General features: G+C 67.1%; 48 protein-coding genes and 6 pseudogenes (2 of these 54 only partly in view). 41 read left to right on the forward strand and 13 right to left on the reverse strand.

Annotated features, from left to right (window positions below; translation table 11 throughout):
• Both PL79_RS13675 and PL79_RS13680 read left to right on the forward strand, forming a co-directional pair.
• Positions 1 to 494, forward strand: the 3' portion of a protein-coding gene (locus PL79_RS13675) for a D-amino acid aminotransferase (RefSeq protein ID WP_044846756.1). The gene continues 433 nt to the left of window position 1, outside the view; 494 of the gene's 927 nt are visible here — the last part of the coding sequence; the start codon falls outside the window, past its left edge; the stop codon is at positions 492 to 494.
• Positions 494 to 802 carry an HP0495 family protein gene (locus tag PL79_RS13680; RefSeq protein WP_044846755.1) on the forward strand — a complete coding sequence of 103 codons (309 nt, stop codon included), beginning with the start codon at positions 494 to 496 and terminating at the stop codon, positions 800 to 802. The genes PL79_RS13675 and PL79_RS13680 overlap by 1 nt, the downstream gene beginning before the upstream one ends.
• On the opposite strand, the gene PL79_RS13685 is transcribed toward PL79_RS13680, so the two are convergent.
• A complete protein-coding gene (locus PL79_RS13685; protein ID WP_044846754.1) occupies positions 786 to 1,775 on the reverse strand; it encodes a transcriptional regulator GcvA in 990 nt (329 codons plus the stop codon). The genes PL79_RS13680 and PL79_RS13685 overlap by 17 nt on opposite strands.
• 102 nt (positions 1,776 to 1,877) lie before the next feature.
• Between PL79_RS13685 and PL79_RS13690 the strand changes: the two genes are divergently transcribed.
• From PL79_RS13690 to PL79_RS13715, 6 genes are all read left to right on the forward strand, one after another.
• Entirely contained in the window at positions 1,878 to 2,204 is a 327-nt protein-coding gene (locus PL79_RS13690; RefSeq protein WP_044846777.1) for a DUF2917 domain-containing protein, read from the forward strand.
• An 83-nt stretch (positions 2,205 to 2,287) separates the two neighbouring features.
• The gene (gene lipB / locus PL79_RS13695) at positions 2,288 to 3,043 is read left to right on the forward strand and encodes a lipoyl(octanoyl) transferase LipB (protein ID WP_044846753.1); all 756 of its coding nucleotides are present in this window, start codon (positions 2,288 to 2,290) and stop codon (positions 3,041 to 3,043) included.
• The gene (gene lipA / locus PL79_RS13700; RefSeq protein ID WP_044846752.1) at positions 3,036 to 4,028 is read left to right on the forward strand and encodes a lipoyl synthase; all 993 of its coding nucleotides are present in this window, start codon (positions 3,036 to 3,038) and stop codon (positions 4,026 to 4,028) included. The genes lipB and lipA overlap by 8 nt, the downstream gene beginning before the upstream one ends.
• A 252-nt stretch (positions 4,029 to 4,280) precedes the next feature.
• On the forward strand, positions 4,281 to 5,297 hold the full coding sequence (tauA, locus tag PL79_RS13705) for a taurine ABC transporter substrate-binding protein (protein ID WP_044846751.1): 1,017 nt from the start codon (positions 4,281 to 4,283) through the stop codon (positions 5,295 to 5,297).
• Positions 5,298 to 5,325: 28 nt separating this feature from the next.
• Positions 5,326 to 6,123, forward strand: coding sequence for a taurine ABC transporter ATP-binding protein (locus PL79_RS13710; RefSeq protein WP_044846750.1), 798 nt, complete (start codon positions 5,326 to 5,328; stop codon positions 6,121 to 6,123).
• Entirely contained in the window at positions 6,123 to 7,088 is a 966-nt protein-coding gene (locus PL79_RS13715) for an ABC transporter permease subunit (RefSeq protein WP_044846749.1), read from the forward strand. Before PL79_RS13710 ends, PL79_RS13715 begins: the two co-directional genes overlap by 1 nt.
• A gap of 61 nt (positions 7,089 to 7,149) precedes the next feature.
• Here the strand turns inward: PL79_RS13715 and ggt are convergent, their stop codons facing one another.
• Positions 7,150 to 9,033, reverse strand: a complete 1,884-nt coding sequence (ggt, locus tag PL79_RS13720; protein WP_044846748.1) for a gamma-glutamyltransferase — start codon at positions 9,031 to 9,033, stop codon at positions 7,150 to 7,152.
• A 71-nt stretch (positions 9,034 to 9,104) separates the two neighbouring features.
• Entirely contained in the window at positions 9,105 to 10,067 is a 963-nt protein-coding gene (locus PL79_RS13725; RefSeq protein ID WP_044846747.1) for a LysR family transcriptional regulator, read from the reverse strand.
• 250 nt (positions 10,068 to 10,317) lie between these two features.
• On the opposite strand from PL79_RS13725, the gene PL79_RS13730 reads away from it, so the two are divergent.
• The 9 genes and pseudogenes from PL79_RS13730 (at position 10,318) to PL79_RS13770 (ending at position 23,282) form a co-directional block, all read left to right on the forward strand.
• Positions 10,318 to 12,453 (forward strand): 3-hydroxyacyl-CoA dehydrogenase NAD-binding domain-containing protein, encoded by a 2,136-nt coding sequence (locus tag PL79_RS13730; RefSeq protein WP_044846746.1) that lies wholly within the window; start codon positions 10,318 to 10,320, stop codon positions 12,451 to 12,453.
• Positions 12,454 to 12,482: 29 nt separating this feature from the next.
• Positions 12,483 to 13,679: an acyl-CoA dehydrogenase family protein gene (locus PL79_RS13735; protein WP_044846745.1), complete on the forward strand. Its 1,197-nt coding sequence runs from the start codon at positions 12,483 to 12,485 to the stop codon at positions 13,677 to 13,679.
• A gap of 14 nt (positions 13,680 to 13,693) precedes the next feature.
• Complete coding sequence (locus tag PL79_RS13740; RefSeq protein WP_044846744.1) at positions 13,694 to 14,839, forward strand: acyl-CoA dehydrogenase family protein; 1,146 nt, start codon at positions 13,694 to 13,696, stop codon at positions 14,837 to 14,839.
• A 30-nt stretch (positions 14,840 to 14,869) separates the two neighbouring features.
• Positions 14,870 to 16,077 (forward strand): annotated as a pseudogene (locus tag PL79_RS13745) (CaiB/BaiF CoA transferase family protein).
• 97 nt (positions 16,078 to 16,174) lie between these two features.
• On the forward strand, positions 16,175 to 16,480 hold the full coding sequence (locus PL79_RS13750) for a DUF485 domain-containing protein (protein WP_014895931.1): 306 nt from the start codon (positions 16,175 to 16,177) through the stop codon (positions 16,478 to 16,480).
• 11 nt (positions 16,481 to 16,491) lie between these two features.
• On the forward strand, positions 16,492 to 18,177 hold the full coding sequence (locus PL79_RS13755; RefSeq protein WP_044846776.1) for a cation acetate symporter: 1,686 nt from the start codon (positions 16,492 to 16,494) through the stop codon (positions 18,175 to 18,177).
• Between the two features lie 358 nt (positions 18,178 to 18,535).
• Positions 18,536 to 19,825 carry a dicarboxylate/amino acid:cation symporter gene (locus PL79_RS13760; RefSeq protein WP_044846742.1) on the forward strand — a complete coding sequence of 430 codons (1,290 nt, stop codon included), beginning with the start codon at positions 18,536 to 18,538 and terminating at the stop codon, positions 19,823 to 19,825.
• Between the two features lie 4 nt (positions 19,826 to 19,829).
• Complete coding sequence (locus PL79_RS13765; protein ID WP_044846741.1) at positions 19,830 to 21,854, forward strand: sensor histidine kinase; 2,025 nt, start codon at positions 19,830 to 19,832, stop codon at positions 21,852 to 21,854.
• Positions 21,855 to 21,926: 72 nt separating this feature from the next.
• Positions 21,927 to 23,282 carry a sigma-54-dependent transcriptional regulator gene (locus PL79_RS13770; protein ID WP_044846740.1) on the forward strand — a complete coding sequence of 452 codons (1,356 nt, stop codon included), beginning with the start codon at positions 21,927 to 21,929 and terminating at the stop codon, positions 23,280 to 23,282.
• A gap of 103 nt (positions 23,283 to 23,385) precedes the next feature.
• Here the strand turns inward: PL79_RS13770 and PL79_RS13775 are convergent, their stop codons facing one another.
• The gene (locus tag PL79_RS13775; protein ID WP_044846739.1) at positions 23,386 to 23,922 is read right to left on the reverse strand and encodes a peroxiredoxin family protein; all 537 of its coding nucleotides are present in this window, start codon (positions 23,920 to 23,922) and stop codon (positions 23,386 to 23,388) included.
• 163 nt (positions 23,923 to 24,085) lie between these two features.
• Here PL79_RS13775 and PL79_RS13780 point away from each other — a divergent pair, with 163 nt between their 5' ends.
• Positions 24,086 to 24,658 carry a hypothetical protein gene (locus PL79_RS13780; RefSeq protein WP_044846738.1) on the forward strand — a complete coding sequence of 191 codons (573 nt, stop codon included), beginning with the start codon at positions 24,086 to 24,088 and terminating at the stop codon, positions 24,656 to 24,658.
• A 334-nt stretch (positions 24,659 to 24,992) separates the two neighbouring features.
• On the opposite strand, the pseudogene PL79_RS13790 reads toward PL79_RS13780, so the two are convergent.
• A pseudogene (locus PL79_RS13790) lies at positions 24,993 to 25,868 on the reverse strand (YifB family Mg chelatase-like AAA ATPase); the annotation flags it as partial.
• A 325-nt stretch (positions 25,869 to 26,193) separates the two neighbouring features.
• Between PL79_RS13790 and PL79_RS13795 the strand changes: the two are divergent.
• The 8 genes from PL79_RS13795 (at position 26,194) to PL79_RS13825 (ending at position 34,831) form a co-directional block, all read left to right on the forward strand.
• On the forward strand, positions 26,194 to 26,463 hold the full coding sequence (locus PL79_RS13795; RefSeq protein ID WP_044846737.1) for a hypothetical protein: 270 nt from the start codon (positions 26,194 to 26,196) through the stop codon (positions 26,461 to 26,463).
• 156 nt (positions 26,464 to 26,619) lie between these two features.
• Complete coding sequence (locus PL79_RS13800) at positions 26,620 to 27,180, forward strand: recombinase family protein (RefSeq protein WP_044846736.1); 561 nt, start codon at positions 26,620 to 26,622, stop codon at positions 27,178 to 27,180.
• Positions 27,181 to 27,242: 62 nt separating this feature from the next.
• Positions 27,243 to 27,374: a hypothetical protein gene (locus PL79_RS36890; RefSeq protein ID WP_268906929.1), complete on the forward strand. Its 132-nt coding sequence runs from the start codon at positions 27,243 to 27,245 to the stop codon at positions 27,372 to 27,374.
• A 1,036-nt stretch (positions 27,375 to 28,410) separates the two neighbouring features.
• Entirely contained in the window at positions 28,411 to 29,115 is a 705-nt protein-coding gene (locus PL79_RS13805) for a hypothetical protein (RefSeq protein ID WP_044846735.1), read from the forward strand.
• Between the two features lie 363 nt (positions 29,116 to 29,478).
• Entirely contained in the window at positions 29,479 to 31,728 is a 2,250-nt protein-coding gene (locus PL79_RS13810) for a hypothetical protein (RefSeq protein ID WP_135801057.1), read from the forward strand.
• 131 nt (positions 31,729 to 31,859) lie between these two features.
• Entirely contained in the window at positions 31,860 to 32,807 is a 948-nt protein-coding gene (locus PL79_RS13815; RefSeq protein WP_044846733.1) for a ParB/RepB/Spo0J family partition protein, read from the forward strand.
• Between the two features lie 285 nt (positions 32,808 to 33,092).
• Positions 33,093 to 34,172, forward strand: coding sequence for an AAA family ATPase (locus PL79_RS13820; RefSeq protein WP_082088628.1), 1,080 nt, complete (start codon positions 33,093 to 33,095; stop codon positions 34,170 to 34,172).
• Positions 34,172 to 34,831 (forward strand): DUF3226 domain-containing protein, encoded by a 660-nt coding sequence (locus tag PL79_RS13825; protein WP_135801058.1) that lies wholly within the window; start codon positions 34,172 to 34,174, stop codon positions 34,829 to 34,831. The genes PL79_RS13820 and PL79_RS13825 overlap by 1 nt, the downstream gene beginning before the upstream one ends.
• Before the next feature lie 3 nt (positions 34,832 to 34,834).
• Here the strand turns inward: PL79_RS13825 and PL79_RS13830 are convergent, their stop codons facing one another.
• From PL79_RS13830 to PL79_RS13840, 3 genes and pseudogenes are all read right to left on the reverse strand, one after another.
• Positions 34,835 to 36,394: a recombinase family protein gene (locus PL79_RS13830; protein WP_082088627.1), complete on the reverse strand. Its 1,560-nt coding sequence runs from the start codon at positions 36,392 to 36,394 to the stop codon at positions 34,835 to 34,837.
• 30 nt (positions 36,395 to 36,424) lie between these two features.
• Positions 36,425 to 37,223 (reverse strand): annotated as a pseudogene (locus PL79_RS13835) (magnesium chelatase domain-containing protein); the annotation flags it as partial.
• A 322-nt stretch (positions 37,224 to 37,545) separates the two neighbouring features.
• Entirely contained in the window at positions 37,546 to 37,797 is a 252-nt protein-coding gene (locus tag PL79_RS13840; RefSeq protein ID WP_006398174.1) for an accessory factor UbiK family protein, read from the reverse strand.
• Between the two features lie 365 nt (positions 37,798 to 38,162).
• Here PL79_RS13840 and PL79_RS13845 point away from each other — a divergent pair, with 365 nt between their 5' ends.
• From PL79_RS13845 to ptsP, 7 genes and pseudogenes are all read left to right on the forward strand, one after another.
• Positions 38,163 to 38,501: a P-II family nitrogen regulator gene (locus PL79_RS13845; protein ID WP_006398175.1), complete on the forward strand. Its 339-nt coding sequence runs from the start codon at positions 38,163 to 38,165 to the stop codon at positions 38,499 to 38,501.
• A gap of 33 nt (positions 38,502 to 38,534) precedes the next feature.
• A pseudogene (locus PL79_RS13850) lies at positions 38,535 to 40,092 on the forward strand (ammonium transporter).
• 241 nt (positions 40,093 to 40,333) lie between these two features.
• The gene (gshA, locus tag PL79_RS13855) at positions 40,334 to 41,623 is read left to right on the forward strand and encodes a glutamate--cysteine ligase (protein ID WP_044848231.1); all 1,290 of its coding nucleotides are present in this window, start codon (positions 40,334 to 40,336) and stop codon (positions 41,621 to 41,623) included.
• Positions 41,624 to 41,648: 25 nt separating this feature from the next.
• On the forward strand, positions 41,649 to 42,605 hold the full coding sequence (gene gshB, locus PL79_RS13860) for a glutathione synthase (RefSeq protein WP_044848230.1): 957 nt from the start codon (positions 41,649 to 41,651) through the stop codon (positions 42,603 to 42,605).
• A gap of 231 nt (positions 42,606 to 42,836) precedes the next feature.
• Positions 42,837 to 43,307 carry a PTS sugar transporter subunit IIA gene (locus PL79_RS13865; protein ID WP_044848229.1) on the forward strand — a complete coding sequence of 157 codons (471 nt, stop codon included), beginning with the start codon at positions 42,837 to 42,839 and terminating at the stop codon, positions 43,305 to 43,307.
• A gap of 74 nt (positions 43,308 to 43,381) precedes the next feature.
• The gene (locus tag PL79_RS13870) at positions 43,382 to 43,651 is read left to right on the forward strand and encodes an HPr family phosphocarrier protein (RefSeq protein WP_006752075.1); all 270 of its coding nucleotides are present in this window, start codon (positions 43,382 to 43,384) and stop codon (positions 43,649 to 43,651) included.
• 207 nt (positions 43,652 to 43,858) lie between these two features.
• A complete protein-coding gene (gene ptsP / locus PL79_RS13875; RefSeq protein WP_044848237.1) occupies positions 43,859 to 45,631 on the forward strand; it encodes a phosphoenolpyruvate--protein phosphotransferase in 1,773 nt (590 codons plus the stop codon).
• Positions 45,632 to 45,731: 100 nt separating this feature from the next.
• On the opposite strand, the gene PL79_RS13880 is transcribed toward ptsP, so the two are convergent.
• The 3 genes from PL79_RS13880 to gpmA all read right to left on the reverse strand — a co-directional run bounded on the left by PL79_RS13880 (position 45,732) and on the right by gpmA (position 49,151).
• The gene (locus PL79_RS13880) at positions 45,732 to 46,484 is read right to left on the reverse strand and encodes a HesA/MoeB/ThiF family protein (RefSeq protein WP_044848228.1); all 753 of its coding nucleotides are present in this window, start codon (positions 46,482 to 46,484) and stop codon (positions 45,732 to 45,734) included.
• 132 nt (positions 46,485 to 46,616) lie between these two features.
• Positions 46,617 to 48,158: a S41 family peptidase gene (locus tag PL79_RS13885; protein ID WP_044848227.1), complete on the reverse strand. Its 1,542-nt coding sequence runs from the start codon at positions 48,156 to 48,158 to the stop codon at positions 46,617 to 46,619.
• 246 nt (positions 48,159 to 48,404) lie between these two features.
• The gene (gene gpmA, locus PL79_RS13890) at positions 48,405 to 49,151 is read right to left on the reverse strand and encodes a 2,3-diphosphoglycerate-dependent phosphoglycerate mutase (RefSeq protein WP_044848226.1); all 747 of its coding nucleotides are present in this window, start codon (positions 49,149 to 49,151) and stop codon (positions 48,405 to 48,407) included.
• A 136-nt stretch (positions 49,152 to 49,287) separates the two neighbouring features.
• Here gpmA and PL79_RS13895 point away from each other — a divergent pair, with 136 nt between their 5' ends.
• The 5 genes from PL79_RS13895 to PL79_RS13915 all read left to right on the forward strand — a co-directional run bounded on the left by PL79_RS13895 (position 49,288) and on the right by PL79_RS13915 (position 52,213).
• On the forward strand, positions 49,288 to 49,710 hold the full coding sequence (locus PL79_RS13895) for a rhodanese-like domain-containing protein (RefSeq protein ID WP_044848225.1): 423 nt from the start codon (positions 49,288 to 49,290) through the stop codon (positions 49,708 to 49,710).
• Positions 49,707 to 49,967 carry a glutaredoxin 3 gene (gene grxC, locus PL79_RS13900; RefSeq protein ID WP_044848224.1) on the forward strand — a complete coding sequence of 87 codons (261 nt, stop codon included), beginning with the start codon at positions 49,707 to 49,709 and terminating at the stop codon, positions 49,965 to 49,967. Before PL79_RS13895 ends, grxC begins: the two co-directional genes overlap by 4 nt.
• 107 nt (positions 49,968 to 50,074) lie before the next feature.
• The gene (secB, locus tag PL79_RS13905) at positions 50,075 to 50,557 is read left to right on the forward strand and encodes a protein-export chaperone SecB (RefSeq protein WP_014895954.1); all 483 of its coding nucleotides are present in this window, start codon (positions 50,075 to 50,077) and stop codon (positions 50,555 to 50,557) included.
• Positions 50,558 to 50,583: 26 nt separating this feature from the next.
• On the forward strand, positions 50,584 to 51,582 hold the full coding sequence (locus PL79_RS13910; RefSeq protein WP_044848223.1) for an NAD(P)H-dependent glycerol-3-phosphate dehydrogenase: 999 nt from the start codon (positions 50,584 to 50,586) through the stop codon (positions 51,580 to 51,582).
• A 106-nt stretch (positions 51,583 to 51,688) separates the two neighbouring features.
• Positions 51,689 to 52,213, forward strand: a complete 525-nt coding sequence (locus PL79_RS13915; protein ID WP_044848222.1) for an O-acetyl-ADP-ribose deacetylase — start codon at positions 51,689 to 51,691, stop codon at positions 52,211 to 52,213.
• Between the two features lie 44 nt (positions 52,214 to 52,257).
• Here the strand turns inward: PL79_RS13915 and trmL are convergent.
• Together trmL and PL79_RS13925 are read right to left on the reverse strand one after the other, a co-directional pair.
• A pseudogene (gene trmL, locus PL79_RS13920) lies at positions 52,258 to 52,726 on the reverse strand (tRNA (uridine(34)/cytosine(34)/5-carboxymethylaminomethyluridine(34)-2'-O)-methyltransferase TrmL).
• Positions 52,727 to 52,830: 104 nt separating this feature from the next.
• Positions 52,831 to 53,639, reverse strand: a pseudogene (locus tag PL79_RS13925) (ComF family protein).
• An 83-nt stretch (positions 53,640 to 53,722) separates the two neighbouring features.
• On the opposite strand from PL79_RS13925, the gene PL79_RS13930 reads away from it, so the two are divergent.
• From PL79_RS13930 to coxB, 3 genes are all read left to right on the forward strand, one after another.
• Entirely contained in the window at positions 53,723 to 54,688 is a 966-nt protein-coding gene (locus PL79_RS13930) for a methyltransferase domain-containing protein (protein WP_044848220.1), read from the forward strand.
• Positions 54,689 to 54,883: 195 nt separating this feature from the next.
• Entirely contained in the window at positions 54,884 to 55,405 is a 522-nt protein-coding gene (locus tag PL79_RS13935; RefSeq protein WP_044848219.1) for a DUF2244 domain-containing protein, read from the forward strand.
• Between the two features lie 56 nt (positions 55,406 to 55,461).
• Positions 55,462 to 56,685: the 5' portion of a cytochrome c oxidase subunit II gene (coxB, locus tag PL79_RS13940; RefSeq protein WP_044848218.1), read on the forward strand. 372 nt of this gene lie beyond the right edge of the window; the window shows 1,224 of its 1,596 coding nt (coding positions 1–1,224); its start codon is at positions 55,462 to 55,464; the stop codon falls past the right edge of the window.

Below are 56,685 nucleotides of genomic sequence, written 5' to 3' on the forward strand. Positions count from 1 at the left end.
CGCAGGGCGTGCGCTGCGTGACGGCCGAGGATCGCCGCTGGCTGCATTGCGACATCAAGTCGATTTCGCTGCTCGGCAACGTGCTGATGGCGCAGCATGCGGCCGAACGCGACGCGTTCGAGACGATCCAGCTGCGCGACGACAACGTGACCGAAGGTTCGTCGTCGAACGTGTGGATCGTGAAGAACGGCGAGCTGTACGCGCCGCCGCGCAGCAACAGGATCCTCGAAGGGATCCGCTACGCGCTGGTCGAGCAGCTGGCCGACGAATGCGGCATTCCGTTCGTCGCGCGCGAGATCAGCGAAGCCGAGCTGCGCTCGGCGGACGAGATCATGATCACGTCGGCCACGAAGGAGATTTTGCCCGTCACGTCGCTCGACGACCTGCCTGTGCAGGGCGGCAAGCCGGGCCCCGTGTTCGCGGCGTTGTACGACGCGTACCAGCGTGCGAAGGCACGCGAGTTTGAACAGTTTGACCTAACCCGGAGAAAGTGATGAGCGAACCGACCAAAACCATCGAGGTCACCGGCGCGATCGATGCCCGGAAGGAGTCGCTGCTGGAGTTTCCGTGCGACTTCCCGATCAAGATCATGGGCAAGGCGCACCCGGAGTTCAAGGATACGATCTTCAAGGTCGTGGCCGTCCACGACAACGAGATCGACGTCGAGAAGATCGAGGAGCGTGCCTCGAGCGGCGGCAACTACACCGGCCTCACGATCACCGTGCGCGCCACGAGCCAGCAACAGCTCGACGACATCTACCGCGCACTGACCGGCCATCCGATGGTCAAGGTCGTGCTCTGAGCGCCGCTTTCCATCCTCCTTCCTGCGCGCACTCGGCGGGGGTTTTCCCCGCCGCGCGCCGCGCGTCCAGCTCGTCGCACAGCTGCTGGTACTCCGCGACTTCCTGAAGCAGCCAGGTCCTGAACGCCTGCACGCGCGGCGTGTTCACGAGCGGCGGCGGACACACGAAAAAATAGTGCCACGGGCTCTGCCCGTCGATGTCGAACAGGCGCACGAGGCGCCCGTCCAGCAGATCGTGCACCGCGAGCGAGCGGCGTACCAGCGCGATGCCCTGGCCGTCGATCGCGGCCAGCAGCAGGTTCGACGAATCCTGGTACAGAATCCCCCGTTTCGGCTCGGTCAATGTATCGAGCCCCGCCGCGTCGAACCACGGCCGCCACAGCTCGTCGTCCGAGCGCAGCAGGTTGTAGTGCACGAGATCGGCGGGCGTCTGCGGCAGCTTGCCGCCGTTCAGCGTCGGCGAGCACGCCGGAAAGAACACTTCCTCGAACAGCGGCTCGACGTGCAGCCCCGGATAGCTGCCGGAGCCGAAGCGGATCGCGAGATCGACGTCGTCGCGCGCGAAGTCGGTGAGCGAGTTGGTCGACTGCAGCTCGACGTCGATTTCCGGATGCCGCTCGATGAACGTGCCGATGCGCGGCGTGATGAAGCGCGCGGCGAACGACGACAGCATCGACACCACCAGCCGCCGTCCGCGGTCGCTCGCGCGCACCTCGCGCGTCGCATCGGCGATCTGCATCAGCGCGGTGCGCACCTGCTGCGCGTAGCGCATGCCGGCGTCGGTCAGGCACAGCCGCTTGCCGTTGCGCGTGAACAGCTGCACGCCGAGCTCCTCCTCGAGCGCGCGAACCTGGTGGCTGACCGCGCCGTGGGTGACGTACAGCTCGTCGGCGGCGCGGGAGAAATTCTCGTGACGGGCGGCGGCTTCGAACGCGCGAATCGCGTTCAGCGCAGGCAGCTGGCGGAGGTCCATTTGCTAATTTTCCTCACATCGACGTGAAAATTGGTCGTTTGGTCGGGTGCCTTGAAGTGACTACGATTGTAGCCATCGAAGCATTTATTGGCGGAGTCGATCATGCAAGAAATTTCTTCAAGCATCACGTTCGAAATCCCCGCGGGCGAGACCGTGCCGATGAAGGTGCAGCGCAGCACGCGTCTGACGGTGCAATGCGGGCCGGTGTGGGCGACGCGCAGCAACGACGTCGAAGACTACTTCCTGGTCGACGGCGAGACGCTCCGGCTGCGTCGCGGCGAGCGGCTGTGGCTCAGCGCGGAAGGCCGGCAGGGCGCGCAGGTCGCGTTCTCGGTGTCGCGGCCGGCCGGGGAAGTCGCGCGCGGCGCGCTGGCGCGGCTGCGCAACCGCGTGAACGCGCTGTTCCACGACGGCTGGCGCACCGTCTGACCGACCTTTCCTCCGACGGATGCTCGCGATCCGTCCCCTTCCCGGGCCGGCGAGACGCATGGGTTTTCGGTAAACTAGCGCCCATGTCCGTCTCGCCGGTTGCCATCGTGTCCACGCCTGTCGCTGTTTCCGAATCGCCCGCCGGGTCTCCGGTCCGGCCCGTCGTGCCGGTCACCGTGCGTTGGCGGGGCAGCGAGGCCTACGAGACGAGCTTCGACGCGATGCGCGCGTTCACCGACACGCGCACGGCCGACACCGGCGACGAAATCTGGGTCGTCGAGCATCCGCCCGTCTACACGCTCGGCCAGGCCGGCGACCCGGCCCACCTGCTGGTGGCCGACAGCGGCGTGCCGCTCGTGAAGGTCGACCGCGGCGGGCAAATCACCTACCACGGCCCCGGCCAGATCGTCGCCTACCTGCTGCTGGACCTGCGCCGGCGCAAGCTGATGGTGCGCACGCTCGTGACGAAGATCGAGGAGGCCGTGATCGAAACCCTCGCGGCGTATAATCTCGCTTCGGTCCGCAAGGCGGGCGCGCCGGGCATCTACGTGGCATCCGGCGTGCACGAAGGCGCGAAGATCGCGGCCCTCGGCCTGAAGATCCGCAACGGCTGCAGCTATCACGGGCTGAGCCTGAACGTGAAGATGGATCTGCGCCCGTTTCTCGCGATCAACCCGTGCGGCTATGCCGGACTGGAAACCGTCGACATGGCGAGCCTCGAGGTTGCCGCCGACTGGAACGACGTCGCCCACACGCTGGTGGGTCGTCTGATTGCCAACCTCGATGGCGCATCCGCGGCCGCCGACAAGCCGCAGGCACTGGAACATTCGAATGACTGACGTTACCGCTTCCCCCGCACCGGCCGACTCGGCCGCGACCGCTGCCTACGATCCCACCGCCAAGCAGAAGGCGCAGGCGAAGACGGCGCGCATCCCGATCAAGGTCGTTCCGATCGAGAAGCTGAAGAAGCCGGAGTGGATCCGCGTGAAGGCGGCCACCGGCAGCTCGCGCTTCAACGAGATCAAGACGATCCTGCGCGAGCACAACCTGCATACCGTGTGCGAGGAAGCGAGCTGCCCGAACATCGGCGAGTGCTTCGGCAAGGGCACCGCGACGTTCATGATCATGGGCGACAAGTGCACGCGCCGCTGCCCGTTCTGCGACGTCGGCCACGGCCGTCCCGATCCGCTCGACGCGGACGAACCGAAGAACCTCGCGCGCACGATCGCGGCGCTCAAGCTCAAGTACGTGGTGATTACGAGCGTCGACCGTGACGACCTGCGCGACGGTGGCGCCGCCCACTTCGTCGAGTGCATCCGTGAAGTGCGCGAGCAGTCGCCGGAGACGCGCATCGAGATCCTGACGCCGGACTTCCGCGGCCGTCTCGACCGCGCGATCTCGATCCTGAACGCCGCGCCGCCCGACGTGATGAACCACAACCTCGAAACGGTGCCGCGCCTGTACAAGGAAGCGCGCCCGGGTTCGGACTACGCGCACTCGCTGAAGCTGCTGAAGGACTTCAAGGCGCTGCATCCGGACGTCGCGACGAAGTCGGGCCTGATGGTCGGCCTCGGCGAGACCGAAGAGGAAATCCTTCAGGTGATGCGCGACCTGCGCGCGCACGACGTCGACATGCTGACGATCGGCCAGTACCTGCAACCGTCCGAGCACCACCTGCCGGTGCGTGCGTACGTGCATCCGGATACGTTCAAGATGTACGAGGAAGAGGCGTACAAGATGGGCTTCACGCACGCGGCCGTCGGCGCGATGGTGCGTTCGAGCTATCACGCCGATCTGCAGGCGCATGGGGCCGGGGTGGTCTGAGCGTCGCGATGCCGCGATTGTCTCGCGCAGTCGAAAAAAGCCCGCAGCGATGCGGGCTTTTTCGTTGGCGCGGCGGCCATCCGCGCACGCGCACGGCAATCGTCACCCGACCGGACACGCAATCCGGTCGAGCATGGAAAGCAAAGCTGAAACGGCATCGATAGCTTCGCAGGATAAGTTCGCTCCCGCCGCGCGCAAAGCTCGTAAAGTCGGCTCTCCCGCAGCAATGCCCGCATTCCGAAGGAGAGCCGCATGTCCCGTTTCAGCTTCGTCCGCCGCGCCGTCGTCGCGCTGACCGCCTTTGCCGCGCTGGGCGCGGCGCACGCCGAATCGCGCGAGGTCGTGATCGCGTACCAGGACATGGTCGTGCCGTGGCGCTATGCGCAGGCGAGCGGTGAAGTCGAAAAGGCGACCGGCTACAAGGTCACGTTCCGCAAGCTCGACAGCGGTGCCGACGTGATCCGCGCGCTCGCGTCGGGCTCCGTGCAGCTCGGCGAGGCCGGTTCCAGCCCGATCGCGGCCGGCCTGTCGCAGGGGCTCGACATCTCGCTGTTCTGGGTGCTCGACAACATCAACGACGCCGAGGCGCTCGTCGCGCGCAACGGTTCGGGCGTGACCAGCGTCGCCGCGCTGAAGGGCAGGAAGATCGGCGTGCCGTTCGTGTCGACGTCGCATTTCCATACGCTCGTCGCGCTGCAGGCCGCCGGCGTGAACCCGAACGACGTGAAGATCGTCAACTTGCGTCCGCCCGAGGTCGCGGCCGCGTGGACGCGCGGCGACATCGACGCGACCTACATCTGGGATCCGGTGCTCGCGAAGGTCAAGCAGTCGGGCACCGTGCTGACGACGTCCGGCAAGGTTGCGAAAGAAAGTGGCAAGGCGACCTTCGACGGCTTCGTCGTGAGCCGCAAGTTCGCGCGCGAAAACCCCGAGTTCGTCGCGCGCTTCGTGAAGGTGCTCGCGGCCGCCGACGCCGACTACCGCGCGCATGCGGCGGCGTGGAAGGTCGGCTCGCCGCAGGTCGCGGCGGTCGCGAAGGTATCGGGCGCGGACGCGCAGGACGTGCCCGCGAGCCTCGCGCTCTACGCGTTCCCGACGCCGGCCGAGCAGGCGTCGCCGACGTGGCTCGGCGGCGGTGCGCAGTCGGGCGCCGCGAAGTCGCTCGCGGCCACCGCCGCGTTCCTGAAATCGCAGGGCACGATCCAGACGGTGCTCGCCGACTATTCGGTCGGCGTCGATCCGCAGTTCGTGCAGAAGGCCGGGCGCTGAACGCGGCGATCATCGCGGAGTCCCGAGCATGAGCACGCTGGAAGTCCGTCAGGTATCGGTCGACTATCCCGGCGAACGCGGCCGGCCGACGACGCAGGCGCTCGCGCGCGTCGACCTGCGCATCGAAGCCGGTGAATTCGTCGTCGCGCTCGGCGCGTCCGGGTGCGGAAAGACGACGCTGCTGAACTGCATGGCCGGCTTCGTCGCGCCGACGACCGGCGACGTGCGCGTCGACGGCGTGCCGGTCACGGGCCCCGGCGCCGATCGCGGCGTCGTGTTCCAGAAATACGCGTTGTTGCCGTGGCTCGACGTGCTCGAGAACGTCGCGCTCGGGCTGCGCTTCGCACGCGTGTCGAAGGCCGAACGCGAAGCGCGGGCGCGGGAGATGCTCGCGCTGGTCGGGCTCGACAAGCATGCGCACGCGCGCGTGTACGAGCTGTCGGGCGGGATGCAGCAGCGCGTCGGCATCGCGCGTGCGCTCGCGAGCGATCCGCGCGTGCTGCTGATGGACGAGCCGATGGGCGCGCTCGACGCGATGACGCGCGGCACGATGCAGGCGCTCGTGCTCGACGTGTGGGCACGCACCGGCAAGACGGTGTTCTTCATCACGCATGACGTCGAGGAAGCGCTGTTCCTCGCGACGCGTCTCGTCGTGATGACGCCGGGCCCCGGCCGGATCGCGGAAACGTTCGAGCTGCCGTTCGCGCGGCGCTACGTCGAATCGCGCGATGCGCGCGCGGTGAAGTCGTCACCGGAATTCATCGCGTGGCGCGAGCGGCTGATCGCGTATCTGCATCGCGACGAGGCGGTGGCGGAGCGCGCGTGATGCATGAGTTCGCGCGACAGGGCGCGTCCGTCGGGCGCGGCCGGATCAGTACTTTGCACAGGCAGGACGACATGAGCACGCAGGATTCGTTGGCAGCCGATCGAGCGGCCGCGGAGGTCGGGCAGGATCAACGCGCGACGCAACGGCGTCACGCGGTGCGTCCGGCTCGCGCATCGCATCGTTACCGGTTGCCGGGGCAGGGCAGGACGGCCGCGCTCAGCGCGGCGACGGTCGCGGCGCTGGCCGTGCTGTGGTGGGTCGCGACGCACCGGCAGTGGCTGCCGCCGCTGTTCCTGCCGGCGCCGGAAGCGGTATGGGCCGCGTTCGTCGACGCGTGGCATGGCCGCATCCAGGGCGGCCTGCCGTTGTCGGAGCATTTGTTGTGGAGCGCCGCGCGCGTGTTCGGCGCCTTCGTGTTCGCCACTGCGATCGGCGTGCCGGCCGGCATCCTGATGGGCGTGAGCCGCATCGCGCGCGGCGTGCTCGATCCGCTGCTGGAGTTCTACCGGCCGCTGCCGCCGCTCGCGTATCTGCCGCTCGTCGTGATCTGGTTCGGCATCGACGAGACGGCGAAGCTCGTCGTGATCTTCCTCGCATGCTTCGCGCCGATCGCGATGGCCGCCCGTGCCGGCGTGCGCGCGGCAACCGTCGAGCAGATCAACGCCGCGTATTCGCTCGGAGGCAGCTTCGCGCAGATCGTGCGCCATGTCGTGCTGCCGGCCGCGCTGCCGGAAATCCTCACCGGCTTGCGGATCGCGATCGGGTTCGGCTGGACGACGCTGGTCGCGGCCGAAATGGTCGCCGCGACGGCCGGGCTCGGGCAGATGGTGCTCAACGCGTCGAGCTTCCTGCGTACCGATCTCGTCGTGATGGGGATCCTGATCATCGGCGCGATCGCATGGCTGTTCGATCTCGCGATGCGGTGGGTCGAGCGGCGGGTAGTGCCGTGGAAGGGCCGCGGGTGATGCCCGGATGAGACCCGCGGGCGGCGCATGCGCACCGCCCGTGCCGGTCGTGCCAGTCGCGTCACTCGCCCATCGCGACGCCTTCCCGCCGCGGGTCGGCCCCGCCGAACCACACCGTCTGCCCCTGCACGTTCAGCCGCTGGATCCCCTGCAGTCCCGAATTCATCTCGACGACCCGCACGTCGTGCCCGCGCCCTTTCAACCCGTCGACGAGCGCGTCCGACACGCGGCCGCGTTCGAGCTGGGTCGGCCCGTTCATCGACCCGACGTTCGGCAGCGCGATCGCCTGCTGCATCGTCATCCCCCAGTCGAGCACGCCGATCATCGTCTTCGCGACGTGATTGATGATCGCGGGGCCGCCGGCCGAGCCGACGATCATCGTCACCTGCTTCGTCTTCTGGTCGAACACGAGCTCGGGCGACATCGCCGAGCGCGGCCGCTTGCCCGGCTGCACGCGGTTCGCGACCGGCCGCCCGTTCTCGTTCGACACGAACGAGAAATCGGTCAACTGGTTGTTCAACATGAACCCGCGCACCATCAGCCGCGAACCGAACGCGTCCTCGACGCTGGTCGTCATCGACAGCGCCTGGCCGTAGCGGTCGACGATCGCGATGTCGGACGTCGACGGCAATTCGGGGCTGCGGTCGTCGGCCAGCGCGAGCGTCGCGCCCTGCGGCGTGCCGGCCTGCGCGACGCCCATGCTGGTGTCGCCGATCAGGCGCGCGCGCTGCGCGAGATAGGCCCGGTCGACGAGGCTCGCCCAGCTGCCGCCCGGCAGCGGCGCGAAATCCGGATCGGCGACGTAGCGCGCACGGTCCGCATACGCGAGGCGTCCCGCTTCGCTGAACAGGTGCGCGGCGAACGGCGTCGGCTCGTAGCCGACGTCGTTGCGCACCGGCTTCTGCGCGCCGATCTGCTGCCAGTCGGGCATCGCCTCGAGGATGCCGAGCATCTGCGCGATCGCGAGGCCGCCCGATGACGGCGGCGGCATCCCGCACACCACCGAGCGCCGGTAGTCGGTGCACAGCGGCGCGCGCACCTTCGCCTTGTAGCGCGCGAGATCCTGCAGCGACAGCAGGCCCGGATTGGTCGGGTGCTTGCGCACCTTCGTGACGATGTCGCGCGCGATCGCGCCGGTGTAGAACGCATTCGCGCCGCGATCGGCGACCTGGCGCAGCACGGCCGCGAGCGCGGGGTTCTTCAGCACCGTGCCGGCCGCCTTCGGCGTGCCGTCCTTGTTGTAGAAGTACGCACGCGCGGCCGGGTCGTTCATCAGGTACTTGTCGTTCGCGATCAGCATCGCGAGGCGCGGGCTGATCGTGAAGCCGTGCTCGGCGAGCCGGATCGCGGGCTGGAACAGCCGGCGCCACGGCAGCTTGCCGTGCGCGCGGTGCACGGCGTCGAGCATCCGCAGCACGCCCGGCGTGCCGACCGAACGGCCGCCCACGACACCTTCGTAGAAGCCCATCGGCTGGCCGGTCGGGCCGTAGAACAGCCGGTCGGTCGCGGCGGCCGGTGCGGTCTCGCGGCCGTCGTACGCCTGCGTCGCACGGCCGTCGAAGTACAGCATGAACGCGCCGCCACCGAGCCCCGACGATTGCGGCTCGACGAGCGCGAGCACCATCTGCGTGGCGATCGCCGCGTCGATTGCGGTGCCGCCGGCCTTCAGCATCTCGTAGCCGGCCTGCGTGGCGAGCGGGTTCGCGGCCGCAATCATGAAGCGCTGCGAGGTCCAGCCCGGCTTGTCGGTCCAGCCGGACGACAGTTCGGGTGCGTGAACGCCGGGCAGCGGCACCGCGGCGCCCGATGCGGCAGCGACCGGGACGACGGCGCCCGACGGCGCGGACGGCGATGTGCAGCCGGCGCCGAACGTGACGAGCGCGGCGAGCGCGAGCGTGGCGACGAGCGTCCGGGGACGCGAATGCGGACGGATCCGGTCGAACATTGAAACCCTCGGCAACAGTGAATTCGAAGGAGGCGGCGTGTGCGCGGCACGCGCTCCGCACGGACGGCGCGCTATTGTCGCCGTGCGGCCGGCGGATTGTCATCCGACAGGAAACCCTGACGCATCCCGCCGGGCCCGCCCCGGCCGGCCTTTCCGGCCTGTTCGAGGATGAACTCTATGAACGTCGCGGTCGCGCGCGTGTGGTGCCGGTTCGGCATGTAGAGCATGTACATGTGCGTGCCGAAGATGCTGAGACGATACGCGTCGAGCGACGTGACGACCGTGCCGCGCCGCATGTCGTCCTGCATCACGTAGTCGGGCACGATGCCGACGCCGATCCCGGCGAGGATCGCCTGGCGCAGGAACAGGAAGTTCTCCGAAATCAGCGTCGGTTCGAGCAGCACCTCGTGGCGTTCGTCGCCGAGGTACGCGGCGATCCGCAGCTGCCGGCCCAGCACCGTCGCGGTGACGACCGGCGCGGCGGCCAGCGCGCCGAGGCTCGCGGGCATCCCGTGCACGGCCGCGAACGCGGGCGACGCGCACGCGACGTAGCGCACCGCGCCCATGTCGCGCGCGACGAGGTTCTGCGGCGGCTCGGACATCACGCGGATCGCGATGTCGACTTCGTCGCGCATCAGGTCCTCCACGCGATTCTCGAACACCACGTCGAGCACGATGCCCGGATGCAGCCGCTTGAACGCGAGCAGCCAGTCGGACATCACCATCTGCCCGTAGCCGCTCGGCACCGACAGCCGCACGCGGCCCTGCAGGTCCTGGCCGAGCGTCGTCACCGATTCCTGCGCGGCGAGCAGCTCGTTGCGGATGCGCCGGCCGTGCTCGTACAGCTTCAGCCCGATTTCGGTCGGCTCGATGCGGCGCGTCGTGCGGCGCACGAGCTGCTGGCCGATCGAGCGCTCGAGCTGGTTCAGCCGGTAGCTGACGTTCGCGCGGCTCATCTTGAGCCGCTGCGCGGCCTTGCTCAGGTTGCCCGCGTCGAGGATCTCGACGAGCAGCGTCAGCGCGTTCAGGTCCATGCCCGGTGTCTCCTGATCCGTCCCGCTTAAGGACCCGAAGCGGTCCGAAAGCATTCAATGTCAAGTCGGACTTGACAGCTTGTAAAGTCGAGCGGGAATTGTCAATGAATCTCGATCAATCGAGAATCGAGTCATGCCCGGCACATGCGCCGGATCGTTTCCCGCCGCGCGGGATCGGGCTCGGGACGCGGCGCCGCTCGCCGGCCCGGCGACCGGTCCCGCCCGCATGGCGCACCGCAATGGAGACACGATGAATTCAACCGCTTCCCCCGAACCCGCCCACACCGGCACCGTCACGCGCGAACGGCGCGACAAGGTGCTCGTCGTCACGATCGACCATCCGCCCGTCAACGCGCTGTCCGCCGATGTGCGGCGCGGCCTCGCCGACGCGCTCGACGCTGCGCAGGCCGACGCCGCGATCCGCGCGGTGCTGATCGTCGGCGCCGGCCGCAACTTCATCGCGGGCGCCGACATCCGCGAATTCGGCAAGCCGCCCGTGCCGCCGTCGCTGCCCGAGGTCTGCGAGCGGATCGAGTCGAGCGCGAAGCCGGTCGTGGTGGCGCTGCACGGCGCGACGCTCGGCGGCGGCCTCGAAGTCGCGCTCGCCGCGCATTACCGGCTCGCGGTGCCCGGCGCGAAGCTCGGGTTGCCCGAAGCCACGCTCGGCCTGCTGCCCGGCGCGGGCGGCACGCAGCGCGCGCCGCGCCTGATCGGCGCGCAGGCCGCGCTCGACCTGATGCTGACGGGGCGTCACGCGAGCGCCGACGAAGCGCTCGCGCTCGGCCTCGTCGATCGCGTCGCGCACAGCGACGACACGCTCGCCGAAGGTCTCGCCTATGCGCAGGAACTCGTGTCGCTCGGCGCGCCGGCTCGGCGCACCCGCGATGCGCAGGGCCTCGCCGACCGCGCGGCCGCGCAGGCCGCGATCGACGCGGCGCGCGCCGAGTTGCCGAAGAAGTCGCGCGGCCTGTTCTCGCCGGCGAAGATCGTCGACGCGGTCGAGGCCGCGCTCACGCTGTCGTTCGACGCGGGGATGAAGCTCGAACGCAGCCTGTTCCTGCAATGCGTCGACAGCCCGCAGCGCGCGGGCCTCGTGCACGCGTTCTTCGCGGAACGCGAGGCCGCGAAGGCGCCCGAGGCGCGCCGCGCGAGCGCGCGCCCGGTCGAGCGGATCGGCGTGGTCGGCGGCGGCACGATGGGCGCGGGCATCGCGGTCGCGGCACTCGACGCCGGGCTGCCAGTGACGATGATCGAGCGCGACGAAGCGTCGCTCGCGCGCGGCCGCGCGCATGTCGAGAAGGTGTACGACGGGCTCGTCGCGAAGGGGCGGATGACGCCGGCCGCGCACGCGGCGCGCCTCGCGCGCTTCAAGGGCAGCACGTCGTACGACGCGCTCGCGCAGGCCGACGTCGTGATCGAGGCAGTGTTCGAGGACATGGCCGTGAAAAAGGCGGTGTTCGCCGAGCTCGCGCGCGCGTGCAAGCCGGGCGCGGTGCTCGCGACCAACACGTCGTATCTCGACATCGACGAGCTGGCCGCCAGCATCGATCGGCCGGCCGACGTGATCGGCCTGCATTTCTTCTCGCCGGCGAACGTGATGAAGCTGCTCGAGATCGTCGTGCCGGCGCGCGTCGCCGATGACGTCGTCGCGACCGCATTCGCGCTGGCCAAACAGCTGAAAAAGACACCGGTGCGCGCCGGCGTGTGCGACGGCTTCATCGGCAACCGGATCCTCGCCGTCTATCGCACCGCGGCCGACTACCTGATGGAAGACGGCGCGTCGCCGTACCAGATCGATCGCGCGGTGCGCGAATTCGGCTTCCCGATGGGGCCGTTCCAGGTCGTCGACCTCGCGGGCGGCGACATCGGCTGGGCGACCCGCAAGCGCCGCGCGGCGACGCGCGACCCGCGCGCGCGCTACGTCGAGATTTCCGACCGGCTGTGCGAGCGCGGCTGGTTCGGCCAGAAGACGGGGCGCGGCTACTACCTGTATCCGGAAGGCGCGCGCATCGGCACGCCGGATCCGGAAGTCGAGGCGATCGTCGCGGAAGAACGCGCGAAGAAGGGCGTCACGCCGCGCACGTTCACCGACGACGAGATCCTGCGCCGCTACCTTGCCGCGATGATCAACGAAGGCGCGAACGTCGTGCACGAGAAGGTCGCGCTGCGCCCGCTCGATGTCGACGCGGTGTTCCTGTACGGCTACGGCTTCCCGCGCCATCGCGGCGGCCCGATGCACTACGCGGACACGGTCGGCCTCGCGAACGTGCTCGCCGACATCCGCGCGTTCGCGCAGGAGGATCCGCTGTTCTGGAAACCGTCGCCGCTGCTCGTCGAGCTGGTCGGGCGCGGCGCGGATTTCGCGAGCCTGAACCGTATCGACTGAACGCCCACCGCATTCGCAACGGACCCACGATGGACCTCAATTTCACTCCCGAAGAGGAAGCGTTCCGCACCGAAGTGCAGCGCTTCCTCGCCGCCGAACTGCCCGCGCGCACCGCGCGCAAGGTGAAGGGCGGCCTGCACCTGACACGCGACGACATGCGCGAATGGCACGCAATCCTGAACGCCCGCGGCTGGCTCGCGAGCCACTGGCCGCGCGAATACGGCGGCCCCGGCTGGAGCGTCGCGCAGAAGTTCCTGTTCGACAACGAATGCGCGCTCGCCGGCGCGCCGCGCATCGTGCCGTTCGGCGTCAACATGCTCGGGCCCGTGCTGATCAAGTACGGCAGCGAAGCGCAGCAGCGCCACTGGCTGCCGCGCATTCTCGACGGCACCGACTGGTGGTGCCAGGGCTATTCGGAGCCGGGCGCCGGTTCCGACCTCGCATCGGTGAAGACGAGCGCGGTGCGCGATGGCGATCACTACGTCGTCAACGGCCAGAAGACGTGGACCACGCTCGGCCACTACGCGAACATGATCTTCTGCCTCGTGCGCACCGCAACCGACGTGCGCAAGCAGGAGGGCATCAGCTTCCTGCTGATCGACATGAACACGCCGGGCGTCGAGGTGCGCCCGATCATCACGCTCGACGGCGAGCACGAAGTGAACGAAGTGTTCTTCACCGACGTGCGCGTGCCCGTGGCGAACCTCGTCGGCGAAGAAAACCGCGGCTGGACCTGCGCGAAATACCTGCTCACGTACGAGCGCACCAACATCGCCGGGATCGGCTTCTCGACGGCCGCGCTCGAGCGGCTGCGCGCGGTCGCCGCGAAGGTCACGAAGAACGGCCGGCCGCTCGCCGACGATCCGTTCTTCGCGGCGCGCATCGCGCGCGTCGAGATCGAACTCGAGAACATGCGCACGACCAACCTGCGCGTGCTGGCGGCGGTCGCGGGCGGCGGCGTGCCGGGCGCGGAAAGCTCGATGCTGAAGATCCGCGGCACGCAGATCCGCCAGGAGATCACCGCGCTGATGCGCCGCGCGATGGGGCCGTACGCGCAGCCGTTCGTCGACGCAGCGCTCGATGCCGATTACGACGGCGAGCCGGTCGGCCCGGACGAGGCCGCGAGCGCCGCGCAGCAGTACTTCAACAACCGCAAGCTGTCGATCTTCGGCGGCTCGAACGAGATCCAGAAGAACATCATCGCGAAGATGATGCTCGGGCTGTAACGAGGGACGCGACGATGGATTTCCAGCACACAGAAGACCGCCGGATGCTGGCGGACACGTTGAACCGCTTCATCGCCGAACGGTACGCGTTCCCGGTGCGCGACCGCATCGCGCAGTCGACCGAAGGCTTCGATCGCGCGATGTGGCGGCGCTTCGCCGAGCTCGGCGCGGTCGGCGCGCTGTTTGCCGAAGCCGATGGCGGCTTCGGCGGCGCGGGTTTCGACATCGCCGTGGTGTTCGAATGCCTCGGACGCGGGCTCGTGGTCGAGCCGTTCCTCGGCACGCTGCTTGCGGGCCGCGCGCTGGCGCTGGCCGGCGGCGACGCGCATCGCGCGCGGCTGGCCGCGCTGATCGACGGCAGCGCGAGCGCCGCGTTCGCGCACGACGAGCCGGGCTCGCACTACGAACTGACGACCGTGCGCACGCGCGCCGAGCGTGCCGGCGACGGCTGGGTGCTGACGGGCGCGAAGGGCGTCGTCGACCAGGCCGCGCAGGCGGCGTTCTTCGTCGTCAGCGCGCGCGTGTCCGGTCAGGACGACGACGCGGCCGGCATCGGCCTGTTCGTCGTGCCGGCCGACGCGCCGGGCGTGTCGCTGCGGGACTACAAGAAGATCGACGGCGGCCGCGCGGCCGAGGTGCGCTTCGAGCGCGTCGTGCTGTCGGGCGATGCGGCGCTCGGCGTGCCGGAAACGCAAGACGACGAAGCAGGCGCCGCATTGCTCGAACGCGTGCTCGGCTACGGGCTGCTCGCGCTGTCGGCGGAGGCGCTCGGCGCGATGGACGTCGCGAAGGAAGCGACGCTCGACTACCTGCGCACGCGCAAGCAGTTCGGCATGCCGATCGGCAGCTTCCAGGCGCTGCAGCACCGGATGGCCGACCTGCTGCTCGAAGTCGAGCAGGCGCGCTCGGCGGTGATCAACGCGGCCGCGCAGCTCGATGCGCCGCGCGCGGTGCGCGAACGCGCGCTCGCGGCGGCCAAGTACACCATCGGCCGGATCGGCACGCTGGTCGCCGAGGAGAGCATCCAGCTGCACGGCGGGATCGGGATGACGTGGGAGCTGCCGCTGTCGCATTACGCGAAGCGGCTCGTGATGATCGATCACCAGCTCGGCGACGAGGATCACCATCTCGCGCGCTACATCGCGCTGTCGAAACAATAAAGACGAACGACGCGAATGGAGGAGACAAGGATGACGAACGAATCGCGCGCGTTGCCGCTGGCCGGCGTGAAGGTGCTCGATTTCTCGCGTGTGCTGGCAGGCCCGTGGTGCGCGATGGTGCTTGCCGATTTCGGCGCGGAAGTGATCAAGGTCGAGCATCCGGCGCGCGGCGACGACACGCGCGACTGGGGCTTGCGGATCGGCGACACCGAAACGACCTACTTCAACAGCGTGAACCGAAGCAAGCGCTCGATCTGTCTCGACCTGCAGACCGACGAAGGGCGGCGGCTCGCGCGCGAGCTGGCCGCGCAGGCCGACGTGGTGCTGCACAACTTCAAGTTCGGCGGCGCGGAAAAACTCGGGCTCGGCTACGACGCGCTGGCCGTGCTCAATCCGCGGCTCGTGCATTGCGCGATTTCCGGCTACGACCGGTCGGGCCGGAAGCCCGCGCCCGGCCCGGCTACGACCTCGTCGTGCAGGGCGAGGCCGGGCTGATGGCGCTGAACGGCGAGGCCGGCCAGCCGCCGCTGAAATTCGGTGTCGCGGCGGTCGACCTGTTCACCGGCATGTATTCGGCGCAGGCGGTCCTCGCCGCGCTGTACGAGCGTCATGCGACGGGGCGCGGGCGGCGCATCGAGATGGCGCTGTTCGACTGCGGGCTGATGATCACCGCGTACTACGGGCTCGATGCGCTGCTGATGGGCGAGGATCCGCCGCGCTACGGCAATGCGCATCCGTCGATCGTGCCGTACGGCGTGTTCGATGCGGCCGACGGCCCGCTCGTGATCACGGTCGGCAACAACCCGCAGTTCGCGCGTTTCTGCGATGCGATCGAGCGGCCCGACCTCGCCGCGGACGAACGCTACAAGACCAATCTCGGCCGCTCGGAGAACCGCGCCGCGCTGCTTCCGGAGATTCGCGGCGAACTTGCGCGGCGGCCGCGCGCGACGCTGCTCGCGGCGCTCGCCGCCGGCGGCATTCCGTGCGGCGAAGTGCTCGGGCTGCACGAGGCGCTGACCTCCGAGCGCGCGACCCGGGCGGGGCTCGTCACGCGGCAGCCGCATCCGGTCGCGGGCGGCGTCGACGTGCTCGCGCCGCCGTATCGCTTCGACGGTGCGCGACTGCCGGTGCGCGGCGCGCCGCCGGTGCTCGGCGCGGATACGGACGCGGTGCTTGGCGGCTGGCTCGGGATGTCGGCGGACGAGGTCGCGCGACTGCGCGCGGATCGCGTCGTGTAACGCATTGACGTGCCGCCACGGCGCGGGCGGATCGATTGGCGCGCCGGCCATCCACAAGACACTTCTCGCGAAACGACGAGGAGACATTGGAGACACCATGGAGCTTTCCGTCATCGAATCGGTCACGGCGCGCCGTGACTACCAGCAGCTCGTGCGCGCACGGCGCCGCTTCAGCTTCACGCTCACGGCACTGATGATCGCCACGTACTACGGCTTCATCCTGCTCGTCGCGCTCGCGCCGCACGTGCTTGCGGCGCCGCTGTACCGTGGCGCGACGACCACGGTCGGGATCGCCGCGGGCGTCGCGATCATCCTGGTCGCGATCGGCCTGACCGCGTGCTACGTGCTGCGCGCGAACCGTGCGTTCGACCGCCGCGTCGACGCGATCCTGCAGCGTTCGTGACGGAGGCCGACATGCGACGCACTTCGAGCGCGCTCGGCGCGCTGGCCGTTCTCGTTTCCTCCGCCGCGCACGCGACCGGCGTCGCGGGCCCGATGCCCGACAAGGTCGAGCTGAACCCGGTGGCGATCGCGATGTTCTTCGCGTTCGTGTTCGCGACGCTCGCGCTCACGCGCTGGGCCGCGCGCCGCACGCGTTCGACGCGCGACTTCTACACTGCCGGCGGCGGCATCACCGGGCTGCAGAACGGGCTCGCGATCGCGGGCGACTACATGTCGGCCGCGTCGTTCCTCGGGCTCTCCGGGATGGTGTTCATGTTCGGCTTCGACGGGCTGATCTACTCGATCGGCTTCCTGGTCGGCTGGCCGTTCGTGATGTTCCTGATCGCCGAGCCGCTGCGCAACCTCGGCAAGTTCACGTTCGTCGACGTGGTCGCGTACCGCTTCGCGCAGCGGCCGATCCGGCTCCTGACGTCCGCGAACGCGCTGACGATCGTCGTGCTGTACCTGGTCGTGCAGATGGTCGGCGCGGGCAAGCTGATCCAGCTGCTGTTCGGGCTGTCGTACGGCACGGCCGAGCTGATCGTCGGCGTGCTGATGGTCGTCTACGTGTTCTTCGGCGGAATGACCGCGACCACCTGGGTGCAGGTGATCAAGGCCGTGCTGCTGCTGTGCGGCGCGACGCTGCTCGTCCTGCTCGCGCTCGCCGAATTCGGCTTCAGCGTCGATGAGATGTTCCGTCGCGCGGTGGCCGTGCATCCGGGCGCGCTGTCGATCATGGGCCCCGGCAAGCTGATCCGCGATCCGGCCAACGCGCTGTCGCTCGGCATCGCGCTGATGTTCGGCACGGCCGGCTTCCCGCATATCCTGATGCGCTTCTTCACGGTGCCGAACGCGAAGGAGGCGCGCAAGTCGGTGCTCTACGCGACCGGCTTCATCGGCTATTTCTATCTGCTGACGTTCGTGATCGGTTTCTCGGCGATCGTGCTGCTCGCGCAGCATCCGGAATTCTTCCGGCTCGGCGCGAACGGCACCTTCAACCTGACGCACGACCTGCTCGGCGGCTCGAACATGGTCGCGGTGAAGCTCGCGCAGGCGGTCGGCGGCAACTGGTTCTACGGCTTCATCGCGGCCGTCACGTTCGCGACGATCCTCGCGGTGGTTGCCGGGCTGACGCTCGCCGGCGCGACCACGATCTCGCACGACCTGTATGCGCAGATGTGGGCGCGCGGCAAGCCCGACGAGCGGCTGGAAATGCGCATCTCGCGCGCGGCGACGATCGGCTTGTCCGCGGTCGCGATCGCGCTGTCGATCCTGTTCGAGCACGTCAACGTCGCGTTCATGGTCGGCCTCGTCGCGGCGGTGGCCGCCAGCGCCAATTTCCCGGTGCTCGCGATGTCGATCTTCTGGCGCGGGATGACGACGCGCGGCGCGGTGCTCGGCGGCGGCCTCGGCCTCGCGTCGGCGGTGGCGCTGACGGTGCTGTCGAAGTCGGTGTGGGTCGACGTGCTGCACCAGGCGCACGCGCCGGTGTTTCTCGACAACCCGGCGCTCGTGTCGGTGCCGCTCGCGTTCGTCGGGATCGTCGTCGGTTCGCTCGCGGACCGCGGCGAGCGCGCGCGGCGCGAGCGCGACGCGTTCGCGCAGCAGGAGTTCTATGCGCAGACGGGCGTGCTGGCCGGTGAAGCCGTGCAGCATTGATTCGTCTGATGAAACGATCGCTCCGTCCGGATCGCCGGACGGATATTTTCCGGAAATCCGGAATCCCGGATTTCCTTGCCTGCCGCATTATGAGAAATACAATGAAAACAACGGCTTGAGGGGCTCCGGAAACCTGGCATCGACCTTGCGATATAAAGCGCACGGCCATCCCCCGGCCGAACTACTACAGCAAGCAAGGAGACAACCGATGACCAATGCCTTCCTCCCCCTCCGGATGTCCTGAGGCATCGCTTGTTGCGGCACGGCAGCCGCGCGGGCGAATGCCTTCTCCCCTGAGACATTCGCCTGCGCGCGTGACGCCGTTTCCACCGGCTCATCTACTTCAGCAGGAACCATCGTGAAGAAGAAACCCTTCTACAAAGTGCTCTATGTGCAGGTGATCTTCGCCATCATCGTCGGCGTGATCCTCGGCCACTTCTATCCGTCGCTCGCCACCGAGATGAAACCGCTCGGCGACGGCTTCATCAAGCTGATCAAGATGGTGATCGGACCGATCATCTTCTGTACGGTCGTCACCGGCATCGCCGGCATGGAGGACATGAAGAAGGTCGGCCGCGTCGGCGGCAAGGCGCTGCTGTACTTCGAGATCGTGTCGACCTTCGCGCTGCTGCTCGGCCTCGCGGCCACGCACATCCTGCGTCCGGGCGTCGGCTTCAACATCGATCCGGCGACGCTGAACGGCAAGGAAGTCGCGTCGTACGCGGCGAAGGCGCACGGGCAGTCGACGGTCGACTTCCTGATGCACATCATCCCGAACACGATGGTCGATGCGTTCGCGCAGGGTGAAATCCTGCAGATCCTGCTGATCGCGCTGCTGTTCGGCAGCGTGCTCGCGCACCTCGGCGAGCGCGGCAAGGTCGTGACCGACTTCATCGACGGCCTCACGCGCGTGCTGTTCGGCATCGTGCACATCGTCACGAAGCTGGCGCCGATCGGCGCGTTCGGCGCGATGGCGTTCACGATCGGCAAGTACGGCGTCGGCTCGCTGGTGCCGCTGCTCAAGCTGATCGGCACGTTCTACCTGACGTCGGTCGTGTTCGTGCTGGTCGTGCTCGGCGCGATCGCGCGCTTCACGGGCTTCTCGATCATCCGCTTCGTGTCGTACATCAAGGAAGAGCTGCTGATCGTGCTCGGCACGAGCTCGTCGGAAGCCGCGCTGCCGCAACTGATGGAAAAGCTCGAGAAGGCCGGCTGCTCGCGTTCGGTCGTCGGCCTCGTCGTGCCGACCGGCTATTCGTTCAACCTCGACGGCACCAACATCTACATGACGATGGCCGTGCTGTTCATCGCGCAGGCGACCAACATCGAACTGACGTGGATGCAGCAGCTCACGCTGCTCGCGGTCGCGATGCTGACGTCGAAGGGCGCGAGCGGCGTCACGGGCGCGGGCTTCATCACGCTCGCCGCGACGCTCGCCGTCGTGCCGACGATCCCGCTGTCGGGCATGGTGCTGATCCTCGGCATCGACCGCTTCATGAGCGAATGCCGCGCGCTGACCAACATCGTCGGCAACGGCGTCGCGACGGTCGTCGTGTCGGCCTGGGAGAAGGAACTCGACCGCAACAAGCTGCGCCAGGCGCTGAAGGGCGGCGGCGAGGTCACGCCGACCGAGACGGCCGGCGTCTGACGTCATGAAGGAGCAGGCGGCGGCACCGCCCGCGGGCGGTGCGCCGCGCGGCGGCCGGGGCAGCGACGAGGCGCCCTATGACACAATAGGCGATCCGCATCGCCAGGAAGTCACGTCCGTGAAGCGCCGCCTGCTCATCCTCGTCGTGCTTGCCGCCGCGCTCGCGGCGGCGTGCGCGCTGACTTGGACCATCACGTGGCAGCGCGGCGTCGCCGAGCTGCAGCGCAACGCCGCGGTGCGGGTCGACCGCACCACCAACGCGCTCAAGAGCACGCTCGACCGCTACGAATCGCTGCCTTATCTGCTCGGCAGCCATCCGTACGTGCTGGACCTGCTCGCCGAGCCGAAGCGCGCCGATTTCACCGCACGCGCGAACCGCTATCTCGAAGACCTCAACGAACACGCGCACGCGACCGTCACCTACGTGATCGGCGCGGACGGTCTGTGCGTCGCCGCCAGCAACTGGCGCGCGCCGGACAGCTTCGTCGGGAACGGCTACCAGTTTCGTCCGTATTTCATCGACGCGATGAACGGCCGGGTCGGCCGCTTCTTCGCGATCGGCACGATCTCGCGCGATCCCGGCTACTACATCTCGCAGCCGGTGTGGCGCGACGGCAGGATCGCGGGCGTCGTCGTCGTGAAGCTCAATCTCGAATGGTTCCAGGGCGCCGATGCGTCCGAGCCGCTCGTCGTCGCGGACGATCACGGCGTCGTGTTCCTGTCGTCCGTGCCCGCCTGGAAGTACCACACGCTGCATCCGCTGACGGGGCCCGTCGCCGCGTCGATCTACGAGACGCGCCAGTACGCGCAGCAGCCCGTCACGCCGCTGCCGCTGCGCGTCGAGCAGGTGCTCGGCGCCGATGCGGAGATCGTGCGCCTCGGTGCGGCCGGCGTAGGCCCTGGCCTGCGCGCGCCGCGTTTCCTCGCCAGCAAGCGGCGGATCGGCGAGCCCGACTGGCTGCTCGTCACGCTCGCGCCGATCGCGCCCATCGACGCCGACGCGCGCAACGCGACGATCGTCACGGGCTTCGGCTTCGTGTCGGTCGCGTTGCTCGCGTTCTACTGGCGCATGCGCCGCGCGCGCGTGCGCGAGATGATCCGCGGCCGCGCGCTGCTGCAGCAGGCGTATGCGGAGCTGAACCGGCGCGTCGAGGAACGCACGGCCGACCTGTCGGAAGCGAACGAGCAATTGCAGAAGGAAGTCGGCGACCGGATCCGCGCGGAGCAGGAATTGCGCGCCGCGCACGACGAACTGATCCAGGCCAGCAAGCTCGCCGCGCTCGGCCAGATGGCGGCCGGCATCACGCATGAACTGAACCAGCCGCTCGCGGCGTTGCGCAGCTTCTCGGACAACACGCGCGTGCTGCTCGATCGTGGCGAGCAGGCGGCCGCGCGCGAGAATCTCGAGGCGATCGCCGCGCTCACCGAGCGGATGGGCAAGATCACCAACCAGCTGAAGCTGTTCGTCGGCCGCGCGAAGCCGCGCAACGAACAGGCGCTCGTCGTGCGCGCGCTGCGCAGCGTGCTGTCGCTGCTCGGCGACCGGCTGCGCGGCGTCGCGCTCACGCTGACGCTGCAGGATGCGACGGTGTCGCCCGCGCAGGATGCGCCGCTCGACCTGGCGCGCGACTATCCGGAACTCGTCGCCCGCTGCGAGGACCTGCGCCTCGAACAGGTGCTGATCAACCTGCTCGGCAACGCGCTCGACGCGGTCGCGGGCGTCGCCGCGCCGGCGATCGAAGTGACGATCGCGGTGTCGGTCGCGACGCTCGCGGTCGAGGTGCGCGACAACGGCTCCGGCATCGCGCCCGAGCTGCTGCCGCGGCTGTTCGAACCGTTCTTCACGACCAAGGAAATGGGGCGCGGGCTCGGGCTCGGGCTCGCGATCTCGTCGTCGATCGCGAGCGACGCGGGCGGCGCGCTGACCGCGCGCAATGCGCCGTCCGGCGGCGCGCTGTTCGTCTTGACGCTGCGGCGCGCGCGCACGCATCATCCGGACGCCGTGTCCGAGCCGGCGGGCTCGCGCTAGGCACCGCACGACCGCATCAACGAGAGCCGCGCGCACCACCGCCGCGCGGTCTGTCAGGAGCAAGTGACTACGATGGCCAACCGGCTGCAAGTGATCTATATCGAAGACGATGCGCTCGTTCGCCGGGCGAGCGTGCAGAGCCTCCAGCTCGCCGGGTTCGACGTCGTCGGGTTCGAATCGGCCGAGGCGGCCGACAAGGCGATCGTCGCGGAAACCGCCGGCGCGATCGTCAGCGACATCCGGCTGCCCGGCGCAAGCGGGCTCGACCTGCTCGCGCAGTGCCGCGAGCGCGTGCCCGACGTGCCCGTGATCCTCGTCACCGGCCACGGCGACATCTCGATGGCCGTGCAGGCGATGCGCGACGGCGCGTACGACTTCATCGAAAAGCCGTTCGCGGCCGAGCGGCTGATCGAGACGGTCCGCCGCGCGCTCGAGCGGCGCGAGCTCGTGCTCGAGAACCATGCGCTGCGGCGCGAGCTGGCCGGCCAGAACATCGTCGCGCCGCGCATCATCGGCCGCAGTCCGGCGATCGAACAGGTGCGCAAGCTGATCGCGAACGTCGCGCCCACCGACGCATCGGTGCTGATCAACGGCGACACGGGCGCCGGCAAGGAGCTGATCGCGCGCAGCCTGCACGAGCTGTCGCCGCGCCGCGACAAGCCGTTCATCGCGGTGAACTGCGGCGCGCTGCCCGAGCCGATGTTCGAGTCGGAGATGTTCGGCTACGAGCCCGGCGCGTTCACCGGCGCCGCGAAGCGCCGCGTCGGCAAGCTCGAATATGCGTCCGGCGGCACGCTGTTCCTCGACGAAATCGAAAGCATGCCGCTCGCGCTGCAGGTGAAGCTCCTGCGCGTGCTGCAGGACGGCGTGCTCGAGCGGCTCGGCTCGAATCAGCCGATCCGCGTGAACTGCCGCGTCGTCGCGGCCGCGAAAGGCGACATGAGCGAACTCGTCGCGGCCGGCACGTTCCGGCGCGACCTGCTGTACCGGCTCAACGTCGTGACGATCGCGCTGCCGCCGCTCGCCGAGCGCCGCGAGGACATCGTGCCGCTATTCGAGCACTTCATGCTCGACGCGGCCGTGCGCTACGGGCGGCCGGCCCCCGTGCTGACCGACCGGCAGCGCGCGAGCCTGATGCAGCGCGACTGGCCCGGCAACGTGCGCGAGCTGCGCAACGCGGCCGACCGCTTCGTGCTCGGCGTCGCCGACATGCCGCAGGAAGCCGGTGCGAGCGGCGACGACGCCGAGAGCGACCAGACGCTGAAGGAGCGCATCGAGCAGTTCGAGCGCGCGGTGATCGCCGAGGCGCTGAACCAGACGGGCGGCGCGGTCGCCGCGACGGCCGACCGGCTGCATGTCGGCAAGGCGACGCTGTACGAGAAGATGAAGCGCTACGGGCTGTCGGCGAAAGGCGAAACCGAGCGCTGAAAAAGAGACGGACCGCGGAACCGGGCTGGCCGGTCGTGCGGTCCGTCATGTGGAGCAGGGCGCGGCGGGCGGCCCTGCGCGTCGTGTCGTGCGGAGGCGGCGCTCAGGCCGCGTTGCCGTCGAGCGCCTTCTTGAGCAGCGCGTCGAGTTCCGCGAATTGCGGGGCGCCGACGTAGCGCTTCAGGATCTTGCCGTCCTTGTCGACGACGAAGGTGGTCGGCGTGAGCTGCACGTTGCCGAACTGCTTCGCGACGCTGCCGTCGTCGAGCGCGACCTTGAACGGCAGCTGGCGCGTCTGCGCATAGTTCGCGACGTACATCGGCGGATCGTAGTTCATCGCGACCGCGACGAACTCCAGCCCCTGCCCCTTGAAGCGATTGTAGGTATCGACCATCTGCGGCATTTCCTGCATGCAGGTCGCGCAGCTCGTCGCCCAGAAGTTCACGAGGTAGACCTTGCCCTTCAGGTCGCCGGCCGTCGACACCTTCTGACCGGACAGCAGCGTGAACGTGGCGTCCGGCACGGTGGACTTGCCGTTGAACGCGAAGAAGCCGGCAACGGCGATGGCCGCGACGACGACGGCCGCGACGATATAGCGGGCGGGGCCGGTGCGGCGCTGGGCGGGAGGCGTGGTGTTCATCTGCGGTGCTCTCGGAGTCGGTCGATGACGCGGGTCGATGCAAAGGACGTCGAAATTCGGCAGTTATTTTAGCGCGAATGCGGCGCACGCACCGGCGGCCGCCACACATCCCGGGTGTCGGCTTCGGCGGATAATGGGCCTTTTGCCTGTCCCCATCACTGCCATGCCGAAGGAAGTCATCGATTCGTTGCGCCCCCTTTTTCGTCCGCTGCGACACTTCGCCGCGCTCGCGTGCGTGAGCGCGGCGCTGGCCGCGTGCTCGCCGTCATATGACTGGCGTACGCTGCACAACGACGCCGGCTACACGATCGACCTGCCGGCGAAGCCGACCGTCGAGAACCAGCCGGTGGCGGTCGGCGGCGCGTCGATGCCGATGCGGATGCAGGCCGCGCACGTCGACGGCGCGGTGTTCGCGGTCGGCACGCTGACGCTGCCCGACGACCGCGACGACACGCGCCGCGCGGCGCTCGAGTTCCTGCGTTCCGGGCTGTCGCGCAATCTCGAAGGCGTGCCGCAGACGGCCTCGGTGCCGGTGCCGCTCGCGGCCGGTGGCGCGGTGAACGGGCTCGAGCTGCGCATCGCGGGCGCGGCGAGCGGCGGCGACCGCTCGCGCAAGACGATCGTCGCGCGGCTCGTGGCGCGCGGCCGGCACGCGTACCAGGCCGTCGCGATCGCCGACGGGCCGCTCGCGCAGGAGCAGCTCGACCAGTTTTTCGGCTCGTTCAAACTCGACTGAACAGCGGCCGGCGCGGGCGCTCGGACACTTCATGACAATTGAAAGTTCATTCGCAGCTTTCGACGCTAATCGCCGGATTTTGCGGGGATTTTTCGGCTATCCACAGCGCATGTGGATAACTTTGTTGAAAAGTTGACCGAATCGCCCGCAAAGCCGCGCCGGACGGCCTTCCGGCGCATTTGACGGTTGGCCATTAATTTAGGAAAAATCAATAAAAACAAAGGGATACGAATCTCATGACGAAGAGGTGCCCGCGCCGGGTGATGAGGGGCCGGATTCGTGAAATTGTGCATAAGTCAAGTCTTGACAGTCATATTTTGTCCTCCGCGGGCATTCACAGTGCCGTGAGCGCACGCCGGTAGCGGATCGCCTCGGCGATCTGCGCGGCCGTCGGCAATGGGTCGCCGGCCAGGTCGGCGATCGTCCGTGCGACCTTCAACACGCGGAAATACGCGCGTGCCGACCAGCCGAAGCGCTCGCCGGCCTCGCGCAGCAGTCGCTCGCCGTCGTCGGTCGGCCGGCACAGGTCGTCGGTCTCGCGCCCGCTCAGCATGTGATTGGTCTTGCCCTGCCGGTCGAGCTGCAGCGCACGCGCCCGGGCGACCCGCGCGGCGACCGCGGTGCTCGGCTCGCCGGGCGCCGTCGCGCGCGACGCGAGTTCGGCCGGCGATAGCGCGGGCAGGTCGATCTGGATGTCGATGCGGTCGAGCAACGGCCCCGACAGCTTGCGCAGATAGCGCGTGGCGAGCTCCGGGGTGCAGCGGCAGCGCCCGGACGGATCGCCATGCCAGCCGCACGGGCACGGATTCATCGCGGCGATCAGCTGGCACGCGGCAGGGAAGTCGGCCTGCTGCGCCGCGCGCGAGATCGTGATGCGGCCGACTTCCAGTGGCTCGCGCAGCATCTCCAGCACGTGCCGGTCGAATTCGGGCAACTCGTCGAGAAACAGTACGCCGAGGTGCGCGAGCGTGATCTCGCCCGGCTGCGGCGGGTTGCGGCCGCCGACCAGCGCGGCGGCGCTCGACGAGTGGTGCGGCGCGCGGAATGGGCGCCGCCGCCAGTGCGCGGGCGAGAAGCCGATGCGGCTCGCAGAAAGGAGCGCGGCCGACGCCAGCGCCTCGTCGTCGGTCAGCGGCGGCAGGAGGCCGGGCAGCCGCGCGGCGAGCATCGACTTGCCGGCGCCGGGCGGCCCGATCATCAGCATGGAGGGACGATGAGACCCGACCGGAAACGCCCACTGGAGGCCGCGCCCCTACCGGGGGTGGCCCCTTTGGAGAGTAAGGCCCCCCTGTTCTGCAGGGACCCCCTGGGGTAGGTAGGGGGTACCTTGCGAAATCCAAACGGAAATCTCTGGCGGACAACTCCACTCACGCGACCTGAACAACAACAACGGCGACTCGAGCTTTACCGGAGTTTTTGAAGTGCCCTGAAACGCCGATAGGGGGGTACCTCAGAAAGCGCCGCCCGAAATAAATCAGCCAAGTGAAACCCGCGCCGCCAGCACGGATGCGGACCAAACACCGACGAGACCAACCATGCTCACCATCATTGTCGTTCTGCTGTTCCTGATCCTCCTCGCGATTGCTGCACCGTCCCTGTTGCTCAGGCTCGCTCTGGTAGTCGCGTGGCCCTTGGACCTACTGCTGAACCTTGGTCGCCTGACGCTCCTGGTGCTCAGTCTTCCATTCTTATTGGCCCGTAGCGCCAGCGCGTTCTTGTACAAGCACATTGGCTGGGTGTTCCTGGGTGTCTTGGTCCTGTTTGGGATCGAGCTGTTCGCCACCTTCATGCAACACGCCAACTGAGAAGCGCCAGCGGGCACTGTCAGACCAGACTACACCATGACCTGACGTCAGGCGCATAGGCGGAATGTGTCAGGTCGAAGTTGTTTTCCGATTTGCTTGACACTCTGTCGACCACATCTTAGACTTCGTCCTGACACTTACCAACGGGAGCAGGACATGAGCAAGGGGCAACGCATCGGGTACCGCAGGGTTAGCACGGTCGACCAGAACACGGCCCGCCAGCTTGACGGTATGACGTTTGATGCCGAGTTCACGGACAAGGCCAGCGGCAAGGACACGAAGCGCCCCCAGCTTGAGGCCCTCATGCGCCACGCTCGGTCTGGAGATCATGTGTATGTCCACTCAATTGACCGCTTGGCACGGAACACGGCAGACCTCCTGCAACTGGTCGAAACGCTGACCGCCAAGGGTGTAGCGCTGTCGTTTGTGAAAGAAGGTCTCAACTTCACCGCAGACCGTGCGGACCCCTTCCAGACCCTCATGCTGTCGATGCTCGGGTCGGTGGCTCAGTTTGAGCGGGCGATCATTCTGGAGCGGCAGCGCGAGGGCATCGCGGTAGCTAAGGCCGAGGGGAAGTACCGGGGCGGCAAGGCCAAGCTATCGGCCGAGCAGGTAACGGCGATGCTGGCCCGGGTGAACTCGGGGGAACCTAAGGCCCAAGTTGCGCGGGACTTCGGCATCAGCCGCGAGACGCTGTATCAGTACCTTTCGAAGTAACCCAGGGGGCCGCGAGGCCCTCGGAAACACCAACAAACCACCAACCAAAGAAGCAAGAACGAATGGACCAGAACGTTTACACCATCATTGACGGGGCAGCAGCAGCAGCGCAGGACGAAGACATTTGCTATGTGATTGACGCGGGGAATGAGGCCGAGTGGTCGGAAGACATTTGCTATGTGATTGAGCAATAACGGCCCGGTATAGAAGACCAACGACCACCTAGCGGCCCTTCGGGGCCGTTTTGCATTTAGTCGCCACTGCAACAAGAGAAAGGCCCTGGTAATACTTATTGCGCTTTTGCAACATGGCTTTTCGCCAGTCGGACGGGCTTTCCTCGGTACTCTCCGATAGCGACCAATAGTAGAAAAATATGCTGCATATTGGCTGATTTGAGGAATATTCAGGTTTCCGCGAATCTCTAATTTTTCTGCTTTAGAAACAAGGACATGGAATTTATCCTCCTGTAAGAGAAGAGGCCGCGATTGTCAGAGAAGAAAATTTCCCTTCTGCCAAGCGACCCGGTGAATTTGTCGCCACTTATGGAAAAGGCAGCCGAGCGCCGAGGCGATTACCGGGGACTCCAAGGCCGAGCGCAACAGCGGCGGGTTTAGTCGACACCATCCTAAGAACGCCCCGGACCCAGGCGGAATTACCCACTCGTATAGAAGGCCTCTCGGAACCCTACGGGACGCGGCGAGCCAATTAGGCCGTACTTAAAGAAGGAAGACCGCCACCACGGGTGCCCACGTTTTAAGCAGCCTTTCCGCTAGGAGCCATTCGCGGCCCTAAGCCTCACCCATCCCCCAATCAATCACCGCCAGCCCGTTCCCGGTCCCCATGCGGACCCGCGCGGAGGCATTCGCACGCCCGTAGCAGTCACGCGCCCGAGCCTTGGCGACATTCCCATCATTTTTTGCTGAATCACGCACCAAAAGGAGCACCAATGAACACCCGACAGACAAACCCACCGACCGCGACGCAAGCGCCGGTCGTGCGCCCTTACGCGAAACGCGGGACCAAGACCTCAGCTCGCGAAGCGGCCCGCAAGGCGGGTCAGAAAACGTTCACGTTCACCTGTCACAAGCACGGACTCACGGCCTTTGGGACCGCTGGACAAGGCCATTGTCGAGCATGCGCCGCAGATCGTAAGCGAGACGCCTACGAACGCCAGAAACGAGCCGAGCTGGCAGCAGCGAACACCACCTACGACACCAACGGGTAACGACCATGAAGACCACGAAGAAAGCAGCAGCAGCACGCGCCAAAGCGGTCGGCCTGAAGACGTTCCAATGGCGCTGCCAGCAGCATGGCAGGACCGCCCACTATACGAGCAACGGCAAGTGCGCGACGTGCAAGGCCGCACTAAGCGCTAAGAAGTACGCAGAGCGTGTTTCAACGCCAGAGGGCCGCGAAGCACACAACACGCATCAGCGGGCGTACCAGCGGAGCTTGCGCAATACCAGCGCCAGCTACAGAGGCAACGGGCGCGAGAACCGCGCGGCGCAGGCCTACTGCAAGGCCACAGGCGGCAATCTCCCGGCCAGCTATAACGCCGAGCGTGAAACTCTCCGGGCATTCTATGCAGCTCTGCCCGAGGGCCACCACGGCGACCACAGGACGCCCAAGGTAGCCAAGGATCACCAGGGGAACCACGTCGCCAGCGGTCTGCACACGTTGAGCAACCTCAGGGCAGTCCCTGCCAAGCTCAACCGCATGAAGGCGACGCACTTCGATCCCGACAATTTCCGCGACCAAAGGCCCGCCAACGCGTTCCCCGGAGGCGCTTGGGACCCTGAGCTGACCGAGCGGGAGTGGGCGCGGGTCGAATTGTTAGTCCGTCGATACGGTTGCGACCGGGACGCCTCCGTCCGAACCATCCAAGCGCAGGTTGCTCGCCAGCGCGAAACCTACCTCCAAAACAACGCAGCCTAACCACACAACACCATGCCCGATCAAACCGATATTCCCGCCCCCCAAGCCCCGTTACATCCTCAGTATTCCTTAGGGAAGTGGGCAGCCTTCGCCCCCGCAGGATACACCTCGCCCACGGTCGACACCCAGCCCGCAGGCGATGACCCAGCAGCCAACGCGCCTGCCCAGGTCCAAGCCGCACAGTCGAGCGCCGCACCCGCACCCACGGACCTCTCGACAGTCCCGGTCTCCAAGCTTCTAGCCGCCTATCAGCGAGCCTCAGCGGCCAAGGACTCGGACGCCATGGGCCAACTCTCGGATGCCCTCGGACCTCGGCTGGTGGACGGTCTCCAGCGAGCGCAGTCGGCTAACGATTCAGACGCCGTGAGCCAGATTCAGGGGATGATTGCCCAGATCGGCGGAGCCGGGTCGCCGCAGGCGCAGATGCACCCCGCAGGCGTAGCCGCAGGAAGCCCTCCGACGGCCGCGCAGGCTCCAGGGCAGGCAACCCCACAGGGCATCCTATTGCGGCCCCGCAGTCCCACGGCACAGCCGCAAAGAGCGCCGTTAGCGGTCGCAGGGACAGCCGACAACGTAGGCCCCCCGGCCTCAGCCAAGAATCCGACCCTGGGCGAGGCCCTCGGGCAGTTCGCGAACCAACTATGGCAGCATCCGGGGTCGACGCTTTCGAATATCGGCAGCGCAATCGCCAAGGGGGCGCAGCAGATTGGCCACGGCCTGGAAACAGCTCCGCTCCACACGGTGGACTCAGCGGTCCGAGGCGCGGCCGACGGTCTCACCTTCGGCGCAGCAGACAAGCTGGCAGCTTTGGCCGAGTCCGTCCGTAACGGGACCTCCTACCAGGACGAGCTGCTGAAACAGCGACAGCAGGACCAAGCGGGCGGGGCGGCATTCACGGCCGGTCAACTCGCTGCGCCACTCGTCCCAGGAGCCGGCGCAGTCTCGCTGGCAGGTAAAGCAGCCGAGCTTGTGCCGACCGCTAGCAAGATTGCCCGTATGGCAGCGGGGGCGGTCGCTGGCGGTGTCGAGGGCGGGGCCAGCTACCTGGGCCACAACGACGGGCAGCAGAACCCGGACGACCTCAACACGGCGATGACGCTGGGAGCCGCAGGCGGCATGCTCCCCGGCCTCTTCACGGGTCCGACCCAAGCCCAGCGGGCCGCTCAGTTCCTCCAGGACACCGCAGCCGCCCAGGCAGCGGCAGGACCGAAGCCCGGTCTCGTTGCGAGCGCCCTAAAGCAGCTTGGGACCCTGGGGCAGACAGGGGCGGAAGCGAACGCCGGGACCATGGCCGCAGCCCAGCGGGACGCCGGGATCATTCAGGACCTTAGCGCCCTGCAGAACCGAGCGACCCAGGGCGGGGCCAAGCTGGGAGCAGCAGACGCGAACGCACTGGCCAACGGATACGCCCAGCAGGCCGGGGCGAACGTCCGCCAGCTTGTCGGTAACGGTGTTGTCGACCAACAATCCGGCAATCAGTTGCTCGGGGCGCTCCAGGGCGCTCGGGGTCTCAACGATGCTCAGGTCGCCGGGATTCGAAATATGCCGGGATTGCCCCAGGGCGTGGGGGATGCGGTAGCGGACGCGATCCAGCAGAAGCAACGAACCCTTGCGATTACGGCAGCGGTCCCGGTGTCGAGCAACCCGCTCCTGAGCGTGGCCCGTATGGCCGTTGATAACGGAGCCTTGCATCTCATCCCTGGTATCGGTCCGCTCCTGAACCTCAAGTCGATCCGCGAGGGAATCACGGGACTCCTCGGGGGCCGCGAGAATCGCACGGCAAACATCGCCAGCGCAATCGGACAGGCAAACAACGCGGGAGCGTTCTTGGCCCAGCAGGGACCAGGGCAAGCGGTCCAGAGTGCCGCAGGACTGGCACAGATGGCCCGGAGTGCCCAAGCGGCGCGAGCAGCGGCCCAGGCGTCTCAGCAGGCAGCGGCAGTGAACACCCAGGCCGGCGCGTTCATCGGTCGCGGGATGCAGGCGGCAGCGGCCCAGCGGGCAACCTTGGCCCAGGGACCCGCACAGCGGCTGGCAGCGGCCCAAGCAGCAGCCCAGGCAGCAGCGGCCCAGCAGCAACGGAACACGCTCCAAGCTGCTACCCGGATGCCGCTGGGCGGCGGATACCAGACCCTCCTCCAGGGCGGGCAATCTGGTCTCAACCTCACGCCGCAGCAGGCCAACGCAGGGCTTCGGATCCTCTCGAATCACCCGGTGCTTGGTCCCATCGCGAACGAAATGCGGCAGACGGGCGGCGTGGCAGATCCGACGCAGTTCTATGCGCTGCAGAACGGGCTTAGGGGACTTCAGAGCAACGGAGCAATTCCACAGACCGCGTCCCCGGCACTCCAGGCCGCGCAGTTCGCACAAGCCCCCACGGTTCGCAACCCGGCAGCCTATGCCGCAGCCGTCAGCCGCAATCAGGCGATGGTCGACCACGCAGTTGCGAACGCTCCCAGCCCGCACCTTGCGTCCGTGGCTCATCAACTCGGGGCCACCAGCTCCCCTGTAGTGAAACAGCAAGCGATTAATGCCGTGATGAAGAAGGCGTCCCCGTCTGAACGCTCCTATCTCACGACCTATGTAAAACCGCTGGTCAATTACGGTAAGTGACGAACCCAGCAACCCTAGCAGCGGCGGGCCTTAGCGCCCGTTGCACCCACTACACAACTCCTCACCAATCCCGAAGCCCCTTGGACCCGAAATTTCGGGTTCCTCTGGGCGTCATATCGAGATACAAAAACATGCCAAACCCCTTGTCAGATAAGGCCCGCAAGCCGCATGAGTGGACTGCGGCCGACCTCGGAATTTTGCAGATTCAGTGGAAAAAAAGCGCCCCTGAGACCCTGTCCGTCCCCCTCAAAAAGGTGCTGGTCTGCCCGAAGGTATTCCAGGTACGCGACCTCCGCACCAAGTCGAAAGCCGGTATAACTAACAACGACCATGTAACGAAGCTGGCGGAGCGCCTGGACAAAGAGACCGACTTAGACCCTATCCTGGTCCTGCCCATTAGCGCTAACCGGTTTGTTATCGTTGACGGGACGCACCGCAGGGCCGCATATGACCGCAGGCAGCGCCAAAACATCCCCGTGCGGGTCTTTACCGGGACGCTGGACGAGGCCCGAGTGGCCGCAGGGCGCAGCGACAACGCGAAGAAGCGCCTTGAATGGTCCTCAGCGGAAAAGTCGCAATACCTTTACCAGCTCATCCTGGAGCGCCTGAGTGCAACCAGCGACAAGCGCATGACCCACAAACAATGTGCCGAGGCCGCAGACAGGACCCCACGTCTGGCCGAGCATATGGAGCGGTTCATTCGGCGCTGTACGGATGCGGGCCTCCCGATCCCTGAGAAGTGGAACGGCGGCGCGTGGGCAACGGACGAGGGCGAGTCTGAGAGCGCCGAAGAGCGCATGGCCCGACAGTTCGCTGAGAAGCTGCGGAGCGCCCTGGGACCCCTCAGCTCCAAGGCGAAAGCGCGGGCGCTTGGGATCGCCCTGGGCCAATACACGGAACGTGCGGGCGAGGTCGCCATGGCCCTGGTCGAGGACCAGGGACTCCAGGAGACGGTCGTAGAGGGGTTTGATGAGATGGTCGCAGAACAGGCCGAGGAACACCTGGAGGCCCTGCAAGCCGAGTTGGCCGCGCAGGAGTGTCTAGCAGGGCTGTCTGCAGCCGTGGGCGCTGGGTTCTAATCACACAACGGCGCGGCTGCCTTGCTCACCCACACCGCCCGCATCTCCAGCGGGTATCCCTTGCCGTAGTTCGCGCCCATGCCCGGGGTCTTGTGGCCGGTCATAGAGGTACCGTGCGTGACCTCGGAAGCGACTGGCTGTAGATTGAAACTTCCCCTATATGAATCCTGCCCGGCTGGCGGCCGCTATGCGCCCAATCGAACGGACACACAATCTCCCTAGAATAAGGCACCCGCGCCGCCGCTCGCGATATCCGGATACACTTCCGAAAAACAAGGAGAAAACGTGCTCAAGAGTGTCGTTATCGAAAACTACAAGGGGCTAGAGCATCTCGAGGTGCCGAATATGGCGTACTTCAACCTCGTCGGGGGGCGGAACGATGTCGGCAAGTCCTCCTTGCTGGAGGCCATCTTCGCGTACTTTGACCGCGTCAACCCCACTGCGCTTTTTAGTCATTTGGGGTGGCGGGGCATAACTACGGTCGCAGGAACCCCGGAGAATCTTTGGGGACCGGCATTCAGCCAGTTCGATCTAAGCCGAATCATGAGCATCGCAGGCACCGATACGAACGGGATTACCGATATAGTTACATTCCGTCTCGACAGGAACCACGTTCGCCCTACGGCTTTCACCCCGTTCACCGGCGGAGTTGCAAACATAGGTACTCTCAAGAGCGAACCTGGGCAGGTTGCGCTTGCGGTTCGCGCGAAGCGCGGCACAAAGACGCTGCAGGAGACTTTCGTTACTTTCAATGCCGGCGGATTTTCGGCAACCGGCAGCATTCAAGAAAGTCAAGCAGCGCAAGCCGCCTATTTGACTATTCCTGGACGCCTCAATGATGCGAATGGACCTATTCGTTTGACGCAATTGGATTCCGAGGGAAAGACCGACCAAGTCTTAGCGGCGGCAAAGCTGATCGAGCCGAGAGTTGAGGGGTTGAGTGTCGGCGCGGGATTGAATGGAACAACGTTTATTAACGTCGCGATTAAAGACTTGCCGAAAAAAGTCCCATTATCGTATTTGGGATCGGGCGTCTCTGTTGTGGTAAACGCAGTTCTTGCGATACTAACAGCGCCGGGCGGCATGGTCCTGCTGGATGAATTGGAAGTTGGCATTCATCATAGCTCGCTGGAAATCGTCATCAAGGCGCTGAGTGAGGCCGCTTTCAGTAGCAAGTGCCAAGTTGTAGCGACGAGCCACAGCTATGAGTGCATAAGAGCCGCCTTTAATGTCTTCGAACAGTTTGATGAAAAGCGGTTTGCCTATCATCGACTTGAAAGAAACAAAGAATCGAGAGTTGTGGCAAAGACCTATCCCAAGGAAGCATTAGCCTATGCCCTTGATAGCGAATGGGAAGTTAGATAATGACTCGACCGAAATCAAAGAAAATCTCAAAACAAAAGGTCTTGCTGGTCGAAGGGCGCGATGAGGAGGAACTCATTAACAAAATCCTTCGCCGTGCGGATAGAACTGATGTCGAAATTTTCCAAAGCGAAGGGAAGGACAACATCAACCGGGCCATCGGTGCGATGAAGTTCTTCGAGGGTTTCGATGATGTTACGCATTTTGGTGTCATTCGCGATGCTGATGGCGATGCGAACGCCGCTTTCACAAGCGTCCAGCATGGGCTGCGGCAACACGGATTGCCTATGCCAGACGCCCCGAGCAACCCGAATACAGTGGGAGCTTTGACGACCTCGGTGCTCATTTTGCCGGGCAACGGACAGCCGGGCATGCTGGAGACGCTGGTTTGGCGCACGGTTGAAACCACCCAAATTGCGCAAGAGGCGGAAACCTTTCTTACACGATGTCGGGGAATCCTCCCACCCGCAGACAACGGTGCGAGACCGGATGGGCCAGACGGATGGCGTGCGCCTAGAAATGTCGACAAGGCACGCATTTGCGCACTACTGTCGACAATGATCGACCCGCAGGGGCGTATGGGAATCGCTGCGCAGCAGAACTACTTCGACTTGCAGCATCAAGAACTCCGCCCGCTGACGGACTACATTGCGGCCCTGTAGCCGCTACGCCGGGACACCCGCTAGTGCGGGGTCCTGAGTCTCGTCAGTCTCCAGCCACTGATACGTGGTCCGCACCACGGCCCCGCTATGCGCGGTCATGACCAACATGCCGGTCTGGTAGTCGACCACCACCGAGGCGAATAGCTCGCGCAACGCGGTATTGGCCGCTGAGACCCCGCCGCCGTCGAGCGCCCCCCGGAGGTCTCCGAGGCGTGCCGCAAGGCTCCGAGTCCCGAGCAGGGTCCGCTTGCCCCTTATCGTCTCCTGCAATTCCTCCAACTCGGTCTCCAGTTCCCGGAGTCGCTTAGTGATCGCGGGGGAGCGGCCGACTGTCGCGAGCGTGTCGACCAGTTCCTCAATCTGATCTCCCAGGGCCATCGCGGTGGCGTCTAGTTTGGTGATCTCGTCCGCGAGACCTTCGGACCCGTACGCGGATAGGGACGCGGCGATCTCGTCATAGCTCGAGCGCACGGCGATCTCCACATAATCGAGCCGCACGGCCTTGTAATCGCACCCCGCGCCGCCCTTGGCCCGAGCGCAGACCAGATAGGGCTTGCCTGCCTTGGAGCCTCTGCCCTTGGTTACCCGGGTCATTCGTGAGCCGCACAGGGGGCAGACCGCCAGACCCGCCAACACGTTCTGAAGCGGCACCGCGCCCTTGGTCTTGGTGTTCCCCGAGGTTGCCTTCAATGCCTGGGCGCGGGCGAAGGTCTCCTGGTCGATCACGGCCGGGTAATAGTCCGGGACGGTGCCATGTGGCTGGCGTTGCGCCTTGCCGTCGACATGCTCCAGGGTGCGGGTAGTCAGCGTACCAATCACGGCGGGGTTCGTCTGAATCTTGTGAACATAGGACCCGTGCCATTGCTGGGCATGACCGAACGGGGCGATCCCCTCTTCATTGAACGTCCGGGCGATGGTCTCTTTCCCCTGGCCCTCCAGGGTGAGCGCGAAGACCCTACGGACCAGGGCGGCGCGGTCTTCGATCACTTCGATTCGACCGCGAGGCGAGCTATCGTCCTTGACCACCTGGAGCCAAGCGGGAACCTTGGACGTGAGAACTGCCCCCTCAGACTGGACCCTTGCCCGCTTGGCCGACCATGCCTGTTTGAGCCGCTTGGACTTGGTCAGCGATTCCTCATGAGCGCGGATCATGACCAGGAGCGACATGATCAGGTCGAGCGGGTTGGCGTCAATCGCGGCCTTGCTGTACACCTTGCCGTCCCCGAGGGTCACCAAGGTAACGCCCTGGCTCACAATGCGCAGGAACAGGGTTTGAGCGTCAGTGGCGACGTTTCTGGAGATGCGGTCCAGGGATTCAACCAAGAGGTAGCAGTTCGAGTCTATATCTCCATCCTCCACGGCCCGTAAGAACAGATTGAGTGCCCCCGTGGCTGCGTTCTTGCCCCGAAAGGCTGACACGCCCCGGTCCGCAAACCGAAGTTCCGTGTCTAGCTCCAGGCCGTGTTGCTGCGCGTAGGCTTCGGCGAGAGCGGTCTGTCGGCGGAAGGAATCACCCTGGGCCTGCTCAGGGGTCGAGAACCGGAGATAGGAATAGGCTTTCATGCCGGGAGTATAATGCGGGTCCTACCAACACACCATCAGCATGTGGTGCCCGCCCGCGGCGGCGACTTCGAGCGCGCGCCGGGCGCCGCGCTGGCCGACGACGTCCGCGAGATCGGGGCGGCCGGCGCCGCACGCCGTCGAGGCCGGGCGCCTCGACCGGCGCGAGCCGGCATCCGGCGCACCGGCCAGATGCGCGCACAGCGCGGCAGATCGGGCGCGCCGAACACGGTGACACCGGGCACCAGCGCGGCCTCGGCCGCGCTGTCGAGCGGCAGGTACAGCTCGGGCGGACGGGCTGCGGCCGCCGGCCCGGACGGCGCGACGGCCGCGGCACAAGACCCGAAGCCCGCGCGGGCCCGCGGCGGCGGCCGAAGCCGGATCCGGTCTCCGCAGCGCAGGACCCGAAGCCCGCTCCAGTCGCCGCGACGCGCCAGTCCCGTGCCGCGCCGCACGCCATCGCGAACGCGCCCCGCATCGGCCGCAGCGCGCCGGTCAGCGACAGTTCGCCCGCGAATTCGCGGCCGGCCAGCGCGTCGGCCGGGAGCTGGCCGTTCGCGGCGAGGATGCCGAGCGCGATCGGCAGGTCGAAGCGGCCGGACTCCTTCGGCAGGTCGGCCGGCGCGAGATTGACGGTGATGCGCCTGACGGGGAAGTCGAATCCGCAGTTCTGCAGCGCGGCGCGCACGCGCTCGCGGCTTTCGCGGACTTCGAGATCGGGCAGGCCGACGATCGAGAACGACGGCAATCCGTTGGCAAGATGGACTTCGACGGTGACGTCCGGCGCGCGGCCGGCCGCCGGCGCGCGACTGCGCACCACGGCGAGCGACATGGCGAGGCTCCTTTAAATGAATCGGACGGGCAACGGCCATTCGGGCCGCATGCCGCGGGAATCGGAGGAATCGGTGCGCGCTTGCCGGCGTGGCGCGGAAAAGAACGAGGAACGACGAACAGCGAAGCGCTAAAACAGCGAAGAGCGAAGAGCGAAGAGCGAAGAGCGAAGAACAGCGAAGAGCGAAGAACAGCGAAGAACAGCGAACAGCGAAGAGCGGGGGATTGCGAGGAACGACGGAACGGCTGACCGGCCGACTTCGGATGTCAGGCGCGGGCCGCACGAGGCGGCCCGCGCCCGGACCTGTCGGTCGGGTTGGGCGTCAGGCCTGGGACGCTGCGAGCTTCTGCTCGAGTTCCGCGACGCGCTTCTCGAGTTCCTCGAGACGCACGCGGGTGCGGGCGAGCACCTGTGCCTGCGTGTCGAACTCCTCGCGCGTGACGAGATCGAGCTTCGAGAAGCCTTGCGACAGCATGGCCTTCACGTTGCGCTCGACATCCTTGGCCGGCGAGTTTTTCAGCAGGTCGCTGACGCGCGACTGCAGGTCGTTGAAAACATCGCTGGGTTGCTTCATGAGATTTCCTTCCTTGCACAAAAAGTGTGCATCTTCAGTTGCGTACGTGCCCATGATGCACGCATGACCGGAAATGGTGCGCGCGTGGCGCGAATTCCGGGCATGGCGCCCGCATGGGTGAATGGCCCGGAGATCCGGGACGTGCGTGCACTCTAGCAATGATCCTTTCGGCGCGCCAGCAAACCTGGGCCACGTTGGCCATTCGGCCGGGCTTTCGCATCTTTCCGTACCTTTCAGCACGCGATGCAACCCCGTTTCGGAGCCGTTCGAGGCGGTGCTCGCGCGAACATGGCATGCGAGTTGCTGAGGAGAGACGGTCACACCATTCCAACCAATTCGACGGGATCAACCTGCGAGAGGACTCCATGAAACTGATTACCGCAATCATCAAGCCGTTCAAGCTCGATGAGACGCGCGAAGCGCTCTCCGCGCTCGGCGTCTCGGGCATCACGGTCACTGAGGTGAAAGGGTTCGGGCGCCAGAAGGGGCACACCGAGCTGTACCGGGGCGCCGAATACGTGGTCGATTTCCTGCCGAAGATGAAGATCGAGGCGGCCGTGTCCGACGATCTCGTCGACCAGGCGGTCGAGGCGATCGAGCGTGCGGCCCGCACCGGCAAGATCGGCGACGGAAAGATCTTCGTCACGCCGATCGAGCAAGTGATCCGGATCCGGACCGGGGAGACCGGCGCAGACGCGCTGTAACAGACCAAGACAAGCGACAAGAGGAAACCCGAGATGCGCAAACTTCTGATGTCCCTGCTGATGGCTGGCTCGCTGATCGCGGCTGGCGTCGGTCCGCGCTCGCCGACGACGCGGCCTCCGCCGCGCAGCGTCCGCGCCCGCCGCCACGGCGTCCGATGCATCGGCAGCCGCGGCTCCCGCCGCTTCGGCGCCGGCCGCCACCGACGCATCGCACCTGCCGCTGCCGCCGCACCCGCTTCGGGCGCCGCCTCCGACGCATCGGCCGCTGCGCCGCCACCCGCTTCGGGCGCCGCCTCCGACGCATCGGCCGCCGCGCCGCGTCCGCGCCGGCGCACCCGCCGCCCCGACCGAGCCGTTCTCCGTCGATTCGTCGAAGATCAGTGCCGGCGACACCGCGTGGATGCTGACGTCCACCGCGCTCGTGCTGTTCATGACGATCCCCGGCCTCGCACTGTTCTACGCGGGCATGGTCCGCAAGAAGAACGTGCTCGCGACCGTGATGCAGAGCTTCGCGATCACCGCCGCGATCACGGTGCTGTGGACGGTGGTGGGCTACAGCCTCGCGTTCACGCCGGGCAACGGCTTCATCGGCGGCCTGTCGCGCGTGTTCCTGCACGGCATGAACTACATCAAGGGCGACAAGGCGACCACGCTGACCGTCAGCCATCTCGCGACGACGATTCCGGAATCGGTCTACTTCGTCTACCAGATGACGTTCGCGATCATCACGCCGGCGCTGATCTGCGGCGCGTTCGCCGATCGCATGAAGTTCTCGGCGATGCTCGTGTTCATGACGCTCTGGTCGCTGATCGTCTATGTGCCGATCGCGCACATGGTGTGGGAGCCGACCGGCTGGCTGTCGGCCGACGGCGTGCTCGACTTCGCGGGCGGCACGGTGGTGCACATCAACGCCGGTATCGCGGGCCTCGTGTCGTGCCTCGTGCTCGGCAAGCGCGTCGGCTACGGCCGCGAATCGATGGCGCCGCACAACCTGGTGCTGACGATGATCGGCGGCTCGATGCTGTGGGTCGGCTGGTTCGGCTTCAACGCGGGCTCCGCGGTCGCGGCCGACGGCCGTGCCGGCTTCGCGATGCTGACCACGCAAGTGGCGACCGCCTGCGCGGCGCTCGGCTGGATGTTTGCGGAATGGGTGGCGAAGGGCAAGCCGTCGGTGCTCGGCATCGTGTCGGGCGCGGTCGCGGGTCTCGTGGCGATCACGCCGGCTGCCGGCTTCGTCGGCGTCGCCGGTGCGCTCGTGATCGGCATCGCGGCGGGCGTGATCTGCTTCTGGTCGGCCACGTGGCTCAAGTCGAAGCTCGGCTACGACGATTCGCTCGACGCGTTCGGCGTGCACGGCATTGGCGGGATTCTTGGCGCGCTGCTGACGGGCGTGTTCGCGGTCAAGGACATCGGCGGCGCCGACGGCAGCCTGCTGCTGCAGGCGAAGGGCGTGCTGATCACGCTGGTCTACAGCGGCGTGCTGAGCTTCGTGCTGCTGAAGCTGATCGACCTGACGATTGGCCTGCGCGTGTCCGAAGAGGAAGAGCGCGAGGGCCTCGACGTGATCCTGCACGGCGAACATGTCGAATAAGTCACAAGGATGACGGCGGGCCGCCGCGCAGACGGCGCCCGCCACGAATGAGCGCAGCGACTTCGGCCCGCCACCCGGCGGGCTTTTTTTCTCCTGCCGCGTGCTGCCGTAGCGCATAACCCTTCAGGCTATCGGGTCAATAGCCGAAAACTTCCTCCATATCCTTGTGAAGCCGGGAACAATCCCCAAATGGGCAAGGCAATTGCTCTACAATCTTCATTCTCCCGCTCGCGAGTGATTCATGGTTCCCCACCTCGTTACCGCGTTGAACGGTCCGCTGCTCGAGCTCGAGCAGAAGATCCTCGACGCGACGCCTGCGATCGAACGCTGGTTCAGGCTCGAATGGCAGGAACACACCCCGCCGTTCTATTGTTCGGTGGACCTGCGCAACGCCGGTTTCAAGCTGGCGCCCGTCGACGCGAACCTGTTCCCCGGCGCGTTCAATAATCTGCCGTCCGAAGTGCTGCCGCTCGCCGTCCAGGCCGCGATGGCCGCGATCGAGAAGATCTGCCCGGACGCGAAGAACCTGCTCGTGATTCCCGAGCTGCCGACCCGCAACGCGTTCTACCTGGAAAACGTCGCGCGGCTCGCGACGATCATGCGCCAGGCCGGCCTGAACGTGCGCTTCGGCTCGCTCGACCCGAGCATCACCGACATGACGCCGATCACGCTGGCCGACGGCCAGAAGATCGTGCTCGAACCGCTCGAGCGTTCGCAGCGCCGCCTCGGCCTGAAGAATTTCGATCCGTGCTCGATCCTGCTGAACAACGACCTGTCGGCCGGGATTCCCGCCGTGCTGGAGAACCTGCACGAGCAGTACCTGCTGCCGCCGCTGCACGCGGGCTGGGCCGTGCGCCGCAAGTCGACGCACTTCTCGTGCTACGACGACGTCGCGAAGAAGTTCGCGAAGATGGTCGGCGTCGATCCGTGGATGGTGAATCCGTATTTCGCGCACGTCGAAGGCGTCGACTGGCAGGCGCATGAAGGCGAGCAGGCGCTCGCCGACGCGATCGACGGCGTGCTGAAGAAGATCGCGCGCAAGTACCGCGAATACGGCATCAGCGAGAAGCCGTACGTCGTCGTGAAGGCCGACGCGGGCACCGCCGGGCGCGGCGTGATGACCGTGCACGACGCGGCCGAGATCGGCCGCATGTCGAAGGCCGAGCGCGCGCAGATGGCCGAGTCGAAGGCCGGGCTCGCGGTGCGCGACGTGATCGTCCAGGAAGGCGTCTACACGTTCGAGCGCGTCGGCGACGAAGTTGCCGAGCCGGTCGTGTACATGATCGACCGCTACGTGGTCGGCGGTTTCTACCGCACGCACGGCGGCCGCGAGCGCGACCAGAACCTGAACGCGCCCGGCATGCACTACGTGCCGCTCGGCTTCGAGCACACCGCGCTGCCGGATGCCGGCGCGAAGCCGGGCGCCGCGCCGCCGAACCGTTTCTACATGTACGGCGTCGTCGCGCGCCTGTCGCTGATCGCGTCGTCGATCGAACTGGAAAAGACCGATCCCGAAGCCATCCAGGTGTAACGGCTTCGCTACGTACAGGACCCGCATGGACATTCTCTTTATCGCCGACCCGCTCGAGCGCTTCAAGATCTACAAGGATTCGACCTACGCGATGATGGCGGAGGCCGCGCGGCGCGGGCATGCGGTGTACGCGTGCCAGCCGCACCAGCTCGCATGGACGGGCTCGGGCGTCGAGGCGGACGTGCAGCGCGTGACGATCGTCGGCGACACGGCCGACCTGCATCGCCATCCGTGGTTCGAGGCGGCCGCGCACGAATCGCGTCAGCTGACGTCGTTCGACGCGGTGCTGATGCGCAAGGATCCGCCGTTCGACATGGAATACGTGACGGCCACCTGGATGCTCGAGCTTGCCGAACGGGCGGGCGCGCGCGTGTTCAACAAGCCCCAGTCGATCCGCGATCACTCGGAGAAGCTCGCGATCGGCGAGTTTCCGCAGTTCGTCGCGCCGACGCTCGTCACGCGCGACGCCGCGCGCTTGCGTGCGTTCCATGCCGAGCATGGCGACGTGATCGTGAAGCCGCTCGACGGCATGGGCGGGATGGGCGTGTTCCGCGTGAAGGCCGACGGGATGAATCTCGGCGCGATCATCGAGATGCTCGGCCACGACGGCACGCGCTCGCTGATGATCCAGAAGTTCATTCCGGAGATCACGGCGGGCGACAAGCGCATTCTGCTGATCGCCGGCGAGCCGGTGCCGTATTCGCTCGCGCGGATTCCGCAGGGCAGCGAGGTGCGCGGCAATCTCGCCGCGGGCGGGCTCGGCGTCGCGCAGCCGCTGACGCCGCGCGACCGCGAGATCGCCGCGACGCTCGGGCCGGTGCTCGCCGCGCGCGGGCTGCTGCTGGTCGGGCTCGACGCGATCGGCGACTGGCTGACCGAGGTGAACGTGACGAGCCCGACGTGCTTCCGCGAAATCATGGAGCAGACGGGTTTCGACGTCGCCGCGATGTTCATCGACGCGCTGGAGCGGGCGGCCGCGTAGCCCGCTTTCCGCGCAAGCCCGGCGGCGGCCGCGCAGGCCCCCCGTCGCCGGAGCGGTTCGACCGGCCTGCTACAATGCCCGCTTGCCCGGTGCCGCGACCAGCGCGCCGAAGGCCCGGCGGTCGGGCCGAAACCGTTGCAAGGCTGAACATGAAACGTTTCCCATACTCGCTATGCTCGTTGCCCCGCTGCGGGGCGTCGGCCCGCCAAGGGCGGCCGGGGGCAGTCTGACATGGCCGGGATTCTGATCATCGCGCACGCGCCGCTCGCCACCGCGCTGCGGGACTGCATCGCGCACATCTACGGCGGCGTGCCCGCGCGCATCGGCTGTATCGACGTGCTGGCGGACAGCGACCCGACCCAGGTGATGGCGTTCGCGCACGCGGAGCTCGCGCGGCTCAGGGAAGAGAACGGCGTCGTCGTGCTGACCGACATGTACGGCGCGACGCCCGCGAACATCGCGGGCCAGCTCGCGAAGCTCGACAACGTGCGCGTGCTGGCGGGCGTGAACCTGCCGATGCTGGTGCGCGCCGTCTGCTACCGTACCGTGCCGCTCGACAAGCTCGTCGACAAGGCGCTGTCCGGCGGCGCGAAGGGCGTCCACGAGGTGTCTGCCGGCACGCCGCCGCCGCCTTCGGAAACCGGCTGCGGCCAGTGCGCGCCGATTCCGCCCGAGCCGCAACCGCGCACCGAATCGCACTGACCGTCCCGTTTTCCGTTTTAGACCGACCCGCCGACGCACGTCGCCGGCGGCCTCGACCGACCCGACCGAGAATCATGCTTCAACAAGAAACCACCATCGTCAACAAATTGGGGCTCCATGCGCGCGCATCGGCCAAGCTTACGCAACTGGCCGGCAACTTCCAGTCGGAAGTCTGGATGACGCGCAACGGACGCAAGATCAACGCGAAAAGCATCATGGGCGTGATGATGCTCGCGGCGGGCATCGGCAGCAGCGTGACGATCGAGACCGAAGGTCCGGACGAGCGCGAGGCGATGGACGCGTTGCTCAAGCTGATCGCGGACAAGTTCGGCGAAGGTCAGTGATCGGGGGGCTGCCCCGCGATCGTTGCCGTTTCGAAGCAGAATGCCGCGTATGTCGCGGCATTTTTTTCGTCCGTAGCATTGATGCGGAAATCGCAATGCTGCGCTGCATGCAGTCAGCACGGAGGTGCGGAATTTATAATCGCTAACCGGGGTCATAAGCGCATCGCAGCAGTGTGCCGCGGCTTTACATGTACAGAGGAGGTGCGCGTGTCCTTCACGCTGCATGGCATTCCCGTCTCACGTGGTATCGCGATCGGGCGAGCGTATCTGATCGCGCCGGCGGCGCTCGACGTCGCCCATTACCTGGTCGAGGCGAACCAGATCGACGCCGAGGTCGAGCGTTTCAGCACGGCGCGCGAGGTCGTGCATCGCGAACTCGAGGCGCTGCGCGCCGACCTGACCGACGACACCCCGACCGAAGTGGGCGCGTTCATCGACGTCCACGCGATGATCCTGAGCGACGCGATGCTCGTGCAGGAAACCATCGACCTGGTCCGCACGCGACGCTACAACGTCGAATGGGCGCTGACCGAGCAGCTCGAGCTGCTCACGCGCCACTTCGACGATATCGAGGATGAATACCTGCGCGAGCGCAAGGCCGACATCGAGCAGGTGGTCGAGCGCGTGCTGAAGGCGCTCGCCGGTGCGCCGTCGGCGTCGCAGGCGCTCGATCGCGCGGCCAAGAACGGTACGAACGAGATGATTGTCGTCGCGCACGACATCGCGCCGGCCGACATGATGCAGTTCAAGACGCAGTCGTTCCAGGCGTTCGTCACCGATCTCGGCGGCCGCACGTCGCACACGGCGATCGTCGCGCGCAGCCTCGGCATTCCGGCCGCGGTCGGCGTCCAGCATGCGAGTTCGCTGATCCGCCAGGACGACCTGATCATCGTCGACGGCGACCAGGGGATCGTGATCGTCGATCCCGCGCCGATCGTCCTCGAGGAATATTCGTACCGCCAGTCCGAGAAGCTGCTCGAACAGCGCAAGCTGCAGCGCCTGAAGTTCTCGCCGACGCAAACCCTGTGCGGCACGAAGATCGACCTCTACGCGAACATCGAGCTGCCCGACGACGCGAAGGCGGCGGTCGAGGCCGGCGCGGTCGGCGTCGGGCTGTTCCGCTCCGAGTTCCTGTTCATGCATCAGAAGGAGATGCCCGAGGAGGAGGAGCAGTTCGCCGCGTACAAGCGCGCGGTCGAGTGGATGAAGGGCATGCCGGTGACGATCCGCACGATCGACGTCGGCGCGGACAAGCCGCTCGAGGCGCTCGACGAAGGCTACGAGACGGCGCCGAACCCGGCGCTCGGCCTGCGTGCGATCCGCTGGAGCCTGTCCGAGCCGCAGATGTTCCTCACGCAGCTGCGCGCGATCCTGCGCGCGTCCGCGTTCGGGCAGGTGAAGATCCTGATCCCGATGCTCGCGCACGCGCAGGAGATCGACCAGACGCTCGACCTGATCCGCGAGGCGAAGCGCCAGCTCGACGACGCGGGGCTCGCATACGATCCGAACGTGCGCGTCGGCGCGATGATCGAGATCCCGGCCGCGGCGATCGCGCTGCCGCTGTTCCTGAAGCGCTTCGATTTCCTGTCGATCGGCACGAACGACCTGATCCAGTACACGCTCGCGATCGACCGCGCGGACAACGCGGTCGCCCACCTGTACGACCCGCTGCATCCGGCGGTGCTGCACCTGATCGCCTATACGCTGCGCGAAGCGAAGCGCGCGGGCGTGTCGGTGTCGGTGTGCGGGGAGATGGCGGGCGATCCGGCGCTCACGCGCCTGTTGCTCGGGATGGGGCTCACCGAGTTCTCGATGCACCCGAGCCAGTTGCTGGTCGTGAAGCAGGAGATCCTGCGCGCGCACCTGAAGGCGCTCGAGAAGCCGACGGCCGACGTGCTGGCCGCGTTCGAGCCGGAGGAAGTGCAGGCCGCGCTCAAGCGCCTGTCGGTCGCGGAACCGCGCGCGGACGCGGCCGCCTAGGCGGCGCGGACTGCGCGGCGAAACCGTCGCGCGCGTCGCGAAGGTAGCGAAACGTCGCGCATGCGCCGCCCGGCGCATGCGTTCATGCATCCCGCGCGCGTCAGTGCCGGCCCTGGCACACGGGGCAGTCGGCCTGGCGCGCGATCTTCATCGTCGTCCATTCCATCCGCAGCGAATCGAGCATCATCAGCCGCCCGTTGAGCGTCGTGCCGATCGCGCCGATCACGCGCAGCGCTTCGGCGGCCTGCATCGCGCCGATGATCCCGACCGTCGGCGCGAACACGCCCATCGTCGCGCACGCGACTTCCTCGAACGGCTGGTCCTCCGGAAACACGCACGCGTAACAGGGCGCGGCCGGGTCGCGGAAGTCGAACGTGCTGATCTGGCCGTCGAAGCGCAGCGCGGCGCCCGACACGAGCGGCACGCCGTGCGCGACGCACGCGCGGTTGATCGCATGGCGCGTCGCAAAGTTGTCGGTGCAGTCGAGCACGACGGTCGCCTGCGGCACGTGCGCGTCGAGCCATGCATCGTCGACGCGCGCCGCGACCGCATGCACGGTCACTTCGGGGTTCAGTTGCGCGAGCGCGTCGCGCCCCGATTCGACCTTGCTGCGGCCGACCGAGGCCGTCACGTGCAGGATCTGCCGCTGCAGGTTCGTGAGGTCGACCGTGTCGGCGTCGACGAGCGTGATCGTGCCGACCCCGGACGCCGCGAGATACATCGCGGCCGGCGAGCCGAGACCGCCGGCACCGACGACGATCGCATGCGCGTCGAGGAAGCGCTGCTGCGCCTCGATGCCGATTTCGTCGACGAGGATGTGGCGGGAGTAGCGGAGGAGTTGATCGTCGTTCATGGGGGAGGTCGGGTGAGGCATGCCGCCGGCGGCGGCGCGGACGCCTCTGCGTCCATCTGCGTATTCTAGGCGCACATGAAAAACGGGCCATCGCGGTCTTCCCGCGATGGCCCGTCGGATGCCGGCCGGCGCTTACTGCGGTGCCGACGCGGGCTTCGGTGCGGCGGCCTTCGCGCCCGACGCCTTCGCGGGGGACGCGGCCTTGGTCGCAGGGCTCTTCGTCGTGCTCTCGGCGAGCAGCGACTTCGATTCCTGCACCGCCTTGCCCTCGAGCTTGTTGAGCGCCTGCTGCATCATGAAGTCGTCGGCGCTGCCGAACTCGATCGGCTTGCGATCGCGGTCCTTCTGGCGTTGCTCCGGCGTCTTCTTGTCGTTCTGCTCCTCGAGGACGCGCAGCTGATCCATCCGGCGCTGCTCGCGCTCTTCCTGTTCCTTCTTCTCGTTCGGATCCTGCGTGTTCGCGAGGTGATTCGTGTAGTCGACCTCGCGCGTCACGAGCACGTCGTCCGGATCGCCGTCCGCATACTGATCGACCGGCACGTCGGGCGTGATGCCCTTGTTCTGGATCGAACGGCCGCTCGGCGTGTAGTAGTAGGCGGTCGTCAGGCGCAGCGCGGTGTCGGCCGTCATCGGACGGACCGTCTGCACCGAGCCCTTGCCGAACGTCGTCTTGCCCATGATCTGCGCGCGCTTCGAATCCTGCAGCGCGCCGGCGACGATCTCCGACGCGGACGCCGAGTAAGCGTTCGTCAGCACGACCATCGGCACGGTCTTGAAGATCGGCGGCAGGCTCTTCAGCGGATCGCCGTCGAAGGACGGCAGGCGGTAATTGTCGTAGGTATCGCGGTAGACCTGCTTCGAATCCGGGATCTGGCCGTTGGTCGACACGACGACGGAGTCGGGCGGCAGGAACGCGCCGGCGACGCCGACCGCGCTCTGCAGCAGGCCGCCGCCGTTGTTGCGCAGGTCGACGATCAGGCCCTTCAGGTTCGGCTGCTGGCGCGCGATGTCCTGCAGCTTCGCGGCGAGATCGGGCGTCGTGCGCTCCTGGAAGCTCGTGATCCGGATATACGCGTAGCCCGGGTCGAGCAGCTTCATCTTCACGCTCTGGACCCTGATGATCGCGCGCGTGACCGTGATCGGGAACGTGCGGTCGTCGCTCTTGCGGAAGATCGTCAGCGTGACCTTGGTGCCCGGCTCGCCGCGCATCTGCTTGACGGCCTTGTCGAGCGTCATGCCGCGCACCGGCTTGTCGTTGATGCGCGTGATCAGGTCGCCCGGACGGATGCCGGCGCGGAACGCGGGCGTATCTTCGATCGGCGAGATCACCTTGACGAGGCCGTCTTCCTGCGAGATCTCGATGCCGAGACCCGCGAAGCGGCCCTTGGTCTGCTCCTGCAGCTCGTCGTAGTCGGTCTTGTCGAGGAACGACGAGTGCGGGTCGAGGCTCGACACCATGCCCTTGATCGCCGCCGTCAGCAGCTTCTTGTCGTCGACCGGCTCGACGTACTCGCGCTTGATCTGGCCGAACACTTCCGCGAACAGGCGGAGCTGGTCGAGGGGAAGCGGTGCCGTGGCGGTCTGCTCGGCCGATGCCGAAACCTGCAGCGTGGCGAATACGCCCGTGGCGAGGCCCGCGGCAATCAGGCCGATGTTCTTCAATTTCATTCGCATAGAGAGTCTGGTGCGGTCGGGAAGCGCGTGGCGGTAGCGGGGATGTAGCGGACAAGTATAACTGTTCGCCCGATTGCTCAGTGGACCGGTGCGAAATGGTCCGGGAGCCCGGTCCCGGCGGGGGCGCCGGATGCGCAGCGGATTCGAAAGCGGGTTCGACAGCACCGGGGCCGCGAAGGTTCGCGCCCGCGCGCCGGAGCAGCCGGGCAGGCCGCGCGCGAGGCGGCCCGCCCGGCACGACGGGTATCAGCCCGCCTTGCCCTGCTTCGCGACGGCGGCCTGCGCCTTCGCGATCGCGTCCTGGTCGCCCAGGTAGTAGTGCGTGATCGGCTTCAGGTTCTCGTCGAGCTCATACACGAGCGGCACGCCGTTCGGGATGTTCAGGCCGACGATGTCGCTGTCCGAGATGCCGTCGAGGTACTTGATCAGCGCGCGCAGCGAGTTGCCGTGCGCGGCGATCAGCACCTGCTTGCCCGCACGGACGGCCGGCGCGATCGACTCGTTCCACAGCGGCAGCACGCGCGCGACCGTGTCCTTCAGGCATTCGGTGAGCGGCAGCTGCTCGCGCGGCACCTTCGCGTAGCGCGGATCGTCGAACGGCGCGCGCTCGTCGGTCGGCTCGAGCGCCGGCGGCGGCGTGTCGTAGCTGCGGCGCCACACGAGCACCTGCTCGTCGCCGAACTTGGCGGCCGTTTCCGCCTTGTTCAGGCCCGACAGCGCGCCGTAGTGGCGCTCGTTCAGGCGCCACGAGTGGACGACCGGCAGGTACATCAGGTCCATCTTGTCCTGCACGTGCCACAGCGTGCGGATCGCGCGCTTGAGCACCGACGTGTAGGCGATGTCGAACGTGTAGCCGGCCTCCTTGAGCAATTCGCCGGCCTGGTAGGCCTCGTTGCGACCCTGTTCGGTCAGGTCGACGTCGACCCAGCCGGTGAAGCGGTTTTCCTTGTTCCACGTCGATTCGCCGTGGCGGATGAGAACGAGTTTGTACATGGATCTTGCGGTCGGTAGTGATAGGGAAGCGGGGCGCGTCGCGCGGTACCCGGCCCGGGTCCGCCATCGCGCAAGGCGGTTATTTTATAATGGCGCGATTGTCCTCATCCGATTTCTCTTTTTCCGGCGGCATTCCGTGACGTTCTTTACCAATTACACGAACCTGGCCCTTATCGCGATCCTTCTGGTTTCCGGCGGCCTGCTCGCATGGCCGGCCCTGCGCCGCGGCCGCGGCGGCCTGTCGGCCGCGGAGGCGACGCAGCTCATCAATCGCCGCAACGCGGTTGTGATCGACCTGCGTACCGCGTCCGACTTCGCCGCCGGCCACCTGCCGTCGGCGCGCCAGCTCGCCGCCGGCGAGATCGGCGCGAAAATTGCGCAGGTTGCGAAAAACAAGAGCACCCCCGTGCTGCTCGTCTGCCAGAACGGCCAGCAGTCGCAGAAGGCGGCGCGCGAGGTCGAGGCGGCAGGCTATGCCGAGGTACATGTGCTCGAGGGCGGCGTCGCCGCCTGGCAGCAGGCCGGGATGCCGGTCGTCAAACAAGGAGTGGCGAAGTGAGCAAGGTTTTGATGTACAGCACGCAGGTGTGTCCGTATTGCATTCAGGCCGAGCGCCTGCTGAAGCTGCGCGGCGTGGAGCAGATCGAAAAGGTGCTGATCGACCGCGATCCGGCCCGCCGTGAGGAAATGATGACGCGCACCGGCCGTCGCACGGTCCCGCAAATCTACATAGGCGACACGCACGTCGGCGGCTACGACGATCTGTCGAAGCTCGACCGCGAAGGCGGGCTCGTGCCGCTTCTGCAAGCGGCCTGATTAGGGCAGAATGGCCGCCGGCCGCGCCGCGGCATGAGCGCGCAGGATTCAACCGAGGCGGCCGGCGTGAAGCCGGGCCGCCGCGTCACCACTTTTAGGGAAACACCATGTCCGACGTCGAAAACCAACCGTTCTTCAACATCCAGCGCGTCTACCTGAAGGATATGTCGCTCGAGCAGCCGAATTCGCCGGCGATCTTCCTCGAGCAGGACATGCCGTCGGTTGAAGTCGAAGTCGACGTCAAGGCCGAACGTCTCGCGGAAAGCGTCTTCGAAGTCGTCGTGTCGGGCACCGTCACCGCGAAGGTGAAGGACAAGGTCGCGTTCCTGATCGAAGCGAAGCAGGCCGGCATTTTCGACATTCGCAACATTCCCGACGAACAGCTCGACCCGCTCGTCGGCATCGCCTGCCCGACGATCCTGTTCCCGTACCTGCGCTCGAACATCGCCGACGCGATCACGCGTGCGGGCTTCCCGCCGATCCACCTGGCGGAAATCAACTTCCAGGCGCTGTACGAGCAGCGTCTCGCGCAGCTTCAGCAGCAGCAGGCCGGTGCGGCAGGCGCGCCGAACGGCACGACGCTGAACTGACGTTTCACTCCGGACCGGTGCTGGGTATGAAAGTAGCCGTTCTCGGCGCCGGTGCCTGGGGCACCGCGCTCGCGGGCCATCTGGCCGCGCGGCACGATACGCTTCTCTGGGCGCGCGACGCCGCGCTGATCGCCGGGCTGCAGGCCCGGCACGAAAATTCCCGCTATCTGGACGGCATCGCGCTGCCCGATGCGCTGCGCTACGACGCCGATCTCGGCGCGGCGCTCGCGCACGGCGCCGCGGACGACGCGCTGTGCGTGATCGCAGCACCCGTGGCCGGGCTGCGCACGCTGTTCGGCGCGATGCGCGACGCGGGCTGCGTGCCCGCGCATGTCGTGTGGGTCTGCAAGGGCTTCGAGGCCGACACGCATCTGCTGCCGCACCAGGTGATCGCGGCCGAGCTGCCGGGGCAGCACAGCAACGGCGTGCTGTCGGGGCCGAGCTTCGCCCGCGAGGTCGGGCTCGCGCTGCCCGTTGCGCTGACGGTCGCGAGCACGTCCGCCGAATGCCGCGAGCGCACGCTCGCCGCGTTCCATCACGGCGCGATGCGGATCTATACGGGTGACGACGTGGTCGGCGTCGAGGTCGGCGGCGCGGTGAAGAACGTGCTGGCGATCGCGACCGGCATCGCCGACGGCCTCGGGCTCGGGCTGAACGCGCGCGCCGCGCTGGTCACGCGCGGTCTCGCCGAAATGTCGCGCCTCGGCGTCGCGCTCGGCGGCCGCGCGGAGACCTTCACGGGCCTCACGGGCCTCGGCGACCTGATCCTCACCGCGACGGGCGACCTGTCGCGCAATCGCACGGTCGGCCTGCAACTGGCGGCCGGCCGCTCGCTGAACGACATCCTCGGCGCGCTCGGCCACGTGGCCGAAGGCGTGCGCTGCGCACAGGCCGTGCTCGCGCTCGCGCGCGCACAGGCGATCGAAATGCCGATCACCGAAGCCGTGTGCGGTGTGCTGTTCGACGGCGTCGCACCGCGCGATGCGGTCAGCGGCCTGCTGCGGCGCGACGCGCGCGCCGAATAACGCCGACGAATCACACCGATTTTTTGCGGCCTGGCGCGCTCGCGCAAAGCGGGCGGCGCCAAAGCGCACTACGCTTGAACCGTCTCCGGCGTTTCGGGAGGGTGTCATGCTGCAGATCGGTTCCACCACGCTCGACGCGCAACGCGTCGACATCACGACGCTCGACGTCGACGTGATCGTCAACGCTGCGAACGGTTCGCTGCTCGGCGGCGGCGGGGGCGACGGCGCGATCCATCGCGCGGCCGGCCCGGGCCTGCTGGCCGAGTGCCGCACGCTCGGCGGCTGCGAGACCGGCGACGCGAAGCTCACGCGCGGCCACGGGCTGCCGGCCCGGTACGTGATTCATGCGGTCGGCCCGGTGTGGCACGGCGGCGGGCGCGGCGAGCCCGAGTTGCTCGCGGCATGCTACCGGCGTGCGATCGAGCTGGCCGAGGAGGTTGCGGCAACCTCGATCGCATTCCCGGCCATCAGCTGCGGCGTGTACCGCTATCCGGCCGAGGAGGCCGTCGACATCGCGGTCGGCACGGTCGCCGAAATGCTGCCGCAGGCGCCGAACCTCGCACGCGTGGTGTTCGCGTGCTTTTCATCCGACATCTACGACCTGTATCGCGCGCGGCTCGCGCGTATCTAGCGCGTGAGCGGATCCGGCCGCGCAGCGTGGCCCGGGCGGGCGCGTCAGGCGCCGCCTTCGAAGCCGGCCTGGCGCCACGCCTCGAACACGACCACCGCCACCGTGTTCGACAGGTTCAGGCTGCGGTTGCCCGGCCGCATCGGCAGGCGCACGCGTTGTTCGTTCGCGAAGCGTTCGAGCACCTCGGCCGGCAGGCCGCGTGTTTCCGAGCCGAACACGAACCAGTCGCCCGGCACGAAGGCATGGTCGTGGAAGCGGCCCGAGCCACGGGTCGTGAACGCGAACATCCGCGCGGGATCGGGTGCTTCGGTCGCGACGAACGCGTCCCAGTCGCGGTGCACGCGCATTTCCGCGTACTCGTGATAGTCGAGGCCCGCGCGGCGCATCTTCGCGTCGTCGAGCGGAAAGCCGAGCGGCTCGATCAAATGCAGGCGCGCGCCGGTATTGGCGCACAGGCGGATCACGTTGCCGGTGTTCGGCGGAATTTCGGGGCGACGAGACGACGTTGAACATGTTGGGGTCTGGCTGGGCCGGCCGGGACGAAGCGACGTGCACTCGTCCCGGCCGCCGGTTCGTGACGGCCGGCGCCGCGCGCGGGCGGCGGCTTCTCTATCTAATTAATCCCTGGCGGTGCGCAGCGCAACCAGATTCGTCACGCGTGCGGCGCCGCCGCCTTCAATGCCTGCGCGGCCGCCGCGAGCGTCGCGCCGGACGTCATCACGTCGTCGACGAGTGCACGTGGCGGCCGGTGAGGTCGCCCGCCACCGCGAACGCCGCGCGCACGTTGTCGCGCCGCGCGCGCCGGTCGAGCCGCGACTGCGGCGCGGTTTCGGCCACGCGTGCCAGCAGCGCCGCGTCGGCCGCGCACGCCGAGCGGCGCGCGAGCGGCCGCGCGATCGCCACGCCTGGTTGTAGCCGCGCGCGACGAGCCGCCCGTGCGACAACGGCACCGGCGCGATCACGTCGAAGCGCCGGTGGCGCGCAACGCGTCCGTGTCGTCGATCCGCTGTGCGAGCCGGGCCGCGAATTCCGCGCCGAGCGCGAGCCGCGCATGAAACTTCAGGCCGCGCGCGAGCCCGTCGAGCGGGGCGCGGTAATCGGCGAGCGCGAGCGTCGCATCGAACGGCGGCGGCGTCGCGCGGCATGCTTCGCACCGGTACGCGGACGCGGAACCGGCGCCGCCGTGCCGGCCGCGGGCTGCGCGCGGCCGCGGCCGCCCGACGCCCAGCGGCACCGCGCAGACGTCGCAACGCAGCCGCGCTTCGTTCCAGTACGCGGCGTCGCAAGCGCTGCAAATCACCGGATGTGACAAATTGCCGCACAGCGCGCACCGATTCGGCAAGGCGAGTGCGACGACGCGCACGGCCAGCGCGCGAACCTGCGACAAAACGACGCGCATCGGGCGCGGGGCGGAACTGCGATCCATCGCGAACACTCCTGGCGGCCCCGTCTCGATGAAGGCTACGAGGCGAGCGAGTATACTTCGGGCTCTTCGCCAGTGTGCCCGACATGTCCCCAGCTTCGACTTCAACCGGCCGTCCGGCCAATGACGCCCGGCGTCTGCGGCGGATCTTCGATCGCCGCGCCGCCACGTTCGACGCGGTCGCGTTCCTGCCGCGCGAGATCGCGCAGCGGATGAACGAGCGCCTCGAATACATCAAGGTGAGCCCCGCGGCCGTGCTCGACGCAGGCTGCGGCCCGGGCGACGACCTGCCGGCGCTGCGCGCGCGCTTTCCCGAAGCCCCGGTGTTCGGCGTCGACCTGTCCGGCGCGATGCTCGCGCGGGCGGGCCAGCGCGAGGTCGAGCAGGCGAGCTGGCGCCGCTGGCTGCCCGCGTCGCTCGGCCGGGCGCTGGGCCAGCGCGGCCCGCGCGTCGCGCAGGCCGACTTCTCGGTGCTGCCGTTCGCGGCCGGCGCGTTCGACCTGATCTGGTCGAATCTCGCGCTGCACTGGCATTCGCGTCCCGATACGGTGTTCCCTGAATGGCAGCGCGTGCTGCGCGTGAACGGCCTGCTGATGTTCAGCACGCTCGGCCCCGACACGCTGCGCGAGCTGCGCGCGGCCTGCGCGGACGCCGAAGCGGCGCTCGGCATCGCACCGCCGGCCGCGCGCGTCGTCGATTTCGTCGACATGCACGACCTCGGCGACATGCTCGTCGAGAGCGGCTTCGAGATTCCGGTGATGGACCAGGAAGTGCTGACCGTCACGTACAAGACCCCCGATTCCCTGCTGGCCGACGTGCGCCGCTGGGGCGCCTATCCGTTCGATCGCGCGGTGCCGCAGCATGCGGCGCGGCGCTTTCGCGCGGCGCTCGGCGACGCGCTGGAAGCGCGCCGGCGCGCGGACGGCACGATTGCCCTGACGTTCGAGGTGATCTACGGCCACGCATGGAAGGCCGTGCCGCGCACGACCGCCGAGGGGCACGGCATCGTGCGCATCGAAGATATCGGAAAGGGGCGTCCGAAGAATCGGTAAAGCGGTAAAGAGGGGTTTTGTTATGTCTGAAATTAGCGGCGCAAAGCGGGGTCGAATAGACGCCAAAAACGGCCGGGAAGCTTGTGGCGCTTGGCTCGCGGGCCGATAGCCGCTTGCTTGTGGATGCCATTGAACCCGCCTATAATGCGTCAGCTTGTCGTCCCGGGGTCCCCGCAATACGGGCCGACGAGTCCGATGCAGGCATGCATCGCATGCCATTCGCGTGAGGCGGCGATGGAAGCAGCAAGGGTGTCGGCGGAGACGAACGATGAACCGGTCCTCGAAGACTGGCTCATGAAACGCAACTGTTCGGTGTCGCCGCGCCAGTTCGTGCTGTTTTACGCGTCGCTCGCGGGCTTCTCGCTGGTGATCGCGGCAGTGCTGATGTGGCGGGGGGCCTGGCTCGTCATGCCCTTCACGGGAATCGAATTGCTGGCGGTCGGCGTCGCGTTTGCGATCCATGCCCGTCATGCGGTCGATTACGAGCGCATCAGGCTGTTTCCGCACCGGCTCGTGATCGAGCGGATGGATGCGGAGCGGCTCACGCAGATCGAATTCAATCCGCGCTGGGTGCGGGTCGAGCCGGGTGCGACGCCACGCGATCCGATTCGACTGGTATCGCGCGGGCAGACCGTCGTAATCGGGCAGCATCTCGCGCAGCACAAGCGTGCGCAGTTCGCCGACGAACTGCGCGTGTCGCTCAGGCGCTGCGGCTGACGAGGCGCGGGCACCGGCCGGAACAGGCCGGCGCCTTGCGACGGGGGAGGGTTTGAATGGAAATTTTGGGTAAGGATGCTATGAAAACAATCAAGCGAGCCCTCACGGGCGTGCTGGCATGCAGCGGATTGCTCTTTGCCGGCGCGGCTCTGGCGGTCGGTGATAGCCCGGGCGGCCCCCGCGTCAACGAGATCAACTTTCAGCCGCCTGTCACGAAGATCGCCGAGGAGCTCTACGATCTCCACACGATGATGCTGATCCTGTGTACGGTGATCTTCGTCGGCGTGTTCGGCGTGATGTTCTATTCGATCTTCGCGCACCGCAAATCCAAAGGCCACAAGGCCGCCAATTTCCATGAAAGCACGACCGTCGAAATCATCTGGACGATCGTGCCGTTCATCATCGTCGTGCTGATGGCGCTGCCGGCCACGAAGGCCGTCGTCGCGATGAAGGACACGACCAACGCCGATCTCACGATCAAGGTCACCGGCTACCAGTGGAAGTGGGGCTACGACTACGTGAAGGGTCCGGGCGAGGGCATCAGCTTCCTGTCGACGCTCAGCACCCCGCGTGACGAAGTGATGGGCAAGAAGCCGATCACCGAGACCTACCTGCAGGAAGTCGACAACCCGCTCGTCGTGCCGGTCAACAAGAAGATCCGCATCATCACGACCGCGAACGACGTCGTTCACTCGTGGTACGTGCCGGCGTTCGGCGTGAAGCAGGATGCGATCCCCGGCTTCGTGCGCGATACGTGGTTCAAGGCCGACAAGGTCGGCACGTTCCGCGGCTTCTGTACCGAACTGTGCGGCAAGGAACACGCGTTCATGCCGGTCGTGGTCGTGGTGCTGTCGGACGACGACTACGCGAAGTGGGTGAGCGCGCAGAAGGCCAAGCTGGCCAGCGCGTCGGTCGATCCGAACAAGGTTTACACGATGGCCGAACTCGTCGCGCACGGCGAGGAAGTCTACAAGGCGAACTGCGCGGCCTGCCACCAGGTGAACGGCAAGGGCCTCGGCGCCTTCCCGGCGATGGACGGCAGCCCGATCGTGAACGGCCCGATCGCCGGCCACGTCGAGCGCGTGTTGCACGGCAAGGGTGCGATGCCGTCGTGGGCGTCGCTGTCGGACCTCGACATCGCATCGGTCATCACGTACGAGCGCAACTCGTGGGGCAACCACAAGAACGACCTGCTGCAGCCGAAGCAAGTGACCGACGCGCGCAACGGCAAGATGCCGGAAGACGTGGCGGGCGCCGCGGCGCCGGCCGAAGCGGCCTCG

Origin of the sequence: Burkholderia sp. USMB20, assembly GCF_000949135.2 — a bacterium.
Classification (GTDB): Bacteria; Pseudomonadota; Gammaproteobacteria; order Burkholderiales; family Burkholderiaceae; genus Burkholderia.

Excerpts from the sequence above, each read along its gene's own strand:
- PL79_RS13910 (WP_044848223.1), top strand. The coding sequence starts at position 50,584 with ATGAAAGTAGCCGTTCTCGGCGCCGGTGCCTGGGGCACCGCGCTCGCG.
- gpmA (WP_044848226.1), bottom strand. The coding sequence starts at position 49,151 with ATGTACAAACTCGTTCTCATCCGCCACGGCGAATCGACGTGGAACAAG.
- PL79_RS13830 (WP_082088627.1), bottom strand. The coding sequence starts at position 36,394 with ATGAAAGCCTATTCCTATCTCCGGTTCTCGACCCCTGAGCAGGCCCAG.
- PL79_RS13780 (WP_044846738.1), top strand. The coding sequence starts at position 24,086 with ATGCCGAAGGAAGTCATCGATTCGTTGCGCCCCCTTTTTCGTCCGCTG.
- PL79_RS13730 (WP_044846746.1), top strand. The coding sequence starts at position 10,318 with ATGAATTCAACCGCTTCCCCCGAACCCGCCCACACCGGCACCGTCACG.
- PL79_RS36890 (WP_268906929.1), top strand. The coding sequence starts at position 27,243 with ATGGACCAGAACGTTTACACCATCATTGACGGGGCAGCAGCAGCAGCG.
- PL79_RS13765 (WP_044846741.1), top strand. The coding sequence starts at position 19,830 with ATGAAGGAGCAGGCGGCGGCACCGCCCGCGGGCGGTGCGCCGCGCGGC.
- lipB (WP_044846753.1), top strand. The coding sequence starts at position 2,288 with ATGTCCGTCTCGCCGGTTGCCATCGTGTCCACGCCTGTCGCTGTTTCC.
- ggt (WP_044846748.1), bottom strand. The coding sequence starts at position 9,033 with ATGTTCGACCGGATCCGTCCGCATTCGCGTCCCCGGACGCTCGTCGCC.
- lipA (WP_044846752.1), top strand. The coding sequence starts at position 3,036 with ATGACTGACGTTACCGCTTCCCCCGCACCGGCCGACTCGGCCGCGACC.
- PL79_RS13845 (WP_006398175.1), top strand. The coding sequence starts at position 38,163 with ATGAAACTGATTACCGCAATCATCAAGCCGTTCAAGCTCGATGAGACG.
- PL79_RS13690 (WP_044846777.1), top strand. The coding sequence starts at position 1,878 with ATGCAAGAAATTTCTTCAAGCATCACGTTCGAAATCCCCGCGGGCGAG.
- PL79_RS13740 (WP_044846744.1), top strand. The coding sequence starts at position 13,694 with ATGGATTTCCAGCACACAGAAGACCGCCGGATGCTGGCGGACACGTTG.
- PL79_RS13930 (WP_044848220.1), top strand. The coding sequence starts at position 53,723 with ATGTCCCCAGCTTCGACTTCAACCGGCCGTCCGGCCAATGACGCCCGG.
- tauA (WP_044846751.1), top strand. The coding sequence starts at position 4,281 with ATGTCCCGTTTCAGCTTCGTCCGCCGCGCCGTCGTCGCGCTGACCGCC.
- secB (WP_014895954.1), top strand. The coding sequence starts at position 50,075 with ATGTCCGACGTCGAAAACCAACCGTTCTTCAACATCCAGCGCGTCTAC.
- PL79_RS13725 (WP_044846747.1), bottom strand. The coding sequence starts at position 10,067 with ATGGACCTGAACGCGCTGACGCTGCTCGTCGAGATCCTCGACGCGGGC.
- PL79_RS13735 (WP_044846745.1), top strand. The coding sequence starts at position 12,483 with ATGGACCTCAATTTCACTCCCGAAGAGGAAGCGTTCCGCACCGAAGTG.
- PL79_RS13755 (WP_044846776.1), top strand. The coding sequence starts at position 16,492 with ATGCGACGCACTTCGAGCGCGCTCGGCGCGCTGGCCGTTCTCGTTTCC.
- PL79_RS13795 (WP_044846737.1), top strand. The coding sequence starts at position 26,194 with ATGCTCACCATCATTGTCGTTCTGCTGTTCCTGATCCTCCTCGCGATT.
- PL79_RS13870 (WP_006752075.1), top strand. The coding sequence starts at position 43,382 with ATGCTTCAACAAGAAACCACCATCGTCAACAAATTGGGGCTCCATGCG.
- gshA (WP_044848231.1), top strand. The coding sequence starts at position 40,334 with ATGGTTCCCCACCTCGTTACCGCGTTGAACGGTCCGCTGCTCGAGCTC.
- PL79_RS13825 (WP_135801058.1), top strand. The coding sequence starts at position 34,172 with ATGACTCGACCGAAATCAAAGAAAATCTCAAAACAAAAGGTCTTGCTG.
- gshB (WP_044848230.1), top strand. The coding sequence starts at position 41,649 with ATGGACATTCTCTTTATCGCCGACCCGCTCGAGCGCTTCAAGATCTAC.
- PL79_RS13915 (WP_044848222.1), top strand. The coding sequence starts at position 51,689 with ATGCTGCAGATCGGTTCCACCACGCTCGACGCGCAACGCGTCGACATC.
- PL79_RS13805 (WP_044846735.1), top strand. The coding sequence starts at position 28,411 with ATGAAGACCACGAAGAAAGCAGCAGCAGCACGCGCCAAAGCGGTCGGC.
- PL79_RS13800 (WP_044846736.1), top strand. The coding sequence starts at position 26,620 with ATGAGCAAGGGGCAACGCATCGGGTACCGCAGGGTTAGCACGGTCGAC.
- PL79_RS13935 (WP_044848219.1), top strand. The coding sequence starts at position 54,884 with ATGCAGGCATGCATCGCATGCCATTCGCGTGAGGCGGCGATGGAAGCA.
- PL79_RS13750 (WP_014895931.1), top strand. The coding sequence starts at position 16,175 with ATGGAGCTTTCCGTCATCGAATCGGTCACGGCGCGCCGTGACTACCAG.
- PL79_RS13715 (WP_044846749.1), top strand. The coding sequence starts at position 6,123 with ATGCATGAGTTCGCGCGACAGGGCGCGTCCGTCGGGCGCGGCCGGATC.
- PL79_RS13865 (WP_044848229.1), top strand. The coding sequence starts at position 42,837 with ATGGCCGGGATTCTGATCATCGCGCACGCGCCGCTCGCCACCGCGCTG.
- PL79_RS13685 (WP_044846754.1), bottom strand. The coding sequence starts at position 1,775 with ATGGACCTCCGCCAGCTGCCTGCGCTGAACGCGATTCGCGCGTTCGAA.
- PL79_RS13680 (WP_044846755.1), top strand. The coding sequence starts at position 494 with ATGAGCGAACCGACCAAAACCATCGAGGTCACCGGCGCGATCGATGCC.
- PL79_RS13885 (WP_044848227.1), bottom strand. The coding sequence starts at position 48,158 with ATGCGAATGAAATTGAAGAACATCGGCCTGATTGCCGCGGGCCTCGCC.
- PL79_RS13880 (WP_044848228.1), bottom strand. The coding sequence starts at position 46,484 with ATGAACGACGATCAACTCCTCCGCTACTCCCGCCACATCCTCGTCGAC.
- PL79_RS13840 (WP_006398174.1), bottom strand. The coding sequence starts at position 37,797 with ATGAAGCAACCCAGCGATGTTTTCAACGACCTGCAGTCGCGCGTCAGC.
- PL79_RS13710 (WP_044846750.1), top strand. The coding sequence starts at position 5,326 with ATGAGCACGCTGGAAGTCCGTCAGGTATCGGTCGACTATCCCGGCGAA.
- PL79_RS13770 (WP_044846740.1), top strand. The coding sequence starts at position 21,927 with ATGGCCAACCGGCTGCAAGTGATCTATATCGAAGACGATGCGCTCGTT.
- PL79_RS13815 (WP_044846733.1), top strand. The coding sequence starts at position 31,860 with ATGCCAAACCCCTTGTCAGATAAGGCCCGCAAGCCGCATGAGTGGACT.
- PL79_RS13775 (WP_044846739.1), bottom strand. The coding sequence starts at position 23,922 with ATGAACACCACGCCTCCCGCCCAGCGCCGCACCGGCCCCGCCCGCTAT.